Here is a 57,671-nt window from a genome sequence, read left to right as displayed (position 1 = left end):
GCCAGACGCCGCGGATAGGTCATGCCGCCGTCGTAGCTGAGGCGGAGGTCCACCGCGCCGACCCCGCCAGGGTCGCTGGCGGTCCAGACCACGGTCTGCATGTCGCCTAGGGTCCACTGCTCGTCGCCGGCAGGGACCAGGATGGAGACCAGCGGCAGATCGGTGTCGAGATAGGGAACGCCCACCTCCACGAAGAACTCGGCCAGTGGGCGTGGCGAGAGGATCCCCCGCACCAGCACGTCGGTCCGCCGGCCGGCGTTGTCCTTGCTGGAGGGCTGGGTGCCCGCGGCGAAGCGGGTGGCGCCCAACGTGCCGGGCCAGGGATCGCCGGCGTCGCCGCGGTTGCCGCCAGAGACCTGGAGCAGCTGGTCCAGGCCATCGGCCTCTTCCAGCGCCACACCGTAGGAGGTGCCCACGTTGACCTCGTTGAGTGGCCGCGTCCGGTCGATGATCTCCTCGTCGACATGCCAGATCAGCAGGCCTTCGCCGGGCAGCGACGTGTCGTAGCCGGTCCGCCGCCGGTTCTCGATCAGAAAGTACTCGCCCGCGGCCATGTCGGGATCGCGGACGGACAGGACGGCATCCGCGGCCAGGCTCACCATACCGTCCTGACGCACGTCCTGCGGCGTGACCCAACCCAGTTCGCAGCGGCTCCAGGCGCAGGGATGCGAGGGCGAGTCGGGACTCGCGCCATCACCGCCCCAGCTGCCCGAGCCCATCAGGCCCCAGCCCCCGATGCCGGCGCGGCTGCTCGCGGTGTCGTAGAGGTCGGGCAGGCCGAGCACGTGGCCGTACTCGTGGCAGATCACGCCGATCTCGATGACCCCGCCGTCGCACGACTGCTCGGGCACCAGAATGTAATCGTCCACGAGGAGGTAGCCGCCGCCGGTGCGCCGGGTCCCCGTGGTGTAGGTGCCATAGCCCCAGCCGGCGAGAAAGAAGCAGTGGCTCCAGAGGTCGGCGGTACCGCACTCGCCGCCGGGTCCGGCGTGCACGACCACCACGCAGTCCACGCGGCCGTCGTCGTCGCCGCTGTTGGGCACGCCGTCGGGGCCGTCGTTGTCGTAGGGACCCCAGTCGAAACCGGCCTGGTCGGCCAGGGTCACGAGGTCGCGCACGAAGCGGCCCGCGTTGTGGGGCGCGCCCCAGAGATCCATGCCGTTGTCGTCGCCCGCGTAGTACGACCGGGTCTGCGATACGCGCAGCCAGTCGCCGACCTGGCCCTGGACGTCGAGCCGCCCGCCGCTGGCCTCGTCGTAGTAGTCCTGGACCGAGTTCGTGCCGGTGAAGACCGCCTGCAGGGCGGCGACCGACACCGAACCGGCGCGGTCGCTGAAGCCGCCCGGCAGCACCGGCAGGCGGTGCAGCAAGGCGCTCTTGTCGGTGCCCAAGGCCAGCGCCGCGTGGGAGGCGAGGCCGGGCTTGGGGCCGGGCCAGTGCTGGAGCACGGTGGGGGTCTGGGCGGTGGAGCCGGGTCGGGGTGGGGCCACAGCCGAGGCGCGACCCGGGGCGAGGATCAGCAACACCAGCAGGGCGGCGTTGCAAAATGCACGGAGCTTCTGTCGCGGCAACCGTCGTGCTCCCTGATCAGGCCAGACGAGGGACGATCCTGCACGGGGCGGAACGTCGTTCCACCCCGAGATGCAGGGATCGGGCCGTCGGTCAGCGGCAGAGCAGGAGCTTGCAGGTGTCGTCGCCTTGGTCGGTCCGCAGCCGGATCAGGTAGGTTCCCGAAGGCAAGGCGCGCCCCCCGCCATCACGGCCCTCCCAGGACACGCGGTGGGTGCCCGCGGCGAGGAATCCGGAGGCCAGCGTGGCGAGGCGTCGTCCCGTCAGGTCGTAGGCCGCCACCTCCACCGGGCCGGCGGCCGGCAGGCGGAAGACCACCACGGTGCGCGGATTGCTCGGGTTGGGGAAGGCACCGGCCAGCGTCGCGAACCCATCGGCAGGCGGGACGGCGACGGTGCCACCGTCGACGTTGCCGCGGGCCGCGTTGTAGAGCTGCTTCGTGTTCTCGTCGCGGACCCAGGCCACCAGATGCAGGTTCTCCGCGACCCAGGCGGCGTCCAGGGGGGTCTCGATGACGACCTCGTGCAGGCCAGCGACGGTCGGCACCGCCAGTCCCAGCGTGTCGGGATACAGGCGGCGGAAGACCTGCTCGTGGATGGTCTCGCCGTTGCCGCCCGCCGCCTCCACCTGGTCCTCGGTCACCGCGAGGCGCAGCACGAGGTCGGTCCCCGGCGCGATGGGCTCACGCACATCCATGGTCACTCGGGCCCGGGCGCCCTCGTCCTCGCTCGCCACCACCAGGTCCAGCGGCGAGGGGATCTGGAGCCGCGCCGCGATGCGGTCGGCGAAGTCCGCACCGTCGCTACCCGCATCCACGGTGCCGTCGAGCCAGAGGTGGGGCGCGTAGTCGGGCCCCGTCGGGGTATCGAAGATCAGCCAGCGGCTCTGGGGCACGTTGGCGTGGTACATGGGATCGTCGTCGCCGCCCGGCCACCAGCCGTGCACCCGCACCATTGCCAGCTGTTCGGGATTAAGGGCCAGGTAGGCATCCAGCGCCTGGTTGGCCTGGGGACAGCCCGAGCAATCCCAGTTGGTGACCAGCAGGCCGTACGGCAGACGGTCGCGGGAGTAGGCGAAGCAGACGGTCGCCCCGTGGTCGTTGCCGGGGTCGGCATCGCCGTCCAGGGTGATGGTGGCGGTCAGGTCGTACCAGCCCGCGGTCGTGGCCTGGTAGGCGGGGAAGGCCACCACGCGCACCTCGCCCGGCGTCAGCCCCGCGGCGGTGAGCTGCTGGGTGTCCTCGAGCGTGCCGTTGACCGCCACCGCCAGCTCCACCAGGCAGTCCACCGCCTCGCCGCCGAAGTTCTCCAGCTCGACCGTGGGCGGGAAGGCCTCCCCCGCCCGGAACCAGCCGTGGTCCGGACCCACGGCGTTGATCCCGACGTCGCGCTCCTCGGGCTGGTAGCAGCGCACGTCGTCCACGTACCAGATGTCGCCCGCGGTGCCCACGTAGCGCAGCGCCAGGTAGAGCGTCTCGTGGCCGATGAGGTCAGCCAGGTCCAGAACCACCGGCTCACCGTCCATCCCGCCGATCACGTAGTCCTGGGGCGTCATGTGCAGGAGCGGGGTGAAGGCGACGGGATCGTCGGGCATGGTGGTGGAAAAGAGGACCTCGTGGTAGTCGGCGTAGAGCGGGTGCCAGTAGAGCGCGGCCTCCCACCACTCCAGCGTGAGCTCGGACAGGCCCCGGGTGTCCAGGGGAGGCGTGACCAGCCACTCGTCCTGGTACTGACTGGCCCCACCGTAGAACACCACCGCGCTCCAGGCGCCGCTGTGCGCCTGCGCCTCGGTGCGGTTCCACTGCGGGCCCTCGCCGCTGGTCAGCACGGTCCAGCCCGGGGGCGGGAAGGGCGCTTCGAAGCTCTCGTTGACCAGCTCGAGTGCCATGGCCGGAGCAGCCAGCACCGCAAGGGCGACCAGCAAGGTCGCAGCGTGGTGGCGGGTCATGTCCTCACCTCCAGCCTGGGTTGACTACCGGAACAGGCTCTTGACCTCGCTGAAGGTCACGGCTTCCACGGCCACGCCCGAGGGGGTGCCCCAGAACCTGGCCATCCACTGCTCGTCGTTGGCAGGATCCCAGTGGATCTGATCGCCCGAGAAGAGGGTGACCAGCGCCACGCCGTCGACCGCCGCGCTGTAATGCGACCAGGGCATGGCGAAGTAGAGCACCCAGTAGGTCTGGCCGGCCATGAGGTAGAGCGGCTCGGCGAAGTCGGTGCCCTGGAAGCCGGCCGGTTCCCCGTCCACCAGCGGGTGCACCGCGCTGGCCAGCACGTTGCCGTCGGGCAGACCGTCGAAGTCGCCCATGAGCTGGACCGTGAACTGGTCGTCGTCGAGATAGTCGCTGGCGCCGGCGTAGAACTCGACGCGCTCGAGGTTGTAATCCATGGCCGGCACGTACTGGATGGCGAAGTTGGAGGGATAGCCGAAGATGGAACCCGACTGGGGCGTCGCGTCGGCGTTCCAGTCGTCCATCAGTTCGGTGGCGGCGGCGGTGCCCACGAGGGCCAGGCACACCAGGGTGGTCAGCGTGATCATGGTTCTCATCGCGATACCTCCAGCTCGGACGTGGTCAGGCAGGATCGACCGCACGCGGTGGTGTGAACGGTGGTCAGGAACTTGGATCGGTGCCCGTGGTGTGACTGTGGCCGGATGTCGGTGAGCGCAGCAGAGCTGGTCAAGCATGGTCGCCTCCCAGGTCCGGGGTTGGCGTCCGTCGCGGGCCGGAATCCGTCATTCTTCGTAGAGCAGTATCCTGCCACGATGAAAGAGGTTGGTCAATGTCCGATTATGCCAACGCCGGCTGCTCTCAATCCAAGGGGACCAGCGGCGCGAACCGAGGCAGGATGTGCTTCCGACCGTGTTCGGGGAAATCCACCGTGACGGTGAGGTCGTCGCCCTGTCCCTCGAGGCGGACCACGGTACCGGCGCCGAAACTGGCGTGGCGGACCAGTTGCCCCGTGAAGTACGGAGCCGATTGCGCCACCTCCTCGTCCCAGCCGGCCGATCGTGCTGGCCGGTGGCGCGCCTGGCGACGGGCCTGGGCCTCGGCGGAATAGAGGTCGGGCGATGGCTTGCGCGGCCGCTGGTGCAGGCCGGCCTCGCCGAAGAGCGTGCGGCCGATGGGCTGCTGCCAGCCGTGGTCGAGCTGGCGACGTTCGCAGAGGTCGTCGGGGATCTCGCCGAGGAAGCGTGACGGCAGCGTGTCCTCGTACGAACCGAAGCGGCGGCGGCGCGAGGCGTGCAACAGGTAGAGCCGCCTCATGGCGCGGGTGATGGCGACGTAGAAGAGCCGCCGCTCCTCCTCGACGCCTTCCTCGGTGTCGCTGCTGGTGATGTGCGGCAGCAGCTCGTCCTCGCAACCGGTGAGCACGACCACGGGGAATTCGAGCCCCTTGGCGGTGTGCACCGTCATCAGCCGCACCGCGCCCTCGCCGTCCTCGATGGTGTCCTGGTCGGCCACCAGGGCGGTCTGCTCGAGGAACTGGCCCAGGGTGCCGCCGTCCGCGGCCTCGTGGAACGCGAAGGCGCCGTTGACCAGCTCGGCCACGTTCTCCATGCGCACGGCCGCGGTGTCGGGCTCGTCCTCGTGGAGGAATGTCTCGTAGTCGATGTCGGCGATGATGCGCTGGAGGAGCTCGGGCACGGGCAGGCCGTCGTAGGCGGCGCGGCGCCAGCCGGCGAGCCTGTTCAGGAAGCCGAGCACGCGCTGGCTCGCGGCGTGCCCCAGGGCGTCGCGCAGCAGGTCGGGTCGCGCCACGAGGTCGCCCACGGCGATCTCGTGCTGGTGGGCGCAGGCGAGGAGCCGGCCCACGGTGGTGGCGCCGATCTTGCGCTTGGGCTGGTTGATGATGCGCTGGAGCGAGACCTCGTCGGCAGGATTGGCGGTGAGCTTGAGATACGCCAGCAGGTCGCGGATCTCGCGCCGCTCGTAGAACTGGACGCTGCCCACCACCTGATGCGCGATGCGCGCGCGCCGCAGCGCGTCCTCCAGCAGCCGCGACTGGGCGTTGGTGCGGTAGAGCACGGTGATGTCGCCGCGCTGGCGGCCGGCGGCCAGCTCCTCGCGGACGATCTCCACCACCCGCGCCGACTCGTCCTCGGCGTCGAGCTGCTGCTCCACCGCGAGCGGCTCGCCGCGGCCCGCCTCGGTCCAGAGGTTCTTGCCCTTGCGGCGCCGGTTGTGCGCGATCACCGCGTTGGCGGCGTCGAGGATGTTGCCCAGCGAGCGGTAGTTCTGCTCGAGCCGGAAGGTCTGGGTCCCCGGAAATAGCTCGTCGAACTCGAGCATGTTCTCCACCCGCGCGCCGCGCCAACCGTAGATCGATTGGTCGTCGTCGCCGACCACGAACACGTTGTGGTGCTCGCAGCTCATGAGCCGGACCAGCAGCAGCTGCAGCTGGTTGGTGTCCTGGAACTCGTCCACCAGCACGTGGCGGAACTTGCCGGCGTAATGGGCGCGCACGTCGTCGTGGGTCTCGAGGAGGTGGACGGTCTCGAGGATGAGGTCGTCGAAGTCCACGGCCTGGCACTGCCGCAGCGCATCCTGGTAGCCCTGGTAGAGCTTGGCGTAGACCTCCTCGACGTAGGTCGTGGCCGCGGCCAGCGCCTGCTCGGCGGAGTCGTCCTCGTTCTTCCACTTGCTGATGGCTTGCCGGATGCCGGGGATGGCGAACTGCTTGGGATCGATCTTGAGGTCGGCCAGCACGTTCTTCAGCAGGCGCTTCTGGTCGTCGCTGTCGTAGATGGCGAAGTCGCGGGGCAGGCCGAGGCGGTCGGCGTGCTGGCGGAGGATCCTGGCGCCGGTGGCGTGGAAGGTGCCGATCCAGAACGGCGCCCTTTCCTCGCCAACCTGCCGGGCCACGCGCTCCTTCATCTGCTTGGCGGCCTTGTTGGTGAAGGTGTACGCGAGGATTTCACCGGGATGAACGCCCTGCTCGAGCAGCCAGGCGATGCGCGTGGTCAGCACGCGGGTCTTGCCGCTGCCGGCACCCGCCACCACGAGGACGGGACCGTCGCCGGCGGTGACGGCTTCGCGCTGGGCGGGGTTCAGGGCTTCGAGCAGGTCCATCCTTGGGGGTGCTCCTTGGCTGCGGCGCGGTCGATCAGGGTGCGGGGCGTCCGCCAAGGATAGTGATGGGAGCAGTGGCGTCAAATGGTGGCGGCGCACCGGCCGGAATGCGGTCATCTGCCTGGCTGTTTTTTCGCCTTGTGTTCGCCTTAATGCTGTGCGATAATTGCCTTCTCCATCCTCCCGGAATTGACGCGATTGCATGCCCTCCACAACCTTGGATTTCCGCCCCGGCCTCGCCCCCATCGAGGTCGACCGCGCCGAGGTCCCCTGGCCGCCATGGCTGCGTTTGCGGAGAACCCGCAGGGTGTGTGCCGGCATGCGCATGCCGCCGCGCCCGGCTAGAAATCGGGGCCGATTGAGAAGTGGAAGACGTTGCCGTCGGTGCGGCGCAGGTCGGTGCGCCAGGCCCAGTCGAACTTGGCGGGCAGGCCGAAGATATTGGCGCGCAGGCCGAGGCCGAAGTCGCCGCGGAGATCCTGCATGCCCCAGTCGCCGTTGGCGTCGTCGCCGAAGAAGTTGACGCGGTCGGTCCAGGCGCAGCCGGCGTCGAAGAACACCGCGCCGCCGATGCCCGCGAAGCCCCAGCGGCCGGGCCAGCCGAAGATCAGGTAGTCCACGAACGGGAGGCGGTATTCCAGGCTGAAGAGCGCCATCTTGGTGCCGGCCAGGTTCGGCAGGGTGCGGTAGTCGCGATAGCGGTAGCCGCGCAGGGTCCAGGGGCCGCCGATGATGAAGGCGCGCGGGTCCTCTCCGTCGCTGTGCGCGTAGGTCAGGTGCAGCGCGAGGCCGTTGCGGCGCCAGGGGAGCCAGTACTTGCGCAGGTCGGCCACGGCGGTCCAGCGGTTGAGACTGCTCTCCGAGATGGGGATGCCACGGCTCACGCTCAGTGACCAGCGGCTGCCGGCCAGCGGGCCGTGCAGGCCGTAGAGCGCGTTATCGTGGGTGATGCCCAGGGTGGGCTGCAGGAGGCGGTTGCGGCGCTTGGCGGCGGGGACGAGGTAGCCGTACTGGTCGTAGGCGTACTCGGTGCGGTCGCTGTTCAGGAGCTGGACGTCCAGGTCGATGCGGTCGAACGTGGACAGCGGGTAGCTGGCGCGGCCGAAGAAGCCGTAGTTCTTCTCCTTGAACAGGGTGTCGTCGGTGAGCAACTCGCCGACGCTGGTGATGATGGAGTTGTAGAAGTTGTTGAACAGGAAGGCGCCGGCGCTCAGGTCGATGCGGCGCTTGAGGTAGGTGTAGGTCATGGCCAGGTCGCTGTTCTCCAGCGAGCCGTAGAAGTTGAGCAGGAAGTCGAGACGGCGGTCGCCGAGGTCGTCGGTCAGGGTCAGCAGGTTGGCGAAGCCGAGGCCGCCGGCGCTGGTCCAGTAGACGCTGCCGCCGGCCAGGGCGCGCGAGGCGTCGAGGCGGAAGCGTGGGCGGTAGTCGCGGACCAGGCCGATCTCGCCCGGGTCCATGCGCAGGGTGTCGGCCGGACCGGCGCGGGTCACCAGCTGGGGCGGCTCCTCCACCACGGGGTCGGGAGTCTTGCCGCCGGGCGTGCGCCGCGACCACTCGGCCAGGAACGCGTCGGCGGCATAGAGGTCGTAGCCCGCGCTGTTGAACGCGCTGAAGACGAGGCGGTCGCTGACCGGAGCGTAGCTCAGGTGCTGGATGCCGCCGAGGACGTTGGTCAGGCGGCGCTGTTCACCGGTACCGAGGTGCACGATGGCCAGGTTGTCGATGCCGTCGCGTCCGTCGACCACGGCCAGGGTCTGCTGGTCGATCCAGATCGGATCCCGGCGGCGTTCATGGGGCTCGAAGAGCCGGCGGCGGGCGCCGGAGAGGTCGAGGATCTCCACCGCGGGCGGCGGGGCGATGCGGCTGGTGTCGGCCGCGCTGGCGTGCAGGAGCCGCTTCTCACCGCCGGTCAGCACCTCGAACTCGAATTCCACCTCGGCCAGCGGATTGAACGAGAAGGCGAGGCGGCGGCCGTCGGGGGACCAGGCGGGGGCGCCCTCGTCGCCGGCGTCGTCGGTCAGGCGCAGCAGCCGGGCGCCGCCGGGCAGGGTGCGCGGCGTCGCGGCGCCGCGGATCCAGGTCCGGTCCAGGGCGCCGGGAACCATCTCCAGGAGGTAGAGGTCGGTGCGGCCGCGCTCGGTGCCCACCAGGGCCACGAGGCCACCGTCTGGGGACCAGGCGGGATTGGCGGCCACGTCCAGTCCCAGGGCCCAGCTGCGCGTGACCTGGCCGTCGTCCACGCTGATCGTGTGGAGCGTCTCGCGGTTACCGCTCTTGGCCACCAGGATCACCTCGCGACCATCGGGGGACCAGTCCAGGCCCGAACGGAAACTATGGAAGCTCTCGAAACGGCTCGCGCGCATGCTGCGGCCGAGACGGCGGATCTCGCGACCGTCGATGGCGGACAGGAGGTAGAGGTCGATCAGGCCCTCGCGGTCGGTGAAGCAGACCAGCAGGTCGCCGTCGGGATTCAGCGCGGGGCGGCCGTGGAACGAGGCCTCGTCGGTGTCCAGGCCGGTGAGCGGGCGGGCGATCTCGGCCATGAGTTCGAGCGTGCTGTAGCCGGGCCAGTAGCGGCGGCGCAGGTCGCGGGCGTAGACGCGGTTGAGCTCGTCCATGGTCAGGCCATAGGTGTGCATGAGCGCGGCCTCGACGCTCCGCAGGCGACCCACAGCGGTCCAGAATTCGTTGAGCTTCTCCGGGCCGTAACGCTCCGAGAGCAGGCGCATGGCCGCCTGGCCCTGCTTGTAGACCATGTAGCCGCCCACGTATTCGAGCGGCTGCAGGTAATCGCTGATGGTGGCGTCGCGGATCATCATCTCGGCGCCGGCGTCCCACCCCGAGCTGAGCCACTCGGCCACGCCCTCGGCGAACCAGAGCGGGATGCGGAAGAACGTGTTGCGCCCGAGGTCGGTGGACCGCTTGCCGAAGGCCATGTCAAACATGAAGACGTGGACCAGCTCGTGGCGGATCACGTGAACGAAATCGGCGTGCGAGCCGTTGTAGGGCAGGACCATGCGGTTGCGGAACGGCTCGGAGAAGCCGCCGGTGCCCTCGCCGATGAGGTAGTCGGCGATGTTGGTCTGGGCGAAGTCGGCGTGGCTCGAGTAGAGGATGAACGGGACGCGGAAGGGCAGGTCGCGGTCGAGGCGGTCGGCGTACTCCTTGTAGGCGCGCTCGGCGATGATCGCGGCGCGGACCGCCAGCTCCTCGGCGCCGTCGTGGAAGTGCAGGTCGAAGTGCGGCGTGGTCATGACCCGCCACTGGAGACCGCGGGTCTGCACCTTGTTCTTGCCATAGCCCTGGCCGCTGGCCGGCAGGGCCACGAGCAGAAGCACGGCCAGCGCCGCGAGCAGGCTAGTACTCGAAGCGGTACTTGATGTCCAGGTTGTACGTCGCATCACCCTGGTATTCGTCGATCCGGCGGCGGATCTCGGTCTGCAGGAGGAGGTGGTTGGTGATCTGGTACTCGATCAAGAGGTCGCGGTCGTTCTGGTTGAGCCCCTGGGCGTACTTGATGTAGAGGTCCGAGCCGAGATACTTGCCCACCCCGATCAGCGGGTCCAGGCCGGTGCTGCCGGCCTGCTGGCGCTGGATCTGGTCGATCTCGATGGTGTCGAAGAGGTCGATCTCGCGGGCGATCTCGCGCTCGAGGATGTTCAGGCCCGCGCCGATGGAAGCGTTGGCCAGCGCGCCGGAATCGCCCTGCTCGTCGGGATAGGGCGACAGCCCGAGCAGCATGCGCTCGATGGCCTCGCGCGGATAGCCGCTCTCGCTCGAGTAGCTGATGGCCATGGCGTCGGCCGGCCCCGTGGCGTGGACGGTGATCCGCTCGACCACGCTGGTGCTGGAGGCCTGGCTGCGGATGCGCACCCTGGTCTCGGCGTCGATGTCCACGTTGGGCACCACGCCCACCGAGCGGCTGTAATCGAGGCGGCCGCGCACCACCTGGAAGGTGTTGTTGAACACCGGCAGCCGGCCGGTGTCGATGTTCATGCTGCCGTTGAGGATCATGCCGTCGGCGTCGCGAACCAGGTTGACGTCGCCGGAGAGGTCCAGCTCCATGGTGCGGTTCTGGATGCGCGCGGTACGGGGCGGACCGATGATGCGAACGTCGGCGAGCCAGTCGGGGGTGATGTTGCCCAGGGTGGGGTCGGCCCCGCCGGCCTCGCTGGAGAAGTTGCCGGTGTAGCGACCGCGGATCAGCTCGAAATCACCGGTGAACCTGGGCACCAGCAGGCTGTCCGGGCCCACGGGCACGCCCGTCAAGCGCCCGTTCTCGGTCCGTACCAGCGCGCGCAGCTCGGGGATCGACGCGAGCAGGAACCGGTCGGCGCGGAAGGTGATGTCCCAGGTCTTGAGCACCAGGCCCTCGAAGGTCACGGTGCCGGCGCCGGCGAAGGTGCCCTTGAGGCCCTCCTCGCCGCGCAGCTCCTGGATGATGAGCTGGTCGTCGCGGAACACGCCGCGGGCCGAGCAGTTGCGGTAGACCTCCTCGTTGCCCCGCAGCACGAAGCCCATGCCGTTGATGTCGAGCCAGCCCTGGTAGCGCGGATGCGAGAGCGGTCCGGAGACGATCATCTCGCCGTGGCCGCGGCCACGGCTCTCGATGAAGGCGTTGGTCGCGGTGTAGAGCGGAGCCAGGTCGGTGTTCTCGGGCAGGGCCAGCCGGGCGTAGAACGGGCCGTCGGGCGGAGAGATGGGCACCGAGTGCAGGTCGAAGACCAGCGGGATCTCGAGGCGCCCCTCCAGCATGAACTCGTCCTGGTGGCCGCGGAGCTGGCCCAGGGCCAGCATGCTGTGGTCGGCGCGGATCGACCCGGTGAGCCGGTCCAGGTGCAGCCAGTGGATGTGGAAGGGCGCGCTGTCCAGGTCGCCGGTGATCAGGGGATCGTCGGTGGTGCCGCTCAGATGGAGCTGGCCGTCGACCTGGCCGGCGAGCCGATCCAGCGCGGGCAGGGCGAACTGGTCGAGGAACGACCAGTCCCCGTCCTGGATCTGCAGGTCGAGGTCGAGCGATGCTCCCCGCCACCATTCCCGCAGGCCCACGCCCGGATGGCTCAGGGTGCCGCTGGTGGCGAGGCGGCCGAACTCGCTGAGCAGGTTCAGACTGTCCACCGTGACGGTGCCCGCCACGAAGGACGCGTCGATGGTGAGGGTGTCGATCCGCGCCAGCGGGAACGCCGCGCGGGCCAGACCGCCCTGGACCGTCACCTCCGGACGCTGCGGAGTGCCCGACACCTCGACCACCGCCGTGGCGTGGCCGCCCGTACGCCGATCCTCCTCCAGGAGCGGGTTGAGGAGGTTGAGGTCGAAGTTGATGAGCTCGAGGTAGCCGGAGAGCAGGCTGTCGGCTGTGCTGTACTCGACGCTGGCGGCCAGGTCGCCCTGCTCCGAGGACAGGTGGATGATGGGCAGTTGAAGCCGGCCCGGCCCGGCCGAGGCTTGCACCACGTCGGTGGTCTCCCAGGTGTTGCCCGCGAAATCGAGCCGGAGACGATCCAGGGTGAGTTCGGCGCCCGAGGGAACGATGTCGGCATGGCCGCGCAGGGTGGCCATGGTGTCGCCGCGGGCGGTCCAGAACGAATCGACGACCACGCTGGCGGGATCGGCCTGGGCCCAGATCAGATAAGGTCCCAGCGGCACCCCGCCCAGTCCGAAGCGTTCGCCCTCGGCGGCGGCGCTCAGGGTCCAGTCCTCGCCCAGCACGTTGGTGGCCACCACCGCCGCCCGGCCGGTCCTGGCGGTCACCAGGCCCAGCGCGAAATTCCGGAAAGCGAGGTTGCCGGCGGTCTCCAGGCTGTCCAGCGGGCCGCGCACCAGGAGCTGGCCGGCGAGGCTGCCCTGCAGTTCGGGCCACTGCCAATCCGACGGGAGATCACGCAGGTCGGCGATCTCCAGGTCCAGATCACCGTCGAAGATCTGCTGGCGGTCGCTGGCTCCGGACAGCTGGCCGCGCAGCGAGCCCCGGCGCAGATCGATGTGATGGAAGTGGAGCGAGTCGGCCACGGCCCAGATGTCGACCCGACAGGTGTCGAAGGGCATGATCTCGATCCCGCCGTCCCAGAGCAGGCCCCGGACCCGGGTCGCCTCGTCCGCGACGGTGTGCACGATCTCCAGACGACCGTGGCCCCAGGTGCGCGGAAGCTCGTCGTCGCCGGGAATCAGACCGGTCTGGAGATCGAGGTCGCGGCCCTCGCCCGTGAGGCTGACCACCACCCTCTCGGCGTCGCGCGCGTCGACGATCAGGTTGCCGTCGTAGTACGCCGAACCTGAGCCCACGCGGCTGCGCAGCACGTGGAACTCGGCGACATCGCCGGTGACCAGCGCCTCGCCATGGGCGTCCTGCAGGTCCCATTCCTCGACGCGGCCGGTGAAATCCAGGTTCAGGCGCAGGCTGTCCTGCTGGCTCGTTAGCTGCAGATCGACATCGCCGGCGGCATGGAAATCCAGAGCCAGACCCGTCAGATCGCTGACCTCCTCGGTGGAGAGGTTCCGCCCGGTGGCGGTCAGGTCGAAGCGCTCAGGCGCGTAGCTGCCGCTGACGGCGACCCGCCCCTCGTTCCAGAGCGCACCGAGACTCTCCACCCGCAGGCCGTCCCGCCCCACGACGACCACGCCGTAGGGACGGTCCAGGACCGCGCCGCGCGAGTACCATGCCAGGTGGCCGCCCTGGGACACGACGCGCAAGGTCTCGCCATCGGCGGCGATCTCGCCGCGCCAGGCGATCTCGGCGATCCCCTCGCGCGGCAGACCATCGCTGTCGGAAACCTCCACGCGACCGTCGCGGATGTCGACCAGATCGATGACGAGATGCGGTAGCGCGGTGCCACGGTCGGCGGCTGCCTCCGAAGGCGGCACCGGGGGATCCTGGTTGTGGTAGACCTCGATGCCCTGGGCCTCGAGCCGCCGCAGGTGGATGGTCCGGCCGATCACGTCGCGCAGGCGGAAATCCAGCGCCAGGGTGTCGACGGCCACCAGGGTCAGTCCGCCGCGCTCGCCGCGCAGGGTCAGGGTCACGTCGTAGGCGTCGAGTCCGCTGAAGGGGCGGATGTTGTAGGTCCCGACGCGCAGGTTGCCGTCGATGGTGGACTGCAGGTGGCGGTTGATCAGACGCGTGGCCGCCGGCGCCAGCAGCTCCGGGTTCCAGAGCAGCAGCACCATCCCCGCCAGGATCAGCAGGGCGGTGGAGATGGCGGGCCAGCGGATGCGTCGTTGCGCCACGCGCGTCCTCTTCCTCTAGAAGATGTGACCGAGCGAGAAGTGGATCCGCCACTTGTCGTCGACCACGGTCTTTTCCAGGCTCTGGTAGCGGGCCCGCTTCAGCGGGAACCCGATGTCGAGCCGGAACGGTCCGAAGGGGGTGTCCAGCCGCACGCCGGTCCCCACACTGTAACGATAGTCCCAGAGCTTGGTGCTGCTGGGATCCTCGGGCTCGCCGGGATACGAGCGGAAGCGGAAGCCCTTGAGCCGGATGTCGTCGAAATTCTCCCAGACGTTACCACCATCGAAGAACGCCACGCTGCTGAAGTTCCAGCGCGAGAGCAGGGGCAAGGGGAAACGCCATTCCAGGTTGGTGATCAGCTGGTAGCTGCCGCCCTTGGCCGGGTCGTCGGGCAAGGGGACGTCCGAACCCCAGCCGATCTCGTCGAGTTCGCTGCGGTCGAGGACCTGCGGGCCGAGGCCGTTGTCGCGATAGCCGCGCACGCTGTAGGCGCCGCCGGCGAAGAAACGATCGTCGTAGGGCACGCCGTCGGCGCCGAGTTCGCGCGACTTGCCGTAGGGCCGGACGGCGCCCACACGCAGGCGCGAGGCCAGGACGCCGCCGAGCAGCGGCCGATAATGCTGGTAGGAACCGCTCCACTTCAGGAAGCTGTTGTCGCCGCCGAGCAGCCCCCCGGCCAGCTCGAGCTGGCTGGTGAAGTACTGCCCGTGCAGCGGATTGAAGACGTTGTCGCGGCCCTCGAGGAAGAGCGAGTGGATGAGCGAACGGGTCTGGGTCGCGGTGACGCCGGCCTGCTCGAAGTCCTCCTGCAGATCGGCTGGCGCCAGCGGATGGATCTCGGGATCGACCACCTTGAAGCGGAAATCCAGGCGGTTGGTCCAGTTCAGGTCGTCGCGACGCTGGGTGCCAACGAGGAAACCGGCGGTGGTCTGGATCAGCGCCGACTCGCCGCGGGTCTCGCGCTTGCCGAAGAAGTTGATATCGAGTGGGTAGTCCCGCCCCAGCAGATGCGGATCGGTATAGAGCAGGTCGGCGCGGTAGTTGAGGTCGCCATCTTGGAAGTCCCGCGGTTCGCCGATGATCTCCTCCACGTTCCAGTAGAAGCGCAAACGGAGCGAAAGACGGCGCCCGGTGCCCCAGAGGTTGTTGTGCCCCCAGGCGGCCAGGGCGCGGATCCGCTCGCGGCTGCCGAACCCCACGCCCAGCTCGTAGAACGCCGGCTTGCGCTCGGTGACGCGGATCAGCATGGCCGCGGTATGCGCGGTAGTATCCCAGTCGGCGGCCACCACGCTCACGTCGCGGAAGAGGGCGGTCTGCAGCAACCGCTGGCGGGTGATCTCCACCTCGTTCCAGGTGAAGAGGTCGCCGGGATCCAGCCGCACTTCCCGGGTGATCAGATCCAGGCGCGTGGTGGGCTGGCCGAGGACCTCGATGCGGCTCACCGTGTAGGCCGGGCCGGGAACGATGGCGTACTCGATGATCGCCGAGCGCCGCGTGGGGTCGTCGGTCGCGGCGAGGCGCAGGCTGGGCGTGATCTCCACGCGCAGGTGGGCCATGTCCCAGTAGCGCCGGCGCATGCGGTAGATGTCCTCGCCGAAGCCCCGCACGTCGGCAGGAGCCGGCTGTCCTTCCACCAGGACCAGGATCTTGCGCAGCTCCGCCTCGCTCAGCGGCGCGACGCCCTTGAGGACCACCTGGTCGACATAGGTGCGTGGGCCTTCCACCACCGAGATGTAGAGGATGTCCCCCTGTTCGGTGGTGGTCCCCACCGAGTCCAGGCTCGCCGTCATGTCATGGAAGCCGCGGAGGCGGTACCAGCCGCGGAGCTGGCGCAGCTGCGTTTCCACCATGTCGGGCCGGTAGCTGGGGATGTTCAAGGGGCGGGTCCAGTCGCGCCCCTGCAGGCGCAGGACCCGGCTCAGGGTCTGGTCGGAGAAGGTCGCGTTGCCCGACAGCTCGATGCGGGCGAGCCGGTTCTGCTGGAGACCGTAATCGAGCTCCTCGTCGGCCCGGGCCCGGGGTGTCAGCGCCAGCACGAGCAGCATGCATGCCAGCACGCCACCCGCCGTGTACGGGTGGGAACCGGGCGCGAAGGCCGGTTGTTTGTCCGCTCGTTGCCGCACTTTCCCGTTGCCGCCCACCCGTCGGGCATGTTTGATTGGCTGGCCCGCAGCGATCACTCGCCTGGAGGTCCCTTTTGTCCCGTCGACTCGGTCTCGTGTCCTGGCTCGCCCTCCTCGTCCTCGGTGGCGGATGCGCGCAGGAACCTCAGAACCTCGCCCTGGCCGACCTCTCCGCAGCCGAGCGACAGTTCGTGGAGCGCTACGTGGTCCTCGAGCGCGCCCGGGCCGTGTCGCTGGCCGACCCCACGGTCGGGGTCACCATCCTGGACAGCCTGGCCAGCGCCTGGGGCGACACCGCCGACCTGCTCGCCGAGCGGAGCCTGCCCAGCGACCCCACCCGGGCCGCCGCCATGATGGACCTGGTCAGCCGGTTGCTCGAAGCGGAAGCGGATTCCCTGGTCCACGCCCCGGTGCCACGCCGCCTGACCGCCCCCCTGCCCACACCCGTGCCTCCATCCTGACGATTCTGCCGGTCCGGGCGCCTGGGCGCAACCATTAGCCGGTGAAGAGCCGCACGCCGTCCTGGACCAGGACCACCGTCATGAACAGCAGCAGGATGATCAGCCCCAGCTGGGTGGCGATGCCCTGCACCCGCTCGTCCACCGGTCGGCCACGCAGAACCTCCAGCAGGAGGAAGAGCACGTGGCCCCCGTCGAGCACGGGAATGGGCAGCATGTTCAGCAGGAAGAGATTCACCGAGAAGAAGGCAATGAAGGTCAGGAGCCGGTCGAAGCCCCAGCGCGCCATCTCGCCGGCTACCTGGGCGATGCGGATGGGACCGCCCACCGATTCGAGTCCCATGCGCTCGCGCACCCAGCGGCGCAACTCGCTGGCGATCTGGCGCGTCGTGAACCAGGTCCGCTGGTGACCCAGCACCAGCGCCTGTCCCAGCGAGAGCGGGCGGCGCTCGAGCAGCAACTCGTAGTGAATCCTGCCGACGGTGGAGTCGGGCATGACCTCGTACGCCTCGGGAGTCACCGTCCCTTCGTACTGCTGGCCATCACGCACCCAGGTCATAGCCAGGGGGACCCCGGCCGAGACCTGGACGATCTCGAGCACCTGACGATGGCTCCGGATCTCCTGGCCGTCGATGGCGACGATCCTGTCGCCGCGCTGGAGCCCCAGCTGGTCGGCGGGACCGTTGTGCTGGACGCGTCCGATGAGGTTGTCGTGGGCATCGCAGCCCAGGACCCAGTCGTCAGCGGGCGAGGGCCGTCGCAGGCCGACCTCCGTCCTCACCTCCTGGCCGGCGCGGCGCACCACCACGGGCACCGGCTGGGCCAGGGTGTCGGCGGTGGCGAGGCCGGAAGCGCCGCCGAGGGCCTCGAGCATCTCCGACCAGCTTGCCACGGGCTCGCCGGCCACCGTCAGGAAGACGTCGCCAGGCTCGAGGCCCGCCACGGCCGCCGGACTGCCCGGCGCCACGGTCCCGATCTCGGTGACCGGATTGACCGACAGTCCCGAGTGCATGAACAGCCCGGTGAAGATGACGTAGGCCAGGATCAGGTTGAACAGCGGCCCGGCCACGAACACCAGGAATCGCTGCCAGGCCGGCTTGTTGAGGAACTTGCGCTCGGCGGGGATGTCGTCGTCCTCGCCGGCGCGCTCCTTGTTGCCCTCCTCGGTGCCCAGCGGGTACTTGCGCTGGTCGAGGGTGCCGGTGTCCTGGATCTCCTCCATCATGCCCTCGCCGGCCATCTTGACGTAGCCGCCGAAGGGAATGAGCGACAGCGCGTACTCGGTCTCGCCCCAGCGCCGGGTCAGGATCTTGGGCCCCATGCCCACCGAGAAGGTCTTGACGTACACGCCGAAGACCTTGCAGGTCAGGAAGTGCCCCAGCTCGTGGACGATCACCACCAGGCCGAGGGTGAAGATGCTGGCGAGCAGCGTGATGAGGAGATCTCCGTTCAAGTCGTACCTCGCAGGGGGATGAGATCGGCCGTCAGGCGACGGGCCTCTTGGTCGGCGGCGAGCGCGGTCTCGAGATCGGGAACCGGACGGGCAGGCAGGCGACCGAGGGCGGCCTCGACCACACCAGGAAGGTCGACGAATCGGAGCCGACCCGCCAGCAGCGCCGCCACCGCCACCTCGTTGGCCGCGTTCAGCGTGATCGGCGCCGTGCCGCCGGCTTCGCCCGCACCCCGCGCCAGGGCGAGGCAGGGGAAACGTCGGGTGTCCGGGGCCTCGAACCGCAGGTGGCCGATGCGCAGCAGGTCGAGCCGCTCGCCGGGCAAGGCCCAGCGCTGTTCGCCGGTGATGGCATAGAGCAACGGCAACCGCATGTCCGGCGTTCCCAGTTGGGCCAGCAGCGCGCCGTCGCGCAACTGCACCAGCGAGTGGATCCACGACCCGGGATGCACCACCACGTCGATGTCCGCGTAAGGCATCCCGAAGAGGTGGTGGGCCTCGATGACCTCGAGCCCCTTGTTCATGAGCGTGGCGGAGTCAACCGTGATCTTGGGTCCCATGTTCCAGGTGGGATGGGCCAGCACCTGGTCCAGGGTGACCGCGGCCAGCTCGGCGGTGCCGGTCTCGCGGAAGGGGCCGCCCGAGGCGGTCAGGATCAACCGCTCCAGATCCTCGCGCCGCCGGCCGCAGAGGCACTGGGCCAGCGCCGAATGCTCCGAGTCCACCGGCAGCAGCTCGGCGCCGCCGGCCTCGACGGCCGCGTTCACCAGGCAGCCGCCCACCACCAGCGATTCCTTGTTGGCCAGCGCGATGCGCAGGCCCCGGCGGGCCGCGGCGAGAGTCGGCGCCAGGCCCGCCGCCCCCACGATGCCGTTGACCACCACGTTCCCCGGCGCCTCGGCCACGAGCGCGGCGGCATCCGCCGCCGGCAGCAGGCGCGGCCCGAAGACCCCGGCCGCGGCGGCGCGATCGCGCGCGGCCGGGTCGGTGATCGCCACCAGCGGCGCGGCCGGCGGCGGCAGCGCCGCCAGCTCCTCCCAGCGCCGATGGACCGACACGGCCTCGAGCCGGAGCCGGTCGGGAAACCGGCGGACCAGGTCGAGGGTCTGCTGGCCGATGCTGCCGGTGGCCCCGAGCACGATCAGGCCCAGGGGTTCGGGCAGGGTGCGGGGCACGGCGAATGGATAGAGGGCGGGGATCATAGCACCATGAACCGGAACCAGTAGTAGATCATGGGAATGGTGAACAGCAGCGAGTCGATCCGGTCCAGGATGCCGCCGTGCCCGGGAATGATCTGGGCCGAGTCCTTGATGCCCGCGTCGCGCTTGAGCAGCGATTCCACCAGGTCGCCGAGCTGCCCCAGCACCGCGCTGGCCAGGCCCAGGAGCGCACCGGCCAGCGGTGTGATGAAGGGCAGGAAGGTCTGCGCGCAGACCCAGCCAGCCACCGCCCCGCCGACCAGGCCGCCGATGGCGCCGGCCCAGGTCTTGCCGGGGCTGATGTGCGGGATCAGCTTGCGGCGTCCGATGGTGATGCCCACGACGTAGGCCGCCGTGTCGCATACCCAGATCACCAGCGCGGCGAAGAAGACCAGCTTGGCGCCCACGGCCGGGTCGGTGCCGATCTCGCGCAGCAGGATGAAGTGGCTGCCCAGCCAGCCCACGTACATCACGCCGAGGACGGTGACCGCGATGTTGGTCAGCGCCTCGGCCACCTGCGGGCGGAAGATCTCGCGGACCATGATCATGAGCAGGATCACGGTGACCAAGAGCGTGAGCGCCGGCCCGCCCCGGTAAGCGTGCAGGCTCACGGCCAGCGCCGCCGCGTAGCCGAGCAGCCTCGAGGGGTGGAAGCCCTTGGCCTCCATGAAGCGGAAGAATTCGGTGAGGCCGAGCACGATGAGCAGGTCGATGAGCAGGAGGAAGAAGACGCCGCCGCGCAGGGTGATCACGTAGAGGCAGGGTACGGCCACCAGGATCGCCGCCAACCGGGGTATTATGCCGGCGCTCAGGAATCTCTGGGTGATGGCCGTCACGACCTGTACCCCAGCAACCGCTTCCAGCGGGCGGGGTCCAGAAGGGCCGGGTCCCGCCGGGGCTCGGCCACCACTCCCGTGGCCGGCAGTCCACCGTAACGGCGCTCGCGACGCAGGAAGTCGTCGATGGCCAGCATGAGCTGCCGTTCGCGGAAGTCGGGCCAGAGCACGGGTGAGATGAGCAGTTCGGCGTACGCCGCCTGCCAGATCAGGAAATTGCTGAGTCGGCATTCGCCGCTGGTGCGGATCACCAGGTCGGGGTCGGGCAGCTCGGGATGGTAGAACTCGCGCCGCAGGGCGCTCTCGTCCACCGCCTCGGGCGTCAGCTCTCCGGCCGCCACCCGCGCCGCCACCCGCGCCGTGGCGCGCAGGATCTCCTGGCGCCCTCCGTAGGCCAAAGCCAGGTTCAGGGTCAGACCCGTGCCGCCGGCGAGTTCGTCCACCGTGCGCGCCAGGGCCTCGCGGGCCCGTTCCGGCAAGAGGTCGGTCTCGCCGCTGACCACGAGCCGGACGCCGCGCTGGGCCAGCTCCTCGCGTTCGACGACCAGCGCCTCCTCGAGGAAGCTCCACAGCGCGCGGACCTCGGCCTCGGGACGGCTGAAGTTCTCCTGGCTGAAGGTGTAGAGCGTGAGCACCTCGATATTCAGCCTGCTGCACACCGAGACCGCCGCCCGGACCGAATGACGTCCGGCCCGGTGGCCGGCGGCCCGGGGCAGGAAACGCTTGCGCGCCCAGCGGCCATTGCCGTCCATGATGATGGCGACATGCCGGGGCAGGCCAGCCTGGGCCGTGAGATACTCGGCCAGCTGATCGTCGTCGCGGTCGTGGTGCCGATCGGCGGACATGCGCCTAGATCTCCATGATTTCCGCTTCCTTCGCCTTGACGACCTCGTCGATATCGGCGCAGAAACGGTCGGTGAGCTTCTGGATCTCGTCACGCTCGCCGTGGAACTCGTCCTCGGTGATCGTGCTGTCCTTCTGCTCCTTCTTGAGCTGGTCGTTGCCATCCTGGCGGACGCGACGCACGGCGACCTTGCCCTCCTCGCCGATCTCCCGGGCCATCTTGCCGAACTCGCGGCGGCGCTCCTCGGTGAGTTCGGGGATCTGGATCCGGATCATCATGCCGTCGTTGGAGGGATTCAGGCCGAGGTTGCTGGCCTGGATGGCCTTTTCGATGGCGCCGATGGCGCTGCGGTCGAAGGGCTTCACGGTGAGCTGCCGGGCTTCCGGGGCCGCCACGGTGGCCAGCTGTTTCAGCGGTGTGGGCGCGCCGTAGTACTCCACCATCAGCCCGTCCAGCAGGGCGGGCGAGGCCTTGCCGGTCCTCAGCTTGCCGAGGCGGCGCTTGACCGAATCCAGGGCCGAGTCCATCTCGAGTTCTGCATTCTCCAGGACGTCCTTGCTCATCTCGGCGTCTCCTTTGTGATCCGGGTCCCCAGCGGCTCGCCGTCGAGGATCCGCAACAGATTCTCCGGGTCGGAGATATCGAAGACCGTCATCCCCAGGTTGCCCTCGGCGCAGAGGGTCACCGCGGTGAGATCCATGACACGGAGCTTGCGGGCCAGGACCTCGTCGTAGGTCAGGCTCTCGAAGCGCTGGGCATCAGGATACTGGTGCGGATCCTTGTCGTAAACCCCATCTACCTGGGTTCCTTTCAGGAGCACGTCGGCGCTGATCTCCAGGGCCCGCAGGGCGGCGGCCGAATCGGTGGTGAAGAAGGGGTTGCCGGTGCCGCCGGCGAAGACCAGAACATGCCCCGATTTGAGAAGCTCCTGGGCCCGGTCGCGCGCGAACGGCTGCGCGAGCGGCACCTGCTCGCGCGGAGCGAAGACCACGGCCTTCTGCCCCTCGGCGCGCAGGTATTCGCGCAGGACCGCGGCGTTCATCACCGTGGCCAGCATCCCCACCTGGTCAGCGGTGACCCGTCCCAGCACGTTCAGGTTGGCCTGGCGCGCCCGGAAGATGTTCCCCGCGCCGCACACGATGCCCACCTGCGTCCCGCGCTGGACCACCTGGTGCAGCACCTGGGCCAGCGCCGTGAGCTTGGGATGGGAGAATTGCTGGTCCCCGTCGGCGAGGGCCTCGCCGCTCAGCTTCAGCAGGACACGCGAGTAGCGCAAGCTCGACAAGATGGACCTCCCGGGGACCCCGGATACAGAAAAGCCCGGGCCGCGCGGAGTCGGCCCGGGCGGAGTCGGTCTAGGCGCCGATGGTGAACCGGGCGAAGCGCTTGACCTGCATGTTCTCGCCGAGCTTGCCGATCACGGACTTGATGTAGTCCTCCACGGTGAGGTCGGGATCCTTGACGTACTTCTGCTCGAGCAGGACGACGTCGCTGTAGAACTTGCCGATCTTGCCCTCGACGATCTTCTCGATCATCTGCTCGGGCTTGCCTTCCTCGCGCATCTGCGCCGCATAGATCTCCTTCTCCTTCTCGATGAGAGAGGAGTCGACCTCTTCGCGGGTCACGGCGGCGGGATCGGCGGCCGCGATGTGCATGGCGATGTTGTGCACCATCTCCTGGAAGTCATCGGTGCGCGCGACGAAATCGGTCTCGCAAGCGATCTCGACCAGCACGCCCACCTTGCCGCCCATGTGGATGTACGAGCCGATGAGGCCCTGGCTGGTGGCGCGGTCGGCCTTCTTGTCGGCCGAGGCGATGCCCTTCTTGCGCAGGAAGTCCTTGGCCTGCTCCAGGTCCCCGTCGCACTCGGCGAGGGCCTTCTTGCAGTCCATCATCCCGGCGTTGGTCGCGTCGCGGAGTTCCTTGACCATCTTGGCGGTGATTTCCATGTCCCAAATCTCCCGTTGTCTGGAGCCTGCAAGAGCCCGGCACCGCCGAGGGGCCGGGCTCGATGTCATCAGAAGAGTATCTAGGCCTCGGGCGTCTCGGCCGGAGCCTCGACCTTGCTGGCATCGCCTTCCAGGGTGGCGGTGGCCTGGGGCTCGGCGGGAGCCTCGGCGGCCATGTTCACCTGGTCGCGACCCTCGGCACGGGCCTGCTTGCCCTCCTCGATGGTCTGGGCGATGACCCGGGCGAAGAGGTTGATGCTGCGGATGGCGTCGTCGTTGCCGGGGATGGGATACTTGACCATGGTCGGATCGGCGTTGGTATCGACGATGCCGATGACCGGGATCCCCAGCTTGTTGGCCTCGCGCACCGCGGTCTCCTCCTCGGCGGTGTCCACGACGAACACGGCCTCGGGGACCTTCTTCATGTTGCGGATGCCACCGAGGTTCTTGTGGAGCTTCTCGTAGGAACGGTTGACCTCGAGCTGCTCCTTCTTCGAGAGCTTCTCCATGCGGCCGTCGCTCATCATGGCCTCGTAGTCTTCCATCTTCTCCACCCGCTGGTGGATGGTGCGGAAGTTGGTCAGCATGCCGCCGAGCCAGCGCTCGGTGATGTAGGGCATGTTGCACTTCTGCGCGTTCTCGCGGATGGCGATCTTGGCCTGCTTCTTCGTCCCCACGAAGAGCACGGTGCCGCCCTTGCTGGCCACCTCGTGCAGGAAGGCGGTGGCGCGGTTCAGCAGGCGCAGGGTCTTCTGGAGATCGATGATGTAGATGCCGCCGCGTGCGATGAAGATGTACGGCTTCATCTTGGGATTCCACTTGCGGGTCTGGTGCCCGAAGTGGACGCCGCTCTCGAGCAGATCGCGCAGTCCGACGTTGGCCATGATGATCCTCCGGTTCAGGTTGTTCCTCCCCGGTCTTCATCGGCACGGGATCAACGCCGCAGCGCCACCTGTCCCTGCCTCGAACCGGGTGTGTGATTCCGGCCGCGGCGAACCGCGGCCGGTGTGATCTCGATCGAAACGGTCTAGCGCTTAGAGAACTGGAAGCGCTTGCGAGCGCCCGGCTGACCGTACTTCTTGCGCTCGACCATGCGGGAATCCCGGGTCAGGAAGCCGCCCTTGCGCAGGGGCTTGCGGAATTCCTCGTTGGCGACCACGAGCGCCCGCGCCAGGCCGTGGCGCAGCGCGCCCGCCTGACCGCTGACGCCGCCGCCCTTGACCGTGCACCAGATATCGAAGTCGCTCTCGGCGCTCAAGGTCCGCAGCGGCTGCAGCGCGTGCAGGATCTGCATCTCGCTGAAGTAGTCGTTGACCTGACGCTTGTTCACCATGACCTTGCCGCTGCCCTGGGTGAGCCAGACGCGAGCGACAGAGGTCTTGCGGCGACCGGTGGCGTAATACCTCTCCTCCAACTCTTAACCTCCGAGCTCGACGGTCTTGGGCTGCTGCGCGAAGTGCGGATGCTCCGCACCGGAATACACGCGCAGGTGGGTCATCTGACGGCGTCCGAGGCGGGTCTTGGGCATCATGCCCCAGACGGCCTTGGTGATCACGCGGTCGGGGTATTTCTCCATCATCACCCGCATGGGGGTGGCCTTCTGGCCGCCCATCCAGCCGGTATGACGGAGGTAGACCTTCTTGTCCAGCTTCAGACCGGTGAGCTTGACGTCGCTCGCGTTGATCACGATGACGTTGTCTCCCATGTCCAGGTTGGGCTGGAAGGTGGGCTTGTGCTTGCCGCGCAGAAAGGTCGCCACGCGGGTCGCCAGGCGTCCCAGCGGGATGCCGGTGGCGTCGACGACGAGCCAATCCTTGGCGATCTCGCTCTGCTTCATGCTGTAGGTCTTCACGTTGGCCTCCGTTAGCCTGCCGGGCCACAACTCCAGCAGACACACCAATCAGCAAGCAAAAGTGCCGCACCTGCGGCACCCGCCTGCTCCGCATTAGGACTCGGGGGCAGGAAATCTAGCATTCCCCGCCAGTTGTGTCAAGGAACAGCGATTCGGCATACGGCGGACGCAGCACGCCCTGTTCGGTAATGATTGCCGAGATCAGTCCAGCCGGGGTCACATCGAAGGCGGGATTGAACGCGTCCACCCCTGCGGGAGTCAGCCGCTGGGCCCCGCAACCATGCACTTCGGCAGGATCGCGCTGCTCGATCTCGATCAGCTCGCCGCGGGGCGTGGCCGGGTCCACGGTGCTCGAGGGCGCCGCCACGTAGAACGGCACCCCATGACGCCGGGCCAGCACCGCCAGCGGGTAGGTGCCGATCTTGTTGGCCGCGTCGCCGTTGGCCGCGATGCGGTCAGCGCCGGTGATCACCGCGTCGACGCGGCCCTGGCGCAGGAGCGTGGCCGCAGCCGAATCCGGCAGCACGGTCACCGGGATACCCTGGCTCTGGAGCTCCCAGGCGGTGAGCCGGGCGCCCTGCAGCAGGGGGCGGGTCTCGTCGGCATAGACCTGGATCCGCTTGCCGGCCTCCCAGGCGGCGTAGATCACGCCCAGCGCGGTGCCGTAGCCGCCGGTGGCCAGGCCGCCGGCGTTGCAATGCGTGAGCACCGCGCCCGACTGCGGCAGCAGAGCCTGCCCCGCGCGCCCCAGCGCCCGTCCCATGGCCACGTCCTCCTCGTGGATGGTGCGAGCCTCGGTCAGCAGCACCTCGGCCACGGCCGTGGCGGAGGCGCCGGCGGCCAGCGCGGACTCGGTCGCCGCGCGCACGCGCCGCAGCGCCCAGAAGAGGTTGACCGCGGTGGGCCGGGTCGCCGCGAGCTGGCGCTGGTCGCGGTCCAGGCGGTCGCGCAGCGCGGGCAGCGCCTCGCCGACCGCCAGGCCCAGGTGCCACGAGAGCACCAGCCCGTAGGCGGCGGCAACGCCGATGGCCGGCGCACCGCGCACGGCCAGGACGCGGATGGCCTCGTCGAGCTGGTCGATGGTCCGGCAGTGGCGGAACGTCAGCTCGCCGGGCAACCGGGTCTGGTCGATGAGCTTGACCGCGTCGCCGGTCCACTCGGCCACGGGAAAGGGGAAGGCGATCACGTCTGCTCCTTGTGTCCGGTGAGGATCTCGCGCAGGGCCCGCCCCAGCAGTGCCAGCGGCAGCCCCATGACGTTGAAATAGCAACCCACCACCCCGCGGACCATGAGCGCCCCGAAACCCTGGATTCCATAGGCGCCAGCCTTGTCCATGGGTTCGCCGGTGTCCACGTAACGGCGGATGGTGTCCGCAGCCAGCGGCAGGAAATCGACCTCGGTCCGCTCGTGCCCCAGCCATTGCCGGTGCAGCCCGCCGCAGAGGGCGATGGCGCTGATCACCGTGTGCCGCTGTCCCGAAAGCCGCGCGAGCATCCGGCAGGCCTCGTCCTGGTCGACCGGCTTCTCCAGGACCTCGCCCCCGAGCACCACGATGGTGTCAGCGCCCAGGACCAGACGGCCGGGCAGCAGTTCGCACACCGCCAGGGCCTTCAGGCGAGCCAGCTCCTCGGCGTAGCGGTCGGGATCGTCGTGCAGCGCGGCCAGGCGCGCGGCGTGCTCGCCCTCCACGTCGCCGGCGGGACGGATCTCGAAGGGGATGCCCGCGGTGCGCAGCAACTCCGCGCGGCGGGGCGAGCGGCTGGCCAGCACCAGGGTCTCCCCCGCGGGCCAGGGTACGAAGGGACTGGTGGTCATGCGTCCTCCCGGTCGACGATCACGGTGACGGGACCCTCGTTGGTCAAGGTCACCGCCATCTCGGCACCGAAGCGGCCCTCGGCCACCTCGGGCCAGGCGGCGCGCAGCAGCTGGCCGAAGCGCCGGTAGAGCGCCGCGGCCTCGTCCGGCGCGGCCGACCCGACGAAGCTGGGCCGGTTCCCCTTGCGGCAGTTGCCGTAGAGCGTGAACTGGCTGATCAGCAGGATGCCTCCGCCCACGTCCGCCAGGCTGAGGTTCATCTTGCCCTCGTCGTCGTTGAACAGGCGCAGCGCCGGCAGCTTGCGCGCCATCCACGCCAGCTCGCGCTCGGTATCGCCGGGCGCGAACGCCGCCAGCACCACCAGACCGCGCGCGATGGCGCCCACCGTCTCGCCGTCGATCTGGACCCGGGCCGGCCCCGAGCGCTGAACCACGCATCGCATGTCGCCTACCCCACCTGGTAGCGGTCGATGCGCTCGATCCCGGGGATCCGCTGCACCGCCTTGAGGATCTTCTGCAGGTCGTTGAGATTGTGGACCTCCACGACCAGAGTGGCCTTGGCGATGCCCCCCTCGCCGCCGAACTCGCCGCTGTGGATGTTGGCGTTCTCATGGCCGATCACCTGGGTGACCTCGGCCAGCAGGTTCTTCCGGTCGCTGGCCTGGATCACCAGCTTGACCAGGAAGATCTGGTCGGGTGCGGCGTCCCAGGTCACCTCGATGAGGCGTTCGGCCAGCGCCGGATCGTGGAGGTTGGAGCAGCCCATGCGGTGGACCGTCACCCCGCGGCCGCGGGTGATCACGCCGGTGATCTCGTCGCCGGGGATGGGGTTGCAGCAGCGCGCGAAGCTGACCATGAGGTTGGCCTCGCCGGCCACGCGCACCCCGCCGTCCTTGCGGCGGAGGATCGAGTCGTAGAGGTCGCGGCCGCGGTCGATGACCCGGTCGGGCAGCGACCGCTCGGGCGGCTCGATCCGTTGCAGCACTCGTTGCCACGACAGCTCGCCGCGCCCGATGGCGGCCAGCAGCTTCTCGATCTCGGTGTAGCCCAGATCGGTGGCCACGTCGGCGAGGTCGTGATCGATGCTGAGGCGCAGCTTGCGCCGCTTCGCCTCGCGCTCGAGGATCTCCCGGCCCAGGCGCAGGCTCTCCTGCAGCTGGGTGTTCTTGATCCAGCGCCGGATGTGGTGCTTGGCCCGGCCGGTCTTGACGATCTCCAGCCAGCTGGTCGACGGCCGCGCGGTCTTGGCGGTGAGGATCTCCACGGTGGCGCGGTTGACCAGCGGCGTGCGCAGGCTGACGATGCGTCCGTTCATCTTGGCGCCCACGCAGTGCAGTCCGACCTCGCTGTGGATGGCGAACGCGAAGTCCAGCGGGGTCGCCCCGTTGGGCAGCTGAAAGAGGTCGCCGCCGGGGCTGAAGACGAACACCTCGTCCTGGAAGAAGTCGATGCGCAGCGTCTCCATGAACTCGCGCGGATCGTCCTCGTCCTGCTGCCATTCCATGATCTGGTTGAGCAGGCGCACCAGGTCGCTGAAATCGGTGCCCTCGCCCGACTCCTCCTTGTATCGCCAGTGCGCGGCGATGCCCAGCTCGCTGCGCTCGTGCATCTCGCGGGTGCGGATCTGGACCTCGATGAACTTGCCGCCGGGCAGCTGCACCGTGGTGTGCAGCGACTGGTACATGTTGGGCTTGGGCTTGGCGATGTAGTCCTTGATGCGGTCGGTCAGGGGCGGGTAGAGGCTGTGGATGATGCCCAGCGCGTGGTAGCAGTCGGCCTTGGTCTGGGTGATGACGCGCAGCGCCAGGAGGTCGAACATGCGATCGAGACCGATCTCCTGCTGGAGCATCTTGCGGTGGATCGAGTAGAACGCCTTGGGCCGGCCCGAGACCTCGCACTCCAGGCCGGCCTTGGTCAGGGCCTCGAGCAGCGGGGCGCGCAGGTTCTCGATGAACGTCTCGCGCTCGGTCCGGGTCTGCTTGATCCCGGCCTCGATGGCGAAGTAGCGCTCTGGCTGGAGGACCTTGAACGCCCGGTCTTCCAGCTCCCACTTCATCCTCGCGATGCCGAACCGATGCGCCAGGGGCGCGTAGACGTCCATGGTCTCCTGGGCGATGTCGCGCTGGCGCTCGGGCGCCATGTGCTCGAGGGTGCGCATGTTGTGCAGACGGTCGCCCAGCTTGATCAGCACCGTGCGCGGGTCGGCGGCCGTGGAGAGGATGAGCTTGCGGTAGGTCTCGGCCTTGCGGGCCTCGGGGTTGGCCATGCCCAGGGTGCTGATCTTGGTGACGCCGTCGACCATGTGCGCCACGTCGTCGCCGAACTGCTCCTGGACCTGCTCCAGCGTGACCGGAGTGTCCTCCACCACGTCGTGCAGGAGGGCGGCCGTGAGCGTGTCGTCGTCCAGGCGCAGCTCGACCATGATCTCGGCCACGCTCAGCAGGTGGGTGATGTAGGGCTCGCCGCTGCGCCGGCTCTGGCCGGCGTGGGCGCGGGCGGCGAAGAGATAGGCACGGCGCAGCCGCTCACCATCGCTGGCGGGGTTGTAGTCGGCGACCTGTCGGATCATGCCCTCGAGGCGCCCGAGCAGATCGTCCTGGTGGCTCATGGGATGTCGGCGGGGCGGATGTCCACCAGCAACTGCTGGACCGGATCATAAACGCCGCCGCGGGGCCGGAAGTTGCTGCGCCCGACCTGGAAGAGGACCTCCCAGTCGACGGTCAGCGGGTCGCGGCCCTGTTCGAGGAGTTGCGCCGATTCGCGACGCCAGGCCTCGCCGGCTCCGAAGGCCACGAACTCGCGGCTCAGCGCCGGGGTACCGCCCGGGTTGCGCTCGGGCGAGCGGAAGGCGAAGCGCAGGTGCGCGCCCCCGCCCATGGCGAAGGGCATCTGCTTGAGGCGCAGGCCGGGACAGCGGAACACCGGCTTGGGATTGCCCGAGCCGAAGGGTTCCATCTTGTCGAGTTCCCAGACCAGCTTGGCCACGTCCTGCGCCGTCATGGCGGTCAGCGGCAGGTCGAGGTCGTAGCTCACGGGCACCGGCCCCTGCTGGGGCTCGCGGCGCAGCGCGGCCAGGAACGCCTCGCGGAAATCCTGGATGTCGCGGCGGCGCAGCGTGAGCCCGGCGGCCTGGCTGTGGCCGCCGTAGCGCAGCAGGAAGCCGGCGCAGCGGTCGAGCACCGCCTTGACGTCCACATCGGCCACCGAGCGCGCCGAGCCGCGGGCCTCGTCGCCCTCCTCGGCGATGAGGATGGTGGGCAGCTGGTAGAGTTCCACCAGTCGCGCCGCGCCGATGCCGATGACACCCTTGTGCCAGGTGTGCGAGTGCAGGACCAGCCCCGGATCGCCACGTTCGACGTAGGGCCGCGCCATCTCCACGGCTTCTTCCTTGAGCGCGAGGTCGGCCTGCTTGCGCCGCGTGTTGGTTCGGTCGGCCTCCTGCGCCAGCCGCTCGGCCTGGGCGGGGTCGTCGGTCAGGAGCAGCTCCAGCGCCGCCATCACCCGACCGATCCGGCCGCAGGCGTTCAGGCGCGGAGCCACCTGGTACGCGAGGTCGCTGGCGGTCACGGGGAAACCCCGGTCGAGACCGCTGATCCGCAGCAGCGCCGAGAGGCCCGGCCGGATGTACTGGCGATCGGCCAGGCGGGCCAGCCCCTTGCGCACCAGGACCCGGTTCTCACCGGTCAGGCTCATCTGGTCGGCCACCAGACCGAGGGTCACCAGATCGGTGAGGCTCTCGAGGAAGCCGTCGGGCAGGCTGTCGGGGCATTCCTGGTGCAGGGCCTGGGCCAGCTTGAACGCCACGGCCACGCCACAGAGATCGGGGTTGGGGTAGCGTGCGTCGGGGCGGCGAGGATTGACCAGCGCCACGGCGCAGGGGCGTTCCTCGAAGATGTGATGGTCGAGGACGATCACGTCCATGCCCAGCTGCTTGGCGAGTTCGAGCTCGACCTGGGCGGCGGCGCCGGTGTCCACGGTGATCAGCAGGGTGACCCCGGCGGCGGCCCACTGGCGGACCATGCGGGCCGCCACTCCGTAGCCGTCGAGGGTGCGGTCGGGGATGAACGGATCCATGGTGCGGACCTGCTTGCCGTCCATCTGGAACGTGGTCAGCAGGCGGTGCAGGACCGCGCACCCGGTGATCCCGTCCACGTCGAAATCGCCGTGGATGGCCACGAGTTCGCCGGCGCGCGCGGCGCGCAGGATCCTGGCCACGGCCTTGTCCATCTCCACGAGCAGGAAGGGGTCGGAGAGGTGTTCGAGCGAGGGATAGAAGAAGCTCTCGAGATCGCGTCTGCTGGTCAGGCCCCGCCCGGCCAGCAGGGTCAACAGCCGCAGGCTGACCGGCTCCATGAGCGGCACCTCGCGGCGCAGGCGATCCACGGTCTCGTCGGCGGGCATCTCGCAGGCGCACCAGGGTCGACCGGTGAACCAGCCCACCGGTCCGGCGGCCTGCGCGGGGGGGCCTCCGGCCGTGGAGTCCGACTGGTCGTCGTCCGCGGAATCGGGAGGAAGTGGCAAATCGTACTGCACGCGGTGCTCCCCTGCTCGGACGATTCCAGGCATGGTGAAAGGGCCGGGAAACTTCGGCGAGGGAAGCCGGTTGTAATCCGGGTTCTGTTACCGCCGCGGCTCGCGCCGGGCAGCGACGACCATGTATCTGGGACCGCCGTCACCGACGGCCTCGTGCGACCGACCCGGGAGTCAAACGAGGCGGGCCACCTCATCCTCCCCTATTTGGTCTTGCTCCGGGGGGGTTTACCCTGCCACTCCTGTCACCAGGAGCGCGGTGAGCTCTTACCTCACCGTTTCACCCTTACCGCGTCCGGACGACCGAGGCCGCCGGACGAGGCGGTTTGTTTTCTGTGGCACTTTCCTAGGATCGCTCCTCCTGGGTGTTACCCAGGCGCCCTGCCCTGTGGAGCCCGGAATTTCCTCGAGCCAGAGGCCCGCGGTCATCTCTCCGACTTCCCTCGTGGTCCATGATAGGCCGGGTCTTGACACTTGTCACACAATAATGTGACTGAACATGCAGGTCATTGGCGGGAGTCGAGCGCCAGGTTGGCAAGATGGTCGGCGTGGGCGTTCTTGGCGCGCGGTATGTGCTGCACACGGAATTCGCGCAGCCGCTTGGCCAGGTAGATCGCCTGCTGGTAGATGGGCAGCAGATCCTGGCTCTTGACCCGGTAGGCGCCGGACAGCTGCCGGGCCACCAGTTCGCTATCCAGGTACAGATGCACCCGACCCACGCCCCAGCGGCTGCAATGCTCCAGCGCGGCCAGCACTGCGCGGTATTCGGCCTGGTTGTTGGTGGCCCGACCGATGGCCTCGCTGTGGACGCAGAGGTCGGGGCCATCCTGCTGCCGGAAGAGCACGCCGATGGAGGCGGGGCCCGGATTGCCGCGGCTGGCGCCGTCGGTGAAGACCTCGAGCACCGGGCGGCCCTCCTCGGGCAGCGGGCATTCGGCGAGATCGGCGGCTGCGGGCAGTTCCGGGTACGCACTGGCGGCGCTCCGCCCGCCCTTGCGCGCCGGCGTCTTGGCCGCGGGCGCGGCCACCACGTCCTCGGCCGGGCCGGGGACGTTCAGATCGCGGCGCCAGCGGGCCAGGCGCTTGCGCAGCTCGCGCACGGTCAGACCGCATTCCCGCGCCAGCGGGCGCAGGTCCTGGCTGCGCTCCAGGGTGCGCAGCAGGTCGGGCAGGGTCTCTGGGCTCTTGTTCTCGGGCATGTCCTTAACCTTCAGCCTCGGGTCCGGCGGCTGCTGCGCGCCACCACGAAACGACCGCAGCCCTGACAGGTGACGAGGGCCGTGCCACGATCGGCATCCACGGCCGACTGGGGCGGCAGGCTCTGGCCGCAAGTGCCGCAGGCCCCGCCGATGAGGTCGGCGATGGGATCGTCCAGGCGCTGGGCCAGGCGAGCCAGACGGCTGGCCACCCGCACCGGCAGCTGGCGGATCAGGTGTCCCAGTTCGCCCTCGATCTCGGGCAGGGCCCGGTCGGCCTGCGCGGCGCGACGGGCCAGATCCTCGCGGCGCTGGGCCAGGGTCTCGCGCTGCGCCGCCACCACACCGCGTTCCCCGACCAGATCGGCGGCGGACTGGTCGTTGCGCTGCCAGATCGACAGCAACTGCTGCTCGAGCTCGTCGCGCCGGTGGCGCAGGCTCGCGATCTCGCTGGTGAGGGCGAGGACGGTGGTCGCGTCGGTGGCCTGCCGGCGGCGCCGGTCCTGCAGCTTGGCCTCCAGGGCCTTGAGTTCGTCTTCGAGTCGCCGGGCCTCGCCATCCCGCGCACGCTGGTGCTTCTCCGCCTCGGCGAGATCGTCGACATACTCGGCATCGAGGGCGACCAGGTCGGCCTCGCGGCGCACGCCGTCGGCCTGGTGAAGCTGGGCCTGGGCCCGCTCGCGGTAGAGGTCGGCCAGGTCGCGCAGGCGGGCCAAGGTCAATTCGAGCTGCTGATCCACGACCTCTCCCTTTGTCTCCAAGAAGAAAGGGTGCCAGCGGCACCCCATCTCCTTCACTCGTCGGTCTGCTTCCGTACGGCGGTTGCGAACCCGCCAGACGGATCCCGGACCGGCCGGGGTCGATGGTGGGCGATACTGGACTCGAACCAGTGACCTCTCGCGTGTGAGGCGAGCGCTCTAGCCAGCTGAGCTAATCGCCCATCGAAGGACCTTTTCCCCGGTCCGTTGCCGGGGGGCCCTGGTGGGCCCACCAGGACTTGAACCTGGGACCAGCCGGTTATGAGCCGGCCGCTCTAACCACTGAGCTATGGGCCCAAAATCCGGGAGGCGGAAGATAACCCGTATCTCCAGCACGGTCAACCCGGTCCTGGATTTTTTACATCATCTCCCCGTAGCCCTTCAGCTTCCGGGACCGGCTCGGGTGTCGCAGCTTGCGCAACGCCTTGGCCTCGATCTGGCGGACCCGCTCGCGGGTGACCTTGAAGATGGTGCCAACCTCTTCCAGGGTCCGCGGCGTGCCGTCCCCCAGGCCGAAGCGCAGGCGGATGACCTTCTCCTCGCGCCGGGTGAGCGTGCTGAGGACCTTGGTCATCTGGACCTTGAGCATGCTCTGCACCGCTTCGCGGGCGGGCGACGGGGCGTTGTCGTCGGGAATGAAATCGCTGAGCGACGAGTCCTCGTCCTCGCCCAGGGGGCGGTCGATGGACACCGGCTCCATGCTCGCCTTCATCACGGCCTGCACCTTGTCCAGGGGCATGTCCAGGCGGTGGGCGATCTCGTCGGGCGTGGGGTCGCGACCCAGTTCCTGCAGCATGAGCCGACTCGTCTTGGTGACCTTGCTGATGGCTTCGATCATGTGGACCGGCACGCGGATGGTGCGCGCCTGGTCGGCGATGGCCCGGGTGATGGCCTGCCGGATCCACCAGGTGGCGTAGGTGGAGAACTTGTAGCCCTTGCGGTAATCGAACTTCTCGACCGCGCGCATGAGGCCGCTGTTGCCCTCCTGGATGAGGTCGAGGAATTCGAGGCCGCGATTGGTGTAGCGTTTGGCGATGGAGATGACCAGACGCACGTTGGCCTCGATCATCTCGCGCTGGGCGGCGGCCACCTCGGCCTCGCCGGCGGTGATCTCACCGGCCAGATGCGCCAGCTCGTCGCGGGTGAAGCCCACCTCGCGCTCGATCTCCTGGATGCGCTTGCGGTAGTTCTTGATCTGCCGGTAGGCCTCCTGGACCGTCTCGCGACGGTCAGCCGACAGCGCCTTGTCCTTCAGCGCGGCGGACATCTCGGAGAAGACCACGCCGGCCTCGGTCTCCGACTGGGCGATCCGGGACTCCAGCCCCTGGATCTTGGTCTCCACCAGCTGGACCTTGCTGGCCAGCGACTGCACCATCTCCGTCGAGAGGTTCAGCCCCAGGAAGGTCTCGAGGATCTTCTTCTCGCGGGCGGCGAGCATCCGCGTCAGGGTGGCCACGCGCGTGCTGTTCTGGCACGAGGCCAGTTCCTTCTTCTGGTCACCGATCTCCTCGCGCCACTTCTCGATGAGGTCGAGGCTGCGCAGGATCCGCTTGCCCTCGCGGCGCGCCGAATGGCCGGTGTTCCAGCTGCTGTTGTCGAGCTGCACCACACGCTCCAGCGCCATGGCCTCGCCCACCAGCTGGTTGGCGCAATGCCGCAGTTCCTTCATGGCGTGGTGCGAGTTCATGGTGGCGCGGATGACGCGGATGCGGCCATCCTCCATGCGGCGAGCCAGCTTCACTTCCCCTTGCCGGGTCAGCAGGGGGACCTTGCCCATCTCGCGCAGGTACATGCGCACCGGGTCGTCGTACTTGATGTTCGACCGGACGGCCTTCTTGGCCGTGGCGACCTTCTTCTTTTCCTTCTTCTGCCGCGTGGAGAGCCGCTTCTGGGCCTCCTCGCGGCTATCGTAATAATCGATCTGCAGTTCCTGGAGCTTGCCGTAGACGCGGTCGATGGCATCGATGTCCACCACGTCGTCGGCCAGCAGCTCGTTGATATCGTCGTTGAGGACCCAGCCGCCACGCTTGCTGGCGGTGCGGCGGATGGCCTCGATGAGCTTGTCGAAACGGTTCTTGTTCATCGACGTGCGGCTCCCTCTGATATGGCGCCGGCTGCGACCGGCGCGGGATATTCCGTTAGCCGTTCTGAATCCGTCGTGCGAGGCGCAATCTAGCCATGGATTCGCGCACCGCCCGTTCCGTCTCGCCTCCTTCGGGGATGTCCTGTTCGAGCAGATCGGTGACGAAGGCACGATAGCCGGCATCCTGGGCGTGCCAGCGCTGCTCGACGAACGCACGGGGCGGCACGTCGCCGCCCTCCTGCTGCCAGGCCGCCAGCTCGCGGGCCAGGCTCTCGCCGGCCGGCGTGCTGAATTCCAGATCCTCGCCCTCGGCCACGAACAGGCGGGCGGCCGCGCCGGTCCCGTCGCGCAGGACGTGGGCCAGCAGCACGGTCTCCACGTGGTCGCGGCGGACCCCGGTCATGGTCCGGAAGGTGGCCCTCCGGACCGTGGGCGTGGGCGACGGGTCGGCGGACACCGCCTCGGCGGGCGTCGCCTGCGGACGCGGTCGCGGGTGCTGGGACAGTTCGTTCAGGCTCTGGCGCAGCACCGATTCCTCCAGTCCGAAGAGATCCGCGGCCTCGCGCAGCATGTACTGCTGCCGGATGGCGTCGGGGACCTCGGCAATGGTCGTCAGGACCTGTCGCACGCCCTTCTCCAGGGCGTGTCGATCGTCTCCCGCCCGGGCCACCGCCTCGCGCACGAAGCGCAGGTAGGGCATGGCGCCCGCGAACACGTCCTGCAGCGCCGCGGCTCCCTGCTCGATGACCACGTCGGCAGGATCCTTGCCCTGCGGCAACGCGGCGATCTCCGCTTCCAGTCCCGCGGTCAGGCACACATGGCTCGTGCGCACGGCCGCCTTGCGTCCGGCCTGGTCGCCATCGAAGAGCACGACCACTTTCTGTGCACCACGGCGCAGCAACCGGGCCTGCTCGGGCGTGAAGGCCGTCCCGCAGGTGGCCACCACGTTGGCCACGCCGGCCTGGGCCAGCGCGATGAGATCCAGGTACCCTTCCACCAGCACGGCGACCTTGGCCCGCGCGATCACCATGCGCGCAGTGTCGAAGCCGTACAGCAGCTTCCCCTTGGTGAAGTGGGGACTATCGGCGGAGTTGAGGTACTTGGGCTCCCCCGGAACGATGAGCCGACCGCCGAATCCAGCGACCTGCCGGGCGATATTTCGGATGGGAAACATAATCCGTTCGCGAAAATAGGCAAACGTCCCGCCCGAGTCCCGCCGCCGGACGAGACCGGCGGCCAGGGCCAGGTCCTCGCTCACGCCCTGCTTGGCGAGCTGATGCAGGAACCAATCGCCGGGCGGGGCCCAGCCCACGTCGAACCGGTCGAGGGTCTCGATCAGGAAACCGCGGTCGGTGAGGTATTCGCGGGCGGCATGGCCCAGCTGCGGGTCCTGCCACGCCTCGCGGAACGCGGTGCAGGCCACCTCGCCCGCGCGGAAGAAGGCGCGCTTCTCGCCCTCGTCCTCGCCCGGCTGCAGGTACTGGGCCAGGTCGATGTCCAGCGAGCGGGCCAGGGTCTCCATGGCCTCGGGGAAGGTGAGGTTCTCGGTGGCCATGAGGAAGCTGATGGCGTCGCCGCCCTCGCCGCAGCCGAAGCACTTGTAGCTCTGGCGCACGGGGTTGACGTGGAAGCTGGGGGTCTTCTCCTGGTGGAACGGACAGAGTCCCTTCCAGCTCGACCCCGCCGGCTTCAGGCGTACGTAACGGCCGACGAGATCGACGATGTCGGTCTCATCCTTCACCCTGGCGATGATTTCAGGAGGGAGCGCGGCCACCTGGAACCCTTCTGCTGATCAGGTCCGGAGGACCCTCAAACGTACGGATCAATAGAGGATTTGTCAACATTGTTGCAACAATGTGCTCAACGGAGGTGGATGACCGTGGCGCCGAAATTGTTCTGACGCTCGCCCCCGGGGTGGAACGACGCCACGCGCTGATCGGTTCCCAGGCGTTGCAGCAGGTGGTCGCGCAGGCGGCCCTCCCCCATGCCGTGGATCACCGTCACGCTCGCCAGCCCCACTGGCACGGCACGGTCGAGCAGGCGGTCGAGACGTTCCCAGGCCTCCTCCACGCGCAGGCCGCGCAGGTCGAGTTCGGGCGGGATGCCGGGATCGTCGTGGTCCCAGGTCCAGGCGCCGGCGGTCTGGGTGGGTCCGGTGGTCGGATCCGGGGCCGCACGGTCGCCGGCTCCCTCCAGCCGCTCGACCGCGTCGCGCTCCACGCTCAGGCGCAAACCGTCGGCCAGCAGCCCCACCTTGTCGCCGCGGATCTCGGTGACCTGCCCCTTCAGCCCGAGGTGGGGCACGCGGACCCGCTCTCCCGGCGCCAGGTCGCTGGGCGCGCCCGCAGCGGGCCTACTGCCGGCGGGAAGCTGGTCGGCCACCTCGTCGAGGCGGTCGCGAGCCCGCTTGACCACCACCCGGTCGCCATGGGTGGTGCGCACCTCGCGCACCGCTTCTTCGAGGCGGCGGCGGGCCTGGCGCAGGAGCTCCTCGCCACGCCGGCGGACCTCCTCGCGTTCGCCGGCCAGTTCCTTCTTCATCCCGGCGAGCCGCGTCTCCAGCTCGGCCTGGTGCCGCTGGACCTCGGCCAGGTGGCGGCTGGCCTCGGCCTCGCGGTCGGCGAGATCGCGGGCGCGGCGGGCCAGATCCTGCAGCAGTTGCTCGAGCTGGTAGCGCTCCTCGCCCACCAGCCGGCGGGCACGGTCGAGCAGCGCGGGCTCCAGGCCCACCCGGGCAGCGATGTCGAAGGCGTGGCTCGCACCGGGATCCCCGAGGCGCAGGCTGAACAGCGGGGCCAGCGAGTCCTCGTCGTAATCCATGGCGGCGTTGATCATGGCGGGGTGGTCGTGGACCGCGGCCTTGAGCAGGCCGAAGTGGGTGCTGGCCAGGACCAGCGCTCCCCGCTCGGCCAGCCGCTCCAGCGCGGTCAGGGCCAGCGCCGTGCCTTCCTGGGGGTCGGTGCCCGAGCCCACCTCGTCGAGGATCAGCAGGCTGTGCTGGTCGGCCTCGGCGAGGTAGCGACGCAGGTGGGTCAGGTGCGCCGAGAAGCTGGACAGCGAGTCCTCGATGGACTGCTCGTCGCCCAGATCCACGAAGAGGCGCCGGACCAGCGGCAGCCGCGTATCCTCGCGCGCCGGCACGTCCCAGCCGCACTGGGCCAGCAGGACCAGCACGCCCACGGTCTTCATGGCCACCGACTTGCCGCCGGCGTTGGGCCCCGAGATCACCAGGACACGCCGGTCCGGCGGCAGGTCCAGGTCCAGAGGGATCACCGCTTTCGGTTCCTCGCCGCGGCGCCGGACGGACTCCTCGAGCAGCGGGTGCCGCCCCCGGCAGATCCGGGGCGTGGCGCCGGCGATCAGCTGCGGACGCTGGGCGTGGCGTTCCTCGCTCCAGAGCATGCTCGCGCGCACGCGGTCGGCCAGCAGCATCACGCCGGCGGCGGTCACGAGCGCCAGCGCCGCCCGGTCGACCTGCTGGTTCAGGGCGAGCAGGATGCGCGACTCCTCGGCGGCCATCTCGAAGCGGGTTTCGGCCAGGTCGTTGGCCAGCTGGACCGTCTCGGCTGGTTCGACGAAGACCGTCTGACCGGTCTGGCTGCGGTCGTGGACGATGCCGGAGACCTTGCGTCGGTCGCTGGCCTGCAGCGGTAGGCAGAAGCGGTCACCACGCATGGTGACCTCACCGGCGGTGGTCCAGCCGCGGCGGCTCGCCTCGCTCATGGCCCGGGCCACCGACTGCCGGACCTGCTGCTCGCGATCACGAGTGGTGCGGCGCAGACGCGCCAGGAGGGGGCTCGCGGTGTCGGCGAGCTGGCCGTCGCGATCGAGGCAGCGGCGGAGCTCGGCGGCGAGGGAGGCGAAATCGTTCATCTGGGCCGCGGCCTCGCCCCAGCCAGGCAGCTCCGCACGCGCCTTGAGGAACCAGCCGCGCAGCTGGTCGAGATCCTCGGCCAGACGCGCCACCGCCAGCAGATCCTGGCCCTCCAGAAGGCGTGGCGCGTCCTGCTCGAGGATGTCCAGCGCGCTCGAGACGTCGGTGATGGGCGGCCAGGCGCCGGCATCCGCCAGCGGCCGCAACTCGTCGGCGAGCGAGCGCACGAGGTCGATGACATCAGCGTCGGCGTAGGGTTGCTGGGCCTCGGTGGCGGCGACGGCGCGGGCGTTGTGGCAATGCCGCGCCACCTGCCGCGTGAGGTGGGGCCAGCCCAGGAGCTGGCGTGCCCGGCCCGAACAGACCGGACGCTCGCCAGCGATCCGGTCGGCGGCGGCCAGGCGTTCGAGGAGCGTGATCACGAGCCGTCTTCCGCCCGCTCCACCACCTCGCCGCCCAGGTCCACGGCCTTCTGCCAGAGTTCGTCGGCCCGGCCGCCCAGCAACTTGTTGGCGCCCTGGTAGAGCGTGGGGGCGGCGTGGAAGATTACGTCGCCCACGGGCTGGCTCGTGTAGGCCTCGCGGACGGCCTCGCCCCGGGGCGCCAGGCTCACCGCGATCAGGCCCACCGAGATCAGCAAGGCGCCCAGGGCGACCCCGCAGATCGCCCCGCCCACGCGGTCGAGCCAGCCGAGGGGGGTCCAGTGCACGAACGCCGCGATGGCCTTGGCCACGAAGCGCGTGCCCACCAGCGCGGCCACGAACACCAGGAAGTAGCTGGCCAGGAGCGCGGTGGTCTCGTCCATGGCCGAATGCTCACCCAGCCACGGCGCCACCAGCGAGGCCAGGCGGGCCGAGGCCAGGATGGCCAGGACCACGCCGGCGAGCTCGACCAGGCGCCGGACCACGCCGGCGCGCCAGCCGTAGACGCCGCAGATCACGAGCAGGGCCAGGGTCACCCAGACGATCATGTCAGCCCGCCAGCCGCGACTTGACCATGGCGCTGATCCGGCTGCCGTCGGCCCGGCCGGCCACCTTGGGCACGGCCACCTTCATCACCCCGCCCATGTCGCGCAGGCTGCTGGCGCCGGTCTCGGCGATGACCTCGTCCACCAGCGCCGCCAGCTCCTCGTCGCTCAGCTCGGCCGGCAGGTAGCCCTTGACCAGCGCGAGCTCGGCCGTGGCCTCGGCGGCCATCTCCTGGCGTCCGGCCTTCTCGGCGCTCTCCAGGGTGTCGCGGACCTTCTTGGCGTAGGCGTGCATGACCTTGATCACGCCACCGTCGTCGAGTTCCTCGCGGGTGTCGATCTCGACCTGCTTGATGGCGGCCTGCAGCTGGCGCAGGATCCCCAGCCGGTCCTTGTCCTTGGCCTTCATGGCGGTAATCACGTCCTGCTTCAGACGCGCCGCGATCTCGCTGGGCATGGCATGTTCCTTTCGCGGGAAGCCCGTTTCCGTGGCGGGGAGTCTACGTCGCGGGACCGGTGCGGTCAAGCCAGGCGCGCCGGATCTGCTGCAGCGCCGCCACGGCCACCACGGCGGCGGTCTCGGTGCGCAGCACGTGCGGCCCCAGCCCCAGCGGGATGGCGTCGCGTGCGGCCAGCAGCTGCAATTCAGGCGTGGTCCAGCCGCCTTCCGGGCCGATGGCCACCACCAGTTCGGCAGGCGGCTGCTGGCCGTCGAGGCGCCGGCGCACGGCCTGGGCCACCGCGGCCGCCGGTTGCAGCGGGGTCTCGGCCACCAGGTCGCCGGGCGCCGCGCCGAAGAGAACCGGCCCGGTGGCCTCGTCGAGGACCGTGACCAGCTCCTGCACCGGATGCAGCTCGGGCAGCCAGCAACGGCCCGATTGCTTGAGCGCCGCCACCAGGAGGCCGCGCCAGCGATCGTGCTTGCCGTCGCGCGGGTCGATGACCCCGTGGGTCGTGCGCAGCGGGGTGATGGCGTGGACGCCCAGCTCCACCGCCTTCTCCACCGCGAACTCGAAGCGCTTGCCCTTGACCACGGCGCACGCCAGGTGCAGGCGCGGCGGCGCCGCCTCCGGCTCGGCGCGGTCCACGGTGCGCAACTCGACCTCGGCTCCCCGCTTGTCCCCACCGGCGAGCACCGCGGTCAGCCGATGGCCGCGACCGTCGGTGAGCGCCAGCTCGTCGCCGTCGCTGGCCCGCAGCACGGTGCGCAGGTGCTTGGTCTGCTCGGCGTCGAGCACGACCCGCTCCCCCGCCCGGGGCACCCATTCCGCTGGCCTGTCGACGAAGAACCGCCGCATCGCTGCCCCTGTCAGTCGTAGATGCCGCGCCCCGGCCCGGGCACCTGGCTGGCCAGGCCGTCGCGCAGGTCCTGGAGCTGCTTGATCTGATCGGTGGACAGGTCGAGCGGCGTCCAGGCGATGACCCGGACCAGCTGGTCGCCGGCGCCGGAGCGATTCAGGTGCGGCATGCCCTTGCCGCGCAGCCGGAAGATCTTGTGGCTCTGGGTGCCCGCCGGCACCTTGAGCGCGACCTTGCCGTCGAGGGTGGGCACGGTGAGCTTGGCGCCGAGCATGAGGTCCAGCGGCGAGACCGGCATGTCGAGCAGGACGTCGTCGCCGTGCCGCTCGAAGAGCTCGTCGTCGGCCACGTCCATGATCACGCGCAGATCCCCCGCCGCGGCGCCCTGGTCGCCGGCGTCGCCCTTGCCGCGCAGCTCCATGTAGTTGCCGCTGGTCACCCCGGCGGGCACCTTGATCTCCAGGGTCTCCTCGCCGCGCACCGTGCCGGTGCCACGGCAATCGCCGCACGGGGTGCCGATGACCTGGCCACGCCCACCGCAATGCGGGCACGCGGTCTCGGTGACCATCTGGCCGAGCAGCGATTGACGGACCTGCCGCACCCGGCCCACGCCGTGGCAGGTCTGGCAGGTCTGCGGCTTGCTGCCGGCGGCCGCACCCGAGCCCGAGCAGGCCGGACAGGCCACCAGCCGCTTGACCTTGATCTTGCGGGTCACGCCCTGGGCGGCCTCGCGCAGGCTCAGCTTGAGGGTGACCTGGAGGTTGCGGCCCTGCCGGCGTCCGCCGTTCTCCATGCCGCCGCCGCCACCGAAGATGTCGCCCATGCCGAAATCCTGCATGAAGCGGCGGAGCGCCTCGTTGAGGTCCATCTCCATGCCCCCGGCGAAGCCGCCGGCGCCGAAGCCGCCCATGCCGGGCTGTTCGGTGCGATGGCCGAAGCGGTCGTATTGCGCCCGCTTCTCGGGGTCCTTGAGCATCTCGTAGGCCTCGGTGGCCTCACGGAACTTCTCGGCGGCACCGGGGTCGTCGGTGTTGCGATCGGGATGATACTTCACGGCCAGCTTGCGGTAGGCCTTCTTGATCTCACCCTCGCTGGCGTCCTTGCTCAGGCCGAGGATCTCGTAGTAGTCGCGTTTGCTCGCCATGTCTCCTCGTCTCTCGCGTCTTACTGGGCCACGATGACCCGGCTGGCACGCAGCACCAGGTCGTCGAGGGTGTATCCGGTCTGCACCTCGGCCAGGATGGTTCCGCTGTCGACCCCTGCGGGCGCCTCCTGCTGGCCCACGGCCTCGTGGCGGGCCGGGTCGAAGACCTCACCCTCGGCGACGATGGGCTGCACGCCGCGTTCGAGGAGCACCTGACGGAAGCTCTGGGCGATCATGGCCACGCCCTCGTGGAACGCCGCCTGATGGTCCTCGTCCTGGACCTCGGGCGCGTGGTCGAGTGCCCGGTCGAAGTTGTCGAGGATCTCCAGGAGCGGGCGCAGGAGGTCGGCCTGGGCGAAGCGGCGCGATTCGAGGACCTCGCGCCGGGTCCGCTTGCGCAGGTTGTCCATCTCGGCCACGGTCCGCAGCAGGCGGTCCTTCTGGTCAGCCAGCTCGTCCTGCAGGCGCAGGACCTCGGCCTGGAGCTGCTCCTCCACGGTCGGTTCGACCGCGGGCTCTGGCTCCGGCTCCGCAGCGGCCACGGATTCGCCGGCGTCCTCGGCCGGCGCCTCCGCCAGTTCGACCTCGTCTTCGATCTCGTGCTTCTTCTTGCTCAAGACTCGTCCTCTCAACTCAGGCTACGCAATCCCTCGCGCAGCGTGTGGATCCCGGTGACGGCTCTCTGGTACGGCATGCGCCGCGGGCCGAGCACCGCCAGGATGCCCTCGCGACCGGCGAGGGGGAAGCGGTGCGAGACCATGGTGAACTCGCGCAGGTCGTCCACGGGGTTCTCGTGGCCGATCCAGACGCCCAGGTCGCCGCCCGCCTCGCGGTCGAGCTGCTGCAGGGCCTCGCGGATCGAGCGCGGCGACTCGAGGAACCGAATCAGGTTGCGCAAGGTTCCCGGGGCGCCGAACTCGGGTTCGCCCAGCACGTTGGCCACGCCCTCGAGCTCGAGTTCGCCGAACTCGAAGTCCAGGAACAGGTCGCGCCCCTGGCTGGCCAGGGCGCTGGCGCAGCGGCTGGCGGCGGTCACGCCGGCGCGGAAGCTGTCGAGCACCCCGTCACGGACCTCGGCCACGGTGCGCCCGGCGATCCGCTCGCTCAGCAGGCGGCTCGCCTCCTCGAGGGTGCGCGGCGCCAGGTCGTGCCCCATGTCGGCCAGCGTGGTGCGGACCATGGCGTTCTCCAGCACCAGCACCATGAGCACGCGCCGTTCCTCGCGCGGGTAGAGCTCCACCCGCAGGCAGCGCACCTGTTCCCAGCTCGGACCCAGGATGATGCTCACGCTGGTGGTCAGGCGGCTCAGCAGGCCAGCCAGCGCCTTGACCATGGCGTGGCTGCCCGCGAAGCGCGACAGGTTGTCGGCCACGTCGCGGGCCAGCGGCCGCGGCAGATCCCAACGCGCGAGCGGCCAGGCCGCCAGCATGCGGTCGACGTACCGGCGGAATCCCAGATCGGTGGGCCGACGCCCCGCCGAGGTGTGCGGTTGCTCGAGCTCCCCGCCGTCCTCCAGCGCCTTCATCACGTTGCGGATGGTGGCGGCGCTGTAGGCGCGCTGCAGGTAGCGCTCGACCAGGCTGGAACTCACCGGACGGCCGGTCTCGATGTGGAGCCGGACCACGGCGTCCAGGATCTCGTCGGCACGCTCGCGGTTCTTGATCATGGATTCGTTGATCCCTCTCGTGGCACGAAAAACGGGACTCGGACCCCCGATTCCCGCGTGGAACGACAAGGTAATACCGGCGTTTTGGAGGTGTCAACCGACCACGGCCGCCAGCCGCTCCTCCACGGTGTCCAGATGCAGGTAGCCGCGGGCGGTGAGCCGCAACCGGCCGGCCTCCCTGGTCCAGAGCCGCTCCCGCTCCCCGCGCGCCAGATCCAGCACGCCAGGCGGCAGCCAGGCCGTGGGAACCCCCTCGGCGGTGCGCAGGCCCAGGATCAGCCGCTCGAGCCGGCGGGCCCGGAGCGTCAGCGGATCGACCAGCGCCTCGGGGATCCGTCCCGCCTCGACCTGCGCGAGATAGCGCTGGAGGTCCGCCACGTTGGTATAGCGGCGACGCCCCCAGAACCCGCTGGCCGACGGGCCGAGGCCGAGGTAGGGCACGCCCCGCCAGTACGCCTGGTTATGCCGCGATTCGGCGCCGGGCCGGGCGAAGTTGCTGACCTCGTACTGGCGCAGACCCCGGCGGTCCAGGTGCTCGACGCAAGCCAGGTAGAGCGCCTCGGTCTCGTGGTCGGGCGGCAGGGTCAGCGAACCGGCGGCCACGGCGCGCGCCAGGGCGGTCCCCTCGTGGAGCTCGAGGATGTAGAGCGAGAGGTGCTCGACGCCGAGGTCGCAAGCCTCGTCCAGCTCGTCCAGCAACCGCTGGCGTGCGATCCCGGGACCGAGGATCCAGTCGGCGGAGACGCGGGGGAAGTGCCGCCCGGCGCAGGCCAGGGCGCGGCGGGCAGTGGCCGGATCGCAGCGCCGGCCCAGCAGCCGGAGCACCGTGGGGTCCAGGCTCTGCACGCCCAGGGACACTCGCCCGATGCCCGCGTCGCGCCAGGCGCTGGCGGTGGCCTCGTCCAGGGTCTCGGGGTTGGCCTCGGCGGTCAGTTCCAGATCGGCGGCCCGGGGCAGGGCGCCCACGGTGCCGGCCAGCAGCACGGCCACCAGGTCGGGTGCGAGCTGCGAAGGCGTGCCGCCGCCGAGGTAGGCGGTGCGCAGACGGCGGCGCCCCTCACGCAGCGTGGGACAGCGCTCCCGGCGCAGGGCCAGCTCGCCGATCAGGGCCTGGACCGTGCGGCGGCGCAACGCGGCGTCGTGGTCGGCGGTACGCGCGAAATGGCAGTAGCTGCAGATGGCCCCGCAGAACGGGACGTGCAGGTAGAGGCCGCTCACTCCCGACCGCGATACCAGGACCAGACACTGCCGCCGACGATCAGCAGCAGCGCCAGGATCCGCACCACCGGCTGCAGCCAGCGGCGGTCTGGATCGAGGTCGATGATCTTCAGGAGACGGTCGAAACGCGGGATGAAGAACGTGTTCTCGTACGACCAGTAGATGATCTCGGCCTTGCCGCGCACGTGGTCCAGGGGCAGTTCGCCCCAGTAGCGGCTGTCCTGCGAGTTGTAGCGGTTGTCGCCCATCATGAAGATGTGGCCCGCCGAGATCACCCGGGGGCCGTAGTTCTTGTTGAAGGGGCCGCGGGGCAGGCTCACCGGATCGAGTCGCGAGTGGGGCTCGGGGCAGCGGCCGCGGTCGCGCCAGTCGGGGACGCAGGTGTGGTCGCCGTCGTGGTCGGCGAAGTTGGACTCGTAGACCACGCCGTTGACTCGCAGGATCCCGTCGCGCACCAGGACCGTGTCGCCGGCCACCGCGACGCAGCGCTTGATGTAGTCCTGGTTCCGGTCCTGGGGGAACTCGAAGACGATGATGTCGCCCTGCCGCGGCTGCCGGATCGCCGGCAGCTTGAGCTGGGGCACGTTCTCGGCCAGGGTCTTGTTCACGAAGGGGATGACCAGCCGGTCGGGGGTCTCGGCGCCGTAGATGAACTTGTTCACGAACAGGAAGTCGTGCACCAGGAGCGTGTCCTTCATGCTGCCGGTGGGGATGCGGAACGCCTGGAAGAGGAACTGGCGGATCAGGAGCGCCACCGCCAGCGCCCAGGCGATGGCCTTGAGCCACTCCCAGGCGGTCTGGCGGGCCGAGCGCTGGACCTTGACCTTGACCCCGGTCTCACGAGGCGCGGCCTCGTCCTTGTTGCCGGCGGCGGGATGGCGGCGGCGGGCGGAGGTGTCGCTCATTGGGTATCTCGTCTCTCCGGTTCGTGATGCTGGTCAGCGCTCCACCCGCAGGACCGCCAGGAAGGCCTCCTGCGGGATCTCCACCGACCCCACCTGCTTCATGCGTTTCTTGCCCTCCTTCTGCTTCTCCAGCAGCTTGCGCTTGCGGGAGATGTCGCCGCCGTAGCACTTGGCGGTGACGTTCTTGCGGAAGGGCTTGACCGTGGTCCGGGCCAGCACCCGGGTGCCGACGGCGGCCTGGATGGCCACCTGGAACATCTGGCGCGGGATGAGCTCCTTCAGTTTCTGGCAGAGCTTCAGCCCCCAGCTGTAGGCGTTGTCCCGGTGCACGATGCAGGTCAGGGCATCGACCGGGTCGCCGTTGATCAACAGGTCGAGGCGGGTGAGGTTGTCGGCCTGATGGCGCCGGTACTCGTAATCGAGCGAAGCGTAGCCGCGGCTCACCGACTTGAGCTTGTCGTAGTAGTCGACCACGAGCTCGGAGAGCGGGATGTCGAACTCCAGGTTCACCCGCTCGGTGTCGAGGTACTCCATCTTGGTCTGGACGCCGCGCCGGTCGAGCGTGATCTGGATCACCGCCCCCACGAATTCCTTGGGCGTGATCACCGCGGCGTGGACGATGGGCTCGCGGATCTCCTGGATCTCGCGCTCGCCCGGCAGGAGCGCCGGGTTCTCCACCTTGAAGACCTCGCCGTCCTTGGTCTTCACCTCGTACTCCACGTTGGGCAGCGTGCAGATCAGGTCCAGGTCGTACTCGCGCTCGAGGCGCTCCTGGATGATCTCCATGTGCAGCAGGCCGAGGAAGCCGCAGCGGAACCCGAAGCCCAGCGCGGCCGAGGTCTCCTTCTCCCAGGTCAGCGACGCGTCGTTGAGCTGGAGCTTCTGGAGCGCGTCCAGCAGGTCGTCGTAGTCGTCGTTGTTGGTGGGGTAGAGCCCGGAGAAGACCATGGGCTTGGCCTCGGCGTAGCCCGAGCACGCCTCGGCGCAGGGGCGGTCGCGCAGGGTGACCGTGTCGCCCACGCGCACGTGGCGCACGTCCTTGGCGCCGGTGGCGATGTAGCCGACCTCGCCCGCGGTGAGCGCCTTCTGCGCCAGCCGCGCCAGCCGGAAGTAGCCCAGCTCCTGGATCTCGAAGGTCTCGCCGCCGCGCACCAGCTTGATGACGTCACGGTGCTTGAGGCGGCCGTCGAGCATGCGGACGTAGGCCACGGCGCCGACGTAGGGGTCGAAGACCGAGTCGAAGATCAGTGCCTTGACCGGCGCCTCGGGGTCGCCCACCGGCGGCGCGATGCGGTCGCAGATCGCGGCCAGCAGCTCGGTGATGCCCTCGCCGGTCTTGGCCGAGACCATGAGGATGTCGTCGGGATCGCAGCCGATGAGGTCGATGAACTGCTCGGCCACGTAGTCGGGTCGCGCGGCGGGCAGGTCGATCTTGTTGATCACCGGGATGATCTCCAGATCGTGCTCGAGGGCGAGGTAGAGGTTGTTGATGGTCTGGGCCTGCACGCCCTGGACCGCGTCGACCACCAGGAGCGCGCCCTCGCACGCGGCCAGGCTGCGCGAGACCTCGTAGTTGAAGTCGACATGCCCCGGAGTGTCGATGAGGTTCAGGACGTAGGCCTGGCCGTCGGGGCGCCGGTAGTCCATGCGGATGGGGTGGCTCTTGATGGTGATGCCGCGTTCCTTCTCCAGGTCCATGGAGTCCAGCACCTGCTCCTTGAGCTCCTTGCCGCTGAGCGTGCCGGTGTGCTCGAGCAGGCGGTCGGCCAGCGTGCTCTTGCCGTGGTCGATATGCGCGATGATGCAGAAGTTGCGCGAGTGCTCCATGCTAGAACTTTTTACTCCACTGCCAGATCACCAGGTTCGGGGCGCCTCGCGAGCCGGGGGGCTCGGGCAGGCCCGTGTCGAAGAACTCGTCGAAGCGGTCGGGGACGGGCACCGGCTCCTCGTCGAAGCCGTAGAGGCCCGCCTCCACGTAGGAGTCCAGGGCCACCAGGAGCAGGACCGCGCCCGACCACCAGGCGAAATCGCGCATCTGCTCGTAGTACTCGTCGGCGTTGAAGTCCCAGACCGCGCGCACGTCCGAGCCGGGCGCCAGGGTCTTGGCGTAGTCGCGCGACCGCACCGCCTGACGGTCGCGCGTCAGCATGTTGCTCCAGAAGAACCACTGGGCCCCGAAGGCCACCATGGCCTGCCAGCTCCCCTCGGCGTAGAGCTGTCCCCAGCCCGGAAAGACCGGCGACATGAGCACGGCCGTGGTGGCGCTGACGCCGGTGTCGAAGAAATCGCGGACCTCGGGCATCTGCAGCGCCACCGGCACGGTGTCGGGGGGCGCGGCGGCCAGGCTCGTGTCGGCGCTGGCGGGCTCCTGGGCCATGGCCACCGTGGCCAGCATCGCCAGCACCGGGATCACCAGGACCCCGGCTCGCCCCTCACGCCCCTGCTGCCCTCGCCGTGCACGTCTCACGTGGTCCTCCGGTCGCCGTTGCCCTGGTGGGTGCGTCGCTAGGCTGCAACGCCGCCACCGGCAGCGGGTTCCGGGCAGAAAATGGCGGGAACGTGTGGGAATCGAACCCACCTCGGACGGTATGACGCGCCCGACAGAGGGATTTGAAGTCCCCGGGGCCCACCAGGACCCATTCGCTCCCGCACTCGTCGCCAATGTCGTGGCCGGCCACGCGGGCCGACCTCCTAACGGTAATCCACCCGGCGCCTTTTCACCAGCGCGAAACGCCTATTCCACCGTCACGGCCTTGGCCAGGTTCCGCGGCTGGTCCACGTCCTCGCCGCGCAAAACGGCGATGTGGTAGGCCAGCAGCTGCAGCGGCACCACCGACAGCAGTGGGGTCAGCATGCCGCGGCAGTGGGGGATCGTCAGCACGTGGTCGCTCAGCGCGGTGATCTCCTCGTCGCCCTCGGTGACCACGCTGATGATCTTGCCCTTGCGCGCCCGGACCTCCTGGACGTTGCCGCGGATCTTGTCGTAGCTGCTGTCGCGGGTCGAGATGACGACCACGGGCATGTCGGGGTCGATGAGCGCGATGGGGCCGTGCTTCATCTCGGCCGCGGGGTAGCCCTCGGCGTGGATGTAGCTGATCTCCTTGAGCTTGAGCGCGCCCTCCAGCGCGATGGGGAAGTTCACGCCACGCCCCAGATAAAGGCAGTTGGAGTGGTTGGCATAGACCTCGGCGATCTCCTTGATCTTGTCGGTCTGGTCGAGGACCTGGCGGATCTTGTCGGGGACCTTCTGCAGTTCCTCGATGATCTCCATGCCGTACTCGGCGTTGATGTGGTGCCGCCGGCCCAGCAGGATGGTCAGCAGGATCAGGATGGTGACCTGGCTGGTGAAGGCCTTGGTCGAGGCCACGCCGATCTCGGGGCCGGCGTGGATGTAGATGCCGCACTCGGTCTCGCGGGCGATGGTCGAACCCACCACGTTGGTGATGCCCACGACCTTGGCGCCGCGCCGCCGCGCCTCGCGCATGGCCTCGAGCGTGTCGATGGTCTCGCCCGACTGGCTGATCACCAGGCAGAGCGTGCCGGGATCGATGATGGGCGAGCGGTAGCGGAACTCGCTGGCGTACTCCACCTCCACCGGGATGCGTGCGTACTCCTCGATGAGGTACTCGCCCACCAGGCCGGCGTGGTAGCTGGTGCCGCAGGCCAGGATCACGATGCGGCGGATGTTGCGCAGCTCCCAGTCGGTGAGCTGCAGGCCGCCCAGCTTGACGTCGCCCGACGCGGGCAGGATGCGCCCGCGGAACGCGTCGCGGATGGTCTCGGGCTGCTCGAAGATCTCCTTGAGCATGTAGTGGGGGTAGCCGCCCTTCTGGATCTGGTCGAGGTCCCAGGTGATCTCCGAGATCTCCTTGTCCACCTCGTGGGCATCGATGTCGGTGGTCTGGACGCCCTCGGGGGTCAGGACCGCCATGTCCCAGTCGTCGAGGTAGATCACCTGGCGGGTGTGGCCCAGGATGGCGGCCACGTCGCTCGCCAGGACGTTGAAACCGTCGCCCACGCCGACCACTAGCGGGCTGCCCCGGCGGGCGCCCACGATCTTGCCCGGCTCGTCGGCGTGCATGACAGCGATGCCGTAGGTGCCCTCCACGAGCTTGAGCGCGCGGCGCACCGCGGTCTCCAGATTGCCGTCGTACTGGCTGCTGATCAGGTGGGCCAACACCTCGCTGTCGGTCTCGGAGAGGAACTCGTGCCCGTTCTCCTGGAGCTTCAGCTTGAGCGCCTGGAAGTTCTCGATGATCCCGTTGTGCACCAGCACGACCTTGCCGTGCTGATGCGGATGGGCGTTGATCTGGTTGGGCTCGCCGTGGGTGGCCCAGCGGGTGTGGGCGATGCCGCATTGGCCCTGCAGCTTGTCGAGGTCGATGCTGTTGACCAGATCCTGGATCTTGCCCTTGCTCTTGACGCAGATCATGCCGTCGGGCTGCTGGATGGCGATGCCCGAGGAGTCGTAGCCGCGGTACTCGAGGCGGCGCAGCCCCTCGATCAGGTTGACGGCGACGTTGGGGTCCCCGGTGATGCCGACGATTCCGCACATGGCAGGCTCCTTCAGGACTGGTGGCGGACGCGGGCGATGAGCGCCCGCGCCTCCTCCACGCTAGCCGCTTCGGCGATGATCCGCACCACCGGTTCGGTATTCGAGGGCCGCACGTGGACCCAGGCCTCCGGGCCGATCCACTTCAGGCCGTCACGATCGTCGAGGTCGCCCGGGCCGAGGTCGCGCAGGCGGGCGGCCAGCGCCGCGCCCGCGGGCAGATCCTCGGCGGCGACCTTCTCCTTGACCATGGCCACCGGCGGCAGGGCCGCCACCACGGTCGACAGGGGCTGCGCGCGCTCGGCGAGCAGCTGCAGGATCATGGCGATCCCCACCAGGGCGTCGCGGCCGGGGTGCAGGGTGGGGTAGATGACCCCGCCGTTGCCCTCGCCGCCGAGGACGCAGCCCTCGGCCAGCAGGGTGCCCACCACGTTGGCCTCACCCACCGGCGTGCGCCAGACGTTCGCGCCGTGGCGGGCCGCCGCCACCTCGATGAGCCCGGTAGTCGAAAGGTTCACCGCCACGTCGCCGGGCTGCCGGCCGAGCACGAAGTCCACGGCCAGCACCAGGGTCAGTTCCTCGCTGAGCGGCTCGCCGCCGTCGGCCACCAGCGCCAGGCGATCCACGTCGGGGTCCACGGCGAAGCCCACGTCGCAGCCCTGCTCGGCGACCAGGGCGCAGAGGTCGGCGAGGTGCGCCGGGGTGGGTTCGGGGTCGTGGGGGAAGCGGCCGCTGAGGCCGCAGCCCAGCGGGCTGCAGCGCACGCCCAGCCGCTCGAGCAGGGCCGGCACGATGCGGCCGCCGGCGCCCTCCACCGCGTCCACGGCGGCGTGCAGGCCGCGCGAGGCGATGAGGTCGCGGTCGAGCCAGGGCAGGGCGCAGATGGCGTCGAGGTGTCGCTCGTCGGCGCCGTCCTCGCCCGTGACCGTGCCGAGCTCGTCCCAGGGTCGGTGTCCGTCCTGGGCCTCGTAATGCGCCCGGACCTCGGCATTCTGGGCCGCGTCCAGGAAGAGGCCGCGCCCCTCCAGGAACTTGAGTGCGTTCCAGGGGGCCGGGTTGTGGCTGGCGGTGATGATGATCCCGCCCACGGCGTCGGTCTCCTGGACCGCCATCTCGGTGGTCGGCGTGGTGGCGATGCCGATATCGCGCACCGGGTGGCCGGTGCTGGCCAGTGCGGCCGCGACCGCGTCGCGGATCATGGGCCCGGAGATCCGGCTGTCGCGGCCCACCACCACCGGACCGGCGGGCAGCCAGGCGCCCAGCGCCGCCGCCCAGCGCGCCGCGGTGACGGCGTCCAGACCATCGCCGATGACGCCGCGCACACCCGAGACACTGACTCGCAAGACCAAGATATCTCCTCCGATAAGAGTCACGATGCCTGACCATGTAGCAAGCGGCGGGCCGATCCCACCACCGGCCAGGGATGGATTGTATTCAGCACCTCGATCCACCGCAACCAGGTTTCGTCCCACCCTCCTGATCGGCCACCCGGATGCGCATCCGTCAAATCCTTGCTTGCGGAAGCCTACCTGCCCGGATTAGCCTGATGGTCAGGAGGCAAGCCATGGACGGAACCAGGCCCTGCTTCGCGGCCACGCGCCCCACCCTCTGGCTCACGATCATCCTGATCCTGGCCGGTCTGGGGTGGCTGGAAACCGCCGCGGCCGCCAAGTTGCGCATCAGCGACCGCTACAGCCCGCTGAACCGTCAGCGACCGCTGCGCGAGCGCACCGACTACATCGTCCTGCACACCACCGAGGGCAGCGACCAGCCCAGTCTCGCCCGCATCCGCCGCGGCGGCCTGGCGCACTACGTGGTCCTGCGCAACGGGCGGGTCTACCGGATCATCTCGCGCCAGCGCGAAGCCCGCCACGCGGGTCGCAGCATGTGGAACGGCCGCCAGAACATCGACCAGGTCTCCCTCGGCATCGAGGTGGTGGGCTACCACAACCGCGACCTCACCGGCGCCCAGATCACCGCGCTCGCCGAACTGCTCCGCCAGCTCCAGTCGCTCTACGACATCCCCGACGAGAACGTGCTGACCCACAGCATGGTGGCCTACGGCAGCCGCAACCGCTGGCACCAGCACGCGCACCGCGGCCGCAAGCGCTGCGGCATGCTCTTCGCGCGGCCCGAGGTGCGCACGCAGCTCGGCCTCGACGAACAGCCGCACGCCGACCCCGACGTCCTCGCCGGCCGCCTCACCGTGGGCGACCCCTACCTGGCCACCGTCCTCTTCAGCGGCGACACCGGCGCCGCCCGTCAGGCCGAGGCCCAGTTCGCCGGCCCCGACGCCAACGTCATCACCCCCACCCGCACAGCCTGGTTCATCGCCCGCGACCAGTACGACGACCCGACCACGGTCTATGTCCTGCCGTCGGGGCAGCGGCGGCGCGGCAACGAGATCCGGGACTGGTCGCGGGTTCCCAGGGGCACGCTGGTGCTGCTGGACCAGGAGCCGCCGGCCGAACCCGCGGCGCCGACGCGGTCCTGGCGGGTCATCGGTCGGGACGGGACCACCGCGAGCGCGGTGGCGGGTGGGGCGCACCGGCACCGCACCACCCTCTATGTCGAACCCAACGGCCGCATCCGGCGCGGCGACCAGATGTCCGAGCGGGACTTCCGGCGGCTGGCGCCGGGGACCCGGGTGTTCCTGGGCTACGAGTATGCCGGGGAAGTGACCCCGCTGCGAACCGCCTACGACCTCTGCGGGCCCCACTTCCGGCGCGACACGACGCTCTACCTGCTGCCGGGGGGGCGGGTGCGGACGGGGTCGGAGATCCGGGAGAACCGGATTCCCGGGGGGACTTTGATCCTGGTGAGGTCTCTCACTACGTGATATGGTGCTTTCAACCTTTATGAGTCTGCTCCACTAAATAGAATTTATATCTCTTCCATTGCCAATCAGGAGGTTGTGCCATGTCGACGCGGTCCCCACGCTCGTCGAGCTTCTATTTCATTCCCGTTCTATTGCTGGCATTCCTGACCTTCAGCTCGCCGGCGGACGCCGATTGCATCGAGTACCCCGAGTATCTCCAACAGATTGCCACGTCTATCGACACGCCGGAGGCGGATTACTTCGGTGATATCGATATCGAGGGACAACATGCGTTCATCGCCGCCCTGGACTGGAGTCTCTGGCCATACAGCTCCTGGATCGTGGCCGTCGATATCAGCAGTCCCCAGCAGCCGCTTGTCGTCGGTGTCCTGGAGACACCCGGAGGGTTGGTTAGCGATTTCAGCATGGCGATCGACGTCGTCGGGGACCACGCTTTCGTCGCCGACGGTGTTGGTGGCCTCCAGATCCTGGATGTCTCCGATCCGAGCGCCATGCAGATCCTGGCGTCGGTTCCCGTAACCGGCGAGGCTAGAGATGTCCTCGTCGAGGATGGACTAGCCTACGTGACCTGCAGCGAGGATGTGCTGTTCATCGTCGATGTCTCACAGCCGACGGCGCCGATCCTGGTGGCCTCGGCCGCCATCGATACCGGCACCCGTGGCCTGGCCCTGACAAGCTCGGGTTCGGTCCTGATCTGTGGCCACTCTGGCTTGAGCATTCTGGATGTCAGTGACCCGCAAGAGCCCTCGGTCATCGGCGTGCTGGATTCCGTCAGCGGCGTCGATATGACGGTGGTGAACGATCACGTATACATCGGCGGCGGGACCTTGGCCGTGGTCGACATCACCGATCCTGCGCTGCCGCTACTGATCGCCGAGACGGAGTACTTCGACGTCAGAGGCGTGACGAGCCGTGATCACTTCGTCTATGCCGCCATTTTCGAAAACGGTCTCATCGTCTTCGACATCGCCGACCCGCAAGACCCCACGGTCAGTGGCCACTGTCCGACATACAATGCCTATTCTTACGATTTGGCTCTCGATGGCGGTTACGCCTTCCTTGCCGATGGTCCCGGCAAGTTGACGGTTTTTCAACTCGGCAACTCGCATGGCGCGCCAGTCGCCGGTTCGCTCGAGCTACCTGGAACGGCACTTCGGATGGCCGCCGCCGCCAACCATGCCTATATCGCCGCTGGAGTTGGCGGCCTGCAGGTACTCAGCCACACCAATCCCGAACAACCCGAGGCCATCGGCCAGTGGAGCTGGGAGCATGAAGTGCAGGATGTCGCTCTCATCGGCGACCGGGCGCTCCTGGCATGTGGTGTTGGTGGCGTGGTGCGCCTCGATGTCTCCGATCCGGCGCAGCCGATCAGCAATGGCGGAGTCGTCACCGAAGGTCCCGCCAGAGCGCTGGCGGCCTGGGAATCGTACGTGATCGTGGCCGAAGGCATAGCCGGCATCCAGATCATCGATGCCCTCGTTGGGCCCATGCCCGAGGTGGTCAGCAGCCTGGACCTGGCACATGACGTGGTCGACATCGCCTGGGATGGCACGAACGCCCTCGCCCTCACGGAGGATGATCGGCTACTCGTGATCGACACCTCTGATCCGACCACACCACATCTCCAGGCCACTCTCGATTGCCCTGGAACCCTGTTCGACGTGGCTCTGGGGGAGGGAATCGCTTATATCGCAAACGGCTCGGGGTTACTCATCGTGGGTTTCGATGATCCATTCCAGCCCACGATCCTGGGATCCCTGGATTGTCTGGGATTCAATCAAGGTATCGCCGTACGCGAAGGGATCGCCTACCTGGCTGCCGGACGGCGCGGGGCCACAGTCATCGACGTCTCCCTGCCGACACAGCCAACGCTGCTGGGCTGCCTAAATCCCCACCGGGTCTTCAACTGGACCGACGAATGCCTGGGTGTCCATGTCACCGAGGACTGGCTCTTCATCGCTGACGGCGTGTTCGGGATGCACCTCGCCCCGACCCAGTGCACCGGTACCGTTCCGGTCACCGTGACTTCTTTCAACGCATCTCCGGTCTCAAATGGTATCGCCATCAGCTGGTTCAGCGCCATTGAGAGCCATTGCCTGGATTTCGCCTTGACTGGCTCGCAGAGCAACGCCTCCTGGTCCATTCCGGTACAGGGCATAGATGACAGTGAGTACCTGGCGCTGGACGAATCCCCGAGAGCGCGAACAGCCGGGATGATCGAATACAGCCTGTACCTGCGGACCGTTGCCGGAGAGCAGAACCTAATCGCGAACCACACGGTCACACGTGGCAGTTCGGCAACGTCCGCTCTGGTCGCCAGCACCTATCCCAATCCGTTCAACGCGAACGTGTCGATAGCCTGGACACAATCGCAGTCAGGGCCGCTCACAATCTCGATCTTTGATGTCGAGGGGAAGCGAGTTCGAGAAATCTTCGACGTGGAGCAGTACCCTGCCGGGTCCCATTCACTGTTCTGGGACGGTCGGGACGAGAGTGGGCGAGTCGTCTCCTCAGGAGTCTATTTCGTACGAATCAGCATGGGTGAGAACCATGTGGCGCAAAAGGTCATTCTCGCCAAGTGATGTCCCGAATGACCCGAACGCAACCTTGCGGTTGAAGCAACCGGCGCTGAGGAGGATTCGAAAGGTTCGCGAGAGAGCTGGAGCTGGTGTGGGGACTCGAACCCCAGACCTGCTCATTACGAGTGAGCTGCTCTACCAGCTGAGCTACACCAGCTCCGGAAATTTGAGGGTGGTGCCTAGGGGCGGAGTTGAACCACCGACACCCGCATTTTCAGTGCGGTGCTCTACCAGCTGAGCTACCTAGGCACCAGAGCGGCCGGATCTCCGGCCGGGACGGGCAATTAAACATCCCCCACCCGCGATTGTCAAGTTCGGGGCCGCCGGAAATCTCAGGCCACAACGGCCCCGGCCAACTCCTCGATATGCCCGATGACGTCGTCGATGTCGAAGGGCTTGTAGAGCGTCCGGTCGGCCCGCGACCAGGTGGCGATGAAGCGCTCGCGCTCCGCCGAGTCCACCTTGCGCGCGGTGAGCAGGATCACCGGGAACGCCCGCGCGTGCGGGTCGTGGTCGATCCACTCCTTCAGCAGGCGGCTCACCTCGTAGCCGTTGCAGCCGGGCAGCATGACGTCCAGGAGCATGACGTCGGGCCGGACCCGCTTGGCCACCTCCAGCGCTTCCAGACCGTCGCTGGCGGTGACCACGTCGAAGCCGCGCAACGCCAGGCTGTAGTCCAGGGTCTCCAGGATGTCCTGCTCGTCGTCCACGACCAGGACCCGCAGGGCCTTGTCCATCACGGTCCTCCAGTGACGGGGGTGCTGCCCGTCCGCGTGGTCGCCTCGCTGTCGACCGCGGACGCGCTGTCTTCCAGGACCTGCCAGCTCGTACCGACCAGCAGGGGTGAACTCTCCGGAGCCGCGGCGGCCACCTGCCAGGCGGGCGCCAGACGGTCGGGATCGAGGGCCAGGCCGACCCAGAGGCCGGCGGCCAGTTGCCAGCAGATCTGGCCGGCCGCGCGCTGGACGCGGCTGGCCTCGGCCTGCCGGCTGCTACGGGCCAGGTCGGACAGGAACCTTTGCCCCTGTTCGCCGGCCGATTCCACTTCCCAGGGATGCGCCCGGGACAGGTGATGGCGGATGTCCAGCACCACCGCGGCGGCGTCCAGGCCGACCATCTGGGCTGCTTCGCGGAGCTGGTCGAGCTGCCGGCCCGCCGAGAGCACGTGGCCGCTGCCGGGCTCGCGGGGCAGCACCAGCCAGGCCGAGGTGCCCTGACCAGGCTGGCTGGTCAGGCGGATCTCGCCGCCGTGGGCCTCGGCCAGCCCCTTGGTGATGTGCAGCCCCAGTCCCGCTCCCGGCAACCGGCGGGTCTCCACGCGGTTGTCGCGGTGGAACGGCTGGAACAGGTGCTCGAGGAACTCCTCGCTCATGCCCATGCCGCTGTCCTCGACCACCAGGGTGAACACGTCGAGCGGCAGGTCGAAACGCCGGGCCAGCCGGGCCCCGGTGCCCGGCGTGCGCTCGGGGCGGTCCTGCAGCCAGACGCGCACCAGGCCGCCTTCGGCGGTGTACTTGATGGCGTTGCTGGCCAGGTTGTGGAGCATCTGCTGGACCTTGTCGGCGTCGATGCACGCCCGGAAGCTCTCGGGCACACCGTCGTAATCCAGGCTGATCCCCTTCTCGCGACAGGACACCGCGAACATCTGCAGGTCGTCGCGCAAGAGAGCG

44 protein-coding genes, 5 tRNA genes and 1 other RNA gene (2 of these 50 only partly in view) are annotated in these 57,671 nt (G+C 68.9%); 3 read left to right on the top strand and 47 right to left on the bottom strand.

The genetic code is table 11. The features are described 5' to 3' along the window. From IFSED24_RS02710 to IFSED24_RS02680, 7 genes are all read right to left on the bottom strand, one after another. Positions 1-1,571 carry the 5' portion of a M6 family metalloprotease domain-containing protein gene (locus tag IFSED24_RS02710; protein ID WP_491333686.1) on the bottom strand. Its footprint begins 751 nt before the window's first position, so 1,571 of the gene's 2,322 nt are visible here — the first part of the coding sequence; it begins with the start codon at positions 1,569-1,571; the stop codon falls past the left edge of the window. A gap of 91 nt (positions 1,572-1,662) precedes the next feature. Beyond that, positions 1,663-3,516 (bottom strand): choice-of-anchor J domain-containing protein, encoded by a 1,854-nt coding sequence (locus IFSED24_RS02705; RefSeq protein WP_491333685.1) that lies wholly within the window; start codon positions 3,514-3,516, stop codon positions 1,663-1,665. Positions 3,517-3,540: 24 nt separating this feature from the next. Continuing rightward, a complete protein-coding gene (locus IFSED24_RS02700; protein WP_491333684.1) occupies positions 3,541-4,116 on the bottom strand; it encodes a hypothetical protein in 576 nt (191 codons plus the stop codon). A gap of 262 nt (positions 4,117-4,378) precedes the next feature. Next, positions 4,379-6,640: an ATP-dependent helicase gene (locus IFSED24_RS02695; protein WP_491333683.1), complete on the bottom strand. Its 2,262-nt coding sequence runs from the start codon at positions 6,638-6,640 to the stop codon at positions 4,379-4,381. Between the two features lie 341 nt (positions 6,641-6,981). Next, a complete protein-coding gene (locus IFSED24_RS02690; RefSeq protein WP_491333682.1) occupies positions 6,982-10,041 on the bottom strand; it encodes a BamA/TamA family outer membrane protein in 3,060 nt (1,019 codons plus the stop codon). After that, positions 9,998-13,864 (bottom strand): translocation/assembly module TamB domain-containing protein, encoded by a 3,867-nt coding sequence (locus tag IFSED24_RS02685; protein WP_491333681.1) that lies wholly within the window; start codon positions 13,862-13,864, stop codon positions 9,998-10,000. Before IFSED24_RS02685 ends, IFSED24_RS02690 begins: the two co-directional genes overlap by 44 nt. Positions 13,865-13,879: 15 nt before the next feature. Continuing rightward, positions 13,880-15,922 carry a BamA/OMP85 family outer membrane protein gene (locus IFSED24_RS02680; RefSeq protein WP_491333680.1) on the bottom strand — a complete coding sequence of 681 codons (2,043 nt, stop codon included), beginning with the start codon at positions 15,920-15,922 and terminating at the stop codon, positions 13,880-13,882. A gap of 140 nt (positions 15,923-16,062) precedes the next feature. Here IFSED24_RS02680 and IFSED24_RS02675 point away from each other — a divergent pair, with 140 nt between their 5' ends. Further along, positions 16,063-16,449, top strand: coding sequence for a hypothetical protein (locus IFSED24_RS02675; RefSeq protein ID WP_491333679.1), 387 nt, complete (start codon positions 16,063-16,065; stop codon positions 16,447-16,449). Between the two features lie 34 nt (positions 16,450-16,483). Here IFSED24_RS02675 and rseP read toward each other — a convergent pair whose 3' ends face one another. From rseP to glmM, 36 genes are all read right to left on the bottom strand, one after another. Next, positions 16,484-17,899: an RIP metalloprotease RseP gene (gene rseP, locus IFSED24_RS02670; protein WP_491333678.1), complete on the bottom strand. Its 1,416-nt coding sequence runs from the start codon at positions 17,897-17,899 to the stop codon at positions 16,484-16,486. Further along, positions 17,896-19,098, bottom strand: coding sequence for a 1-deoxy-D-xylulose-5-phosphate reductoisomerase (gene dxr / locus IFSED24_RS02665; RefSeq protein ID WP_491333677.1), 1,203 nt, complete (start codon positions 19,096-19,098; stop codon positions 17,896-17,898). The genes rseP and dxr overlap by 4 nt, the downstream gene beginning before the upstream one ends. Then, the gene (locus IFSED24_RS02660) at positions 19,095-19,931 is read right to left on the bottom strand and encodes a phosphatidate cytidylyltransferase (RefSeq protein WP_491333676.1); all 837 of its coding nucleotides are present in this window, start codon (positions 19,929-19,931) and stop codon (positions 19,095-19,097) included. The genes dxr and IFSED24_RS02660 overlap by 4 nt, the downstream gene beginning before the upstream one ends. Further along, on the bottom strand, positions 19,928-20,776 hold the full coding sequence (uppS, locus tag IFSED24_RS02655; protein ID WP_491333675.1) for a polyprenyl diphosphate synthase: 849 nt from the start codon (positions 20,774-20,776) through the stop codon (positions 19,928-19,930). Before uppS ends, IFSED24_RS02660 begins: the two co-directional genes overlap by 4 nt. Before the next feature lie 4 nt (positions 20,777-20,780). Further along, positions 20,781-21,338 carry a ribosome recycling factor gene (gene frr / locus IFSED24_RS02650; RefSeq protein WP_491333674.1) on the bottom strand — a complete coding sequence of 186 codons (558 nt, stop codon included), beginning with the start codon at positions 21,336-21,338 and terminating at the stop codon, positions 20,781-20,783. After that, positions 21,335-22,051, bottom strand: a complete 717-nt coding sequence (gene pyrH / locus IFSED24_RS02645; RefSeq protein ID WP_491335020.1) for a UMP kinase — start codon at positions 22,049-22,051, stop codon at positions 21,335-21,337. The genes frr and pyrH overlap by 4 nt, the downstream gene beginning before the upstream one ends. 79 nt (positions 22,052-22,130) lie before the next feature. Next, a complete protein-coding gene (tsf, locus tag IFSED24_RS02640) occupies positions 22,131-22,724 on the bottom strand; it encodes a translation elongation factor Ts (protein ID WP_491333673.1) in 594 nt (197 codons plus the stop codon). A gap of 80 nt (positions 22,725-22,804) precedes the next feature. Next, positions 22,805-23,608: a 30S ribosomal protein S2 gene (gene rpsB / locus IFSED24_RS02635; protein ID WP_491333672.1), complete on the bottom strand. Its 804-nt coding sequence runs from the start codon at positions 23,606-23,608 to the stop codon at positions 22,805-22,807. A gap of 143 nt (positions 23,609-23,751) precedes the next feature. Further along, on the bottom strand, positions 23,752-24,138 hold the full coding sequence (gene rpsI, locus IFSED24_RS02630; protein ID WP_491333671.1) for a 30S ribosomal protein S9: 387 nt from the start codon (positions 24,136-24,138) through the stop codon (positions 23,752-23,754). Positions 24,139-24,141: 3 nt separating this feature from the next. Beyond that, a complete protein-coding gene (gene rplM, locus IFSED24_RS02625; protein WP_491333670.1) occupies positions 24,142-24,576 on the bottom strand; it encodes a 50S ribosomal protein L13 in 435 nt (144 codons plus the stop codon). 115 nt (positions 24,577-24,691) lie between these two features. Then, on the bottom strand, positions 24,692-25,762 hold the full coding sequence (gene mtnA / locus IFSED24_RS02620) for an S-methyl-5-thioribose-1-phosphate isomerase (protein WP_491333669.1): 1,071 nt from the start codon (positions 25,760-25,762) through the stop codon (positions 24,692-24,694). Then, positions 25,759-26,391 carry a Maf family protein gene (locus IFSED24_RS02615; protein WP_491333668.1) on the bottom strand — a complete coding sequence of 211 codons (633 nt, stop codon included), beginning with the start codon at positions 26,389-26,391 and terminating at the stop codon, positions 25,759-25,761. Before IFSED24_RS02615 ends, mtnA begins: the two co-directional genes overlap by 4 nt. Continuing rightward, a complete protein-coding gene (gene dtd, locus IFSED24_RS02610) occupies positions 26,388-26,834 on the bottom strand; it encodes a D-aminoacyl-tRNA deacylase (protein WP_491333667.1) in 447 nt (148 codons plus the stop codon). The genes IFSED24_RS02615 and dtd overlap by 4 nt, the downstream gene beginning before the upstream one ends. Before the next feature lie 5 nt (positions 26,835-26,839). Then, the gene (locus tag IFSED24_RS02605) at positions 26,840-28,999 is read right to left on the bottom strand and encodes a RelA/SpoT family protein (RefSeq protein WP_491333666.1); all 2,160 of its coding nucleotides are present in this window, start codon (positions 28,997-28,999) and stop codon (positions 26,840-26,842) included. Further along, the gene (recJ, locus tag IFSED24_RS02600) at positions 28,996-30,924 is read right to left on the bottom strand and encodes a single-stranded-DNA-specific exonuclease RecJ (protein WP_491333665.1); all 1,929 of its coding nucleotides are present in this window, start codon (positions 30,922-30,924) and stop codon (positions 28,996-28,998) included. Before recJ ends, IFSED24_RS02605 begins: the two co-directional genes overlap by 4 nt. Positions 30,925-30,981: 57 nt before the next feature. Next, an RNA gene (gene rnpB / locus IFSED24_RS02595) (RNase P RNA component class A) lies at positions 30,982-31,363 on the bottom strand. 64 nt (positions 31,364-31,427) lie between these two features. After that, positions 31,428-32,120: a ribonuclease HI family protein gene (locus IFSED24_RS02590; RefSeq protein ID WP_491333664.1), complete on the bottom strand. Its 693-nt coding sequence runs from the start codon at positions 32,118-32,120 to the stop codon at positions 31,428-31,430. 11 nt (positions 32,121-32,131) lie between these two features. Next, positions 32,132-32,857 carry a zinc ribbon domain-containing protein gene (locus tag IFSED24_RS02585; RefSeq protein ID WP_491333663.1) on the bottom strand — a complete coding sequence of 242 codons (726 nt, stop codon included), beginning with the start codon at positions 32,855-32,857 and terminating at the stop codon, positions 32,132-32,134. 123 nt (positions 32,858-32,980) lie between these two features. Beyond that, positions 32,981-33,057 (bottom strand) — tRNA-Val (locus tag IFSED24_RS02580). Between the two features lie 39 nt (positions 33,058-33,096). Next, positions 33,097-33,172 (bottom strand) — tRNA-Ile (locus tag IFSED24_RS02575). Positions 33,173-33,233: 61 nt separating this feature from the next. Next, positions 33,234-34,958, bottom strand: a complete 1,725-nt coding sequence (gene rpoD, locus IFSED24_RS02570; RefSeq protein ID WP_491333662.1) for an RNA polymerase sigma factor RpoD — start codon at positions 34,956-34,958, stop codon at positions 33,234-33,236. A gap of 55 nt (positions 34,959-35,013) precedes the next feature. Further along, the gene (gene dnaG, locus IFSED24_RS02565) at positions 35,014-36,732 is read right to left on the bottom strand and encodes a DNA primase (RefSeq protein WP_491333661.1); all 1,719 of its coding nucleotides are present in this window, start codon (positions 36,730-36,732) and stop codon (positions 35,014-35,016) included. Between the two features lie 86 nt (positions 36,733-36,818). Then, positions 36,819-39,254, bottom strand: a complete 2,436-nt coding sequence (locus IFSED24_RS02560) for an endonuclease MutS2 (protein WP_491333660.1) — start codon at positions 39,252-39,254, stop codon at positions 36,819-36,821. After that, complete coding sequence (locus tag IFSED24_RS02555) at positions 39,251-39,802, bottom strand: CvpA family protein (protein ID WP_491333659.1); 552 nt, start codon at positions 39,800-39,802, stop codon at positions 39,251-39,253. Before IFSED24_RS02555 ends, IFSED24_RS02560 begins: the two co-directional genes overlap by 4 nt. 1 nt (position 39,803) lies before the next feature. Continuing rightward, positions 39,804-40,256 (bottom strand): GatB/YqeY domain-containing protein, encoded by a 453-nt coding sequence (locus tag IFSED24_RS02550; protein ID WP_491333658.1) that lies wholly within the window; start codon positions 40,254-40,256, stop codon positions 39,804-39,806. 43 nt (positions 40,257-40,299) lie between these two features. After that, entirely contained in the window at positions 40,300-41,097 is a 798-nt protein-coding gene (locus IFSED24_RS02545; RefSeq protein ID WP_491333657.1) for an RsmE family RNA methyltransferase, read from the bottom strand. A gap of 11 nt (positions 41,098-41,108) precedes the next feature. After that, a complete protein-coding gene (gene dnaJ / locus IFSED24_RS02540) occupies positions 41,109-42,242 on the bottom strand; it encodes a molecular chaperone DnaJ (RefSeq protein ID WP_491333656.1) in 1,134 nt (377 codons plus the stop codon). 20 nt (positions 42,243-42,262) lie between these two features. Continuing rightward, positions 42,263-42,859: a nucleotide exchange factor GrpE gene (locus IFSED24_RS02535; RefSeq protein ID WP_491333655.1), complete on the bottom strand. Its 597-nt coding sequence runs from the start codon at positions 42,857-42,859 to the stop codon at positions 42,263-42,265. Positions 42,860-42,870: 11 nt separating this feature from the next. After that, entirely contained in the window at positions 42,871-43,908 is a 1,038-nt protein-coding gene (gene hrcA, locus IFSED24_RS02530) for a heat-inducible transcriptional repressor HrcA (protein ID WP_491333654.1), read from the bottom strand. A 93-nt stretch (positions 43,909-44,001) separates the two neighbouring features. Continuing rightward, a complete protein-coding gene (locus IFSED24_RS02525) occupies positions 44,002-45,126 on the bottom strand; it encodes a coproporphyrinogen-III oxidase family protein (protein WP_491333653.1) in 1,125 nt (374 codons plus the stop codon). Next, positions 45,123-46,031 (bottom strand): signal peptidase I, encoded by a 909-nt coding sequence (lepB, locus tag IFSED24_RS02520; protein ID WP_491333652.1) that lies wholly within the window; start codon positions 46,029-46,031, stop codon positions 45,123-45,125. The genes IFSED24_RS02525 and lepB overlap by 4 nt, the downstream gene beginning before the upstream one ends. Positions 46,032-46,064: 33 nt before the next feature. Then, positions 46,065-47,858 carry a translation elongation factor 4 gene (lepA, locus tag IFSED24_RS02515; protein ID WP_491333651.1) on the bottom strand — a complete coding sequence of 598 codons (1,794 nt, stop codon included), beginning with the start codon at positions 47,856-47,858 and terminating at the stop codon, positions 46,065-46,067. A 1-nt stretch (position 47,859) separates the two neighbouring features. Beyond that, on the bottom strand, positions 47,860-48,498 hold the full coding sequence (locus tag IFSED24_RS02510) for a DUF5683 domain-containing protein (protein ID WP_491333650.1): 639 nt from the start codon (positions 48,496-48,498) through the stop codon (positions 47,860-47,862). An 82-nt stretch (positions 48,499-48,580) separates the two neighbouring features. Beyond that, a tRNA-Sec gene (locus IFSED24_RS02505) sits at positions 48,581-48,679 on the bottom strand. An 86-nt stretch (positions 48,680-48,765) separates the two neighbouring features. Further along, positions 48,766-50,586: a glutamine--fructose-6-phosphate transaminase (isomerizing) gene (gene glmS, locus IFSED24_RS02500; protein WP_491333649.1), complete on the bottom strand. Its 1,821-nt coding sequence runs from the start codon at positions 50,584-50,586 to the stop codon at positions 48,766-48,768. Between the two features lie 11 nt (positions 50,587-50,597). Then, the gene (gene glmM / locus IFSED24_RS02495; RefSeq protein ID WP_491333648.1) at positions 50,598-51,932 is read right to left on the bottom strand and encodes a phosphoglucosamine mutase; all 1,335 of its coding nucleotides are present in this window, start codon (positions 51,930-51,932) and stop codon (positions 50,598-50,600) included. Between the two features lie 215 nt (positions 51,933-52,147). On the opposite strand from glmM, the gene IFSED24_RS02490 reads away from it, so the two are divergent. Next, positions 52,148-53,422, top strand: coding sequence for an N-acetylmuramoyl-L-alanine amidase (locus IFSED24_RS02490; RefSeq protein WP_491333647.1), 1,275 nt, complete (start codon positions 52,148-52,150; stop codon positions 53,420-53,422). 80 nt (positions 53,423-53,502) lie between these two features. Continuing rightward, complete coding sequence (locus IFSED24_RS02485) at positions 53,503-56,004, top strand: FlgD immunoglobulin-like domain containing protein (RefSeq protein WP_491333646.1); 2,502 nt, start codon at positions 53,503-53,505, stop codon at positions 56,002-56,004. A 78-nt stretch (positions 56,005-56,082) separates the two neighbouring features. On the opposite strand, the gene IFSED24_RS02480 is transcribed toward IFSED24_RS02485, so the two are convergent. The 4 genes from IFSED24_RS02480 to IFSED24_RS02465 form a co-directional block, all read right to left on the bottom strand. Continuing rightward, positions 56,083-56,158 (bottom strand) — tRNA-Thr (locus IFSED24_RS02480). A gap of 16 nt (positions 56,159-56,174) precedes the next feature. Then, positions 56,175-56,250: transfer RNA gene (locus tag IFSED24_RS02475), tRNA-Phe, on the bottom strand. An 83-nt stretch (positions 56,251-56,333) separates the two neighbouring features. Next, on the bottom strand, positions 56,334-56,738 hold the full coding sequence (locus IFSED24_RS02470) for a response regulator (RefSeq protein WP_491333645.1): 405 nt from the start codon (positions 56,736-56,738) through the stop codon (positions 56,334-56,336). Next, positions 56,738-57,671 carry the final stretch of a sensor histidine kinase gene (locus tag IFSED24_RS02465; RefSeq protein ID WP_491333644.1) on the bottom strand. It continues 1,124 nt past the right edge of the window, so only the last 934 of its 2,058 coding nucleotides appear in the window; its start codon lies off the right edge, out of view — the gene reads right to left on this strand; its stop codon occupies positions 56,738-56,740. Before IFSED24_RS02465 ends, IFSED24_RS02470 begins: the two co-directional genes overlap by 1 nt.

It is taken from the genome of Candidatus Latescibacter sp. IFSED24 (assembly GCF_058273205.1).
The sequence above is the reverse complement of the archived record's forward strand: the minus strand, read 5'-3'. Positions and strand labels throughout refer to the sequence as shown.

Excerpts from the sequence above, each read along its gene's own strand:
- IFSED24_RS02705 (WP_491333685.1), bottom strand. The coding sequence starts at position 3,516 with ATGACCCGCCACCACGCTGCGACCTTGCTGGTCGCCCTTGCGGTGCTG.
- IFSED24_RS02700 (WP_491333684.1), bottom strand. The coding sequence starts at position 4,116 with ATGAGAACCATGATCACGCTGACCACCCTGGTGTGCCTGGCCCTCGTG.
- IFSED24_RS02695 (WP_491333683.1), bottom strand. The coding sequence starts at position 6,640 with ATGGACCTGCTCGAAGCCCTGAACCCCGCCCAGCGCGAAGCCGTCACC.
- IFSED24_RS02690 (WP_491333682.1), bottom strand. The coding sequence starts at position 10,041 with ATGCGACGTACAACCTGGACATCAAGTACCGCTTCGAGTACTAGCCTG.
- dxr (WP_491333677.1), bottom strand. The coding sequence starts at position 19,098 with ATGATCCCCGCCCTCTATCCATTCGCCGTGCCCCGCACCCTGCCCGAA.
- uppS (WP_491333675.1), bottom strand. The coding sequence starts at position 20,776 with ATGTCCGCCGATCGGCACCACGACCGCGACGACGATCAGCTGGCCGAG.
- frr (WP_491333674.1), bottom strand. The coding sequence starts at position 21,338 with ATGAGCAAGGACGTCCTGGAGAATGCAGAACTCGAGATGGACTCGGCC.
- tsf (WP_491333673.1), bottom strand. The coding sequence starts at position 22,724 with ATGGAAATCACCGCCAAGATGGTCAAGGAACTCCGCGACGCGACCAAC.
- rpsB (WP_491333672.1), bottom strand. The coding sequence starts at position 23,608 with ATGGCCAACGTCGGACTGCGCGATCTGCTCGAGAGCGGCGTCCACTTC.
- IFSED24_RS02615 (WP_491333668.1), bottom strand. The coding sequence starts at position 26,391 with ATGACCACCAGTCCCTTCGTACCCTGGCCCGCGGGGGAGACCCTGGTG.
- dtd (WP_491333667.1), bottom strand. The coding sequence starts at position 26,834 with ATGCGATGCGTGGTTCAGCGCTCGGGGCCGGCCCGGGTCCAGATCGAC.
- IFSED24_RS02605 (WP_491333666.1), bottom strand. The coding sequence starts at position 28,999 with ATGAGCCACCAGGACGATCTGCTCGGGCGCCTCGAGGGCATGATCCGA.
- IFSED24_RS02590 (WP_491333664.1), bottom strand. The coding sequence starts at position 32,120 with ATGCCCGAGAACAAGAGCCCAGAGACCCTGCCCGACCTGCTGCGCACC.
- rpoD (WP_491333662.1), bottom strand. The coding sequence starts at position 34,958 with ATGAACAAGAACCGTTTCGACAAGCTCATCGAGGCCATCCGCCGCACC.
- IFSED24_RS02555 (WP_491333659.1), bottom strand. The coding sequence starts at position 39,802 with ATGATCGTCTGGGTGACCCTGGCCCTGCTCGTGATCTGCGGCGTCTAC.
- IFSED24_RS02550 (WP_491333658.1), bottom strand. The coding sequence starts at position 40,256 with ATGCCCAGCGAGATCGCGGCGCGTCTGAAGCAGGACGTGATTACCGCC.
- IFSED24_RS02545 (WP_491333657.1), bottom strand. The coding sequence starts at position 41,097 with ATGCGGCGGTTCTTCGTCGACAGGCCAGCGGAATGGGTGCCCCGGGCG.
- dnaJ (WP_491333656.1), bottom strand. The coding sequence starts at position 42,242 with ATGGCGAGCAAACGCGACTACTACGAGATCCTCGGCCTGAGCAAGGAC.
- hrcA (WP_491333654.1), bottom strand. The coding sequence starts at position 43,908 with ATGATCAAGAACCGCGAGCGTGCCGACGAGATCCTGGACGCCGTGGTC.
- lepB (WP_491333652.1), bottom strand. The coding sequence starts at position 46,031 with ATGAGCGACACCTCCGCCCGCCGCCGCCATCCCGCCGCCGGCAACAAG.
- lepA (WP_491333651.1), bottom strand. The coding sequence starts at position 47,858 with ATGGAGCACTCGCGCAACTTCTGCATCATCGCGCATATCGACCACGGC.
- glmS (WP_491333649.1), bottom strand. The coding sequence starts at position 50,586 with ATGTGCGGAATCGTCGGCATCACCGGGGACCCCAACGTCGCCGTCAAC.
- IFSED24_RS02490 (WP_491333647.1), top strand. The coding sequence starts at position 52,148 with ATGGACGGAACCAGGCCCTGCTTCGCGGCCACGCGCCCCACCCTCTGG.
- IFSED24_RS02485 (WP_491333646.1), top strand. The coding sequence starts at position 53,503 with ATGTCGACGCGGTCCCCACGCTCGTCGAGCTTCTATTTCATTCCCGTT.
- IFSED24_RS02470 (WP_491333645.1), bottom strand. The coding sequence starts at position 56,738 with ATGGACAAGGCCCTGCGGGTCCTGGTCGTGGACGACGAGCAGGACATC.